Genomic DNA, 57,671 nt, shown 5'->3' on the forward strand with positions numbered 1-57,671 from the left:
AGACCGGAATTCCATCGGTCAACCCAATTTGCGAAATATTTTTTTAGCCGTCTCGATCGATCATCGGCAAAGCAACGACGGAGTTCTTCCGTCGCTTGCAGTCGTTTCGGATGCATCGAGAAGATTCGCGCAACTGCGCACGTCTGCTTCGAATCGACAATGACTTTCTAACGCCCCCTGCCACGAGCACGGATATTGTTTCGCATTTTGCCCAAGCGCAGTGAAGTGCCGCACAGACAAAGCCCCGCTCAATAAAACTCCGGAGAGTTACCCACGCTCTGTACGGACGATAGCGAGCCTCGCAAAACGTGAACCGCCCCAGGTGCCACCGTCATCCGATGCATTTGTACCTGGTACGCACGACTGTTTGTCCATGGCGGGTATTCGAGTTCCGCGCCGATGAGCCTAGATTTCATATCCATCGGAGCCCGTGGCCCGATCAGCATCTGATCCCAAACAATGTATCTGGAGGTTGAATCATGAGCACATCACACAAGGTCGTCGTCGTTACCGGCGCATCCCAAGGCATTGGCGCCGAGTTGGTCAACGCGTTCCGCAAGCTCGACTATCGCGTCGTCGCAACCGCGCGATCGATCAGGCCGTCGGACGACCCCAACATCGTGACCGTGGCCGGCGATATCGCCGATCCGGCAACCGCCCAGCGCGTGATCTCCGCGGCTGTCGACCGCTTCGGCCGCGTCGACACGCTGGTGAACAACGCCGGCATCTTCGTCGCCAAGCCCTTCACCGGCTACACCGCGGAAGACTATGCGGCCATCACCGCAGTGAACCTCTCCGGCTTCTTCCACATTACCCAGTTCGCCATCGTCGAGATGGAAAAGAATGCGAGCGGTCACGTGGTCAGCATCACGACCAGCCTCACCGATCACGCAATCAATGGCGTACCCTCGGTACTGGCTTCGCTGACCAAGGGAGGTCTGAACGCGGCCACGAAGTCCCTCGCAATTGAATACGCGCAAAAGGGCATTCGCGCTAATGCCGTTTCCCCGGGCGTCATCAAATCGCCGATGCACCCGAAAGAAACTCACGCGGCGCTCGACGCACTGCATCCCATTGGTCACATGGGCGAAATGAGCGATGTCGTCGGCGCTGTGCTGTATCTGGATGCCGCGCCGTTCGTGACCGGCGAAATCCTGCACGTCGACGGCGGCCAAAGCGCCGGCCATTGATCGGCCTTGGGCGCCGCAATCGGCGCCCAGCAAGTCAACCCACGTTTATGGAGGTTCACATGCCCATCGTCACCATTCAGGTAACCCGCGAAGGCAGCAAGTCCGGCAATGATTCCGTCACTGCCGACGAAAAAGCCGCGCTAATCGGAGGCGTCAGTCAGTTGCTGCTCGACGTGCTGAACAAGCCGCTCGAATCAACCTTTGTCGTCATTCAGGAAGTGGAGACCGAGAACTGGGGCTGGGGTGGACTGCCCGTTGAAGCCTATCGCAAACAGCGTGGCTTGAAGCCGGGTTAAATGCCAGCACGTGCGCGATGATTCAGAACGAGCTTCGTCGAATGAACGAGGGCGCAATCTCAAGGAAGCCTAACTCTCCTTCTTGCGCCCTCATAACTACGACGACCGCTAGCCCGCAAACTGCTGGAGTTGCCTGATGCTCTCCTTCAGTTCGCGGTCCAATGCCGCAACCAGCTCGGCCGCAGGCAGCGACCTCGCCAGCGCGGCTCCCTGTCCCGCCCACTGCGCGCCATAGCCGAATTCGCCGGTGGCTTTCGCGGCCGCATGAAGCGCCTTGCCGGCATCGTATGCAATTGGATAGGCGGGCGGCTTTGGCGAGCGCGCGTCGCTGCCGAGTTCGGTGAACCGGTTCACCATGCTTCTCGCAACGCGCCCCGAAATCGCTGCCGTAAAAGTCGTTCGGCGAGCCGCGTCCGCAAGCATCGCTCGACGATAACCGTCGTCGATCGACGTCTCCGGGCACGCAACAAAAGCGGTGCCCAACTGAGCCGCTTGAGCACCCAGCGCGAGAGCCGCCGCGATCCCGGCACCGTCCATGATGCCGCCTGCAGCGATCACCGGCAGGTCGAATTCGCTGACAAACAGACGCGTCAGCGCAAATACGCCCAAGCCGTCGTCGACTGCATCCGGATCGAAAACACCGCGATGCCCACCGGCCTCGATACCTTGCGCGACGATCGCATCGACTCCCGCCGCTGCAACCTGCGCAGCCTCATCAAAGTTGGTTGCGCTCGCGAGCAGCCTGATACCCGCCTTCTTCAGTTCGGCGATCACATCGGAGGAAGGCAAGCCGAAATGGAAACTCACGATCGCCGGCTTTTCCTCGACAAAAACTTGCAGCATGGCCGGGTCCGCCACGAAGCTCGTGTAGATCTCCGACAGTGACGCCGGCGGCGCTGCGCCGTATTTTTCGAAATACGGCGCGAGCCAGTTCAACCATTGGCGCTCGACGGCCTTGTCAGCTTGCGCCGGTCGATGACAGAAAACGTTGATGTTGAATGGTTTGGCCGTCAATGCGCGTGTCTCTCTAATGACCTTGCGCGCTCCTTCAGCGTTCATCGCTCCGACGCCCAGCGAACCGAGGCCGCCGGCATTGGACACGGCCGCCGCCAATGCCGGCGTGCTGACACCCGCCATCGGCGCCTGCACAATCGGCTTCTCGATACCCAGCAAATGCAGCAACGCGCGATTGTCCGTCTGCCTGATCATGTCTGTCCCCTGTGGATGCTCACTACAATATAGTCCTGATACTGCGTGCAGCCTCTGATTCCGCACCGAAGGCGAGCGCGCCGCCCGTAGCCTTCACTTCCCCGTCGCCGAAGGGCTCACTGCCCGGTCAAAATAACGCGCTCAGACAGGACATCGAAAAAACCATGCAACGTCAATTTGAAGACGTCCTTCTAGGCACTATCGAACTGTTCTGTCTCGCCGCGGAACTGGAGAGCTTCACTCTCGCCGCGACCGCCGCAAGCGTCACGCCGGCTGCGGTCAGTCGCTCGGTCGCGCGTCTGGAGACGCGCCTGGGTGTGCGCTTGTTCGTGCGGACCACGAGACAGATCCGGCTGACGGATGCGGGACGGCGCTACTTCGAACAATGTCGGCAAGCGCTGCATCAGCTTGCGGACGCCGAGCGCGAAGCAACCGGACAGCAGACCACCCCGACCGGCGTGTTGCGCATCAGCATGCCGACGCCATATGGTCACTACCGGGTGCTGCCGCTGCTCGCGGAGTTTCGTGCGCGTTATCCCGGCGTCACCGTCGAAACGCACCTGAGCAACCGCAACATCGACTTTGCGGAAGAAGGCTTCGACCTGGCCATTCGCGGACGCGCGCCGGGCGACTCGAATTTGATCGCGCGCAAGATCGAGGATGCGGAACTGGTCGTGGTCGCGTCGCCCGCGTATCTGCGCGGAGCCGCCAAACTAAAGACGCCGGACGATCTGGTCCATCACGACTGCATCCAGTACGCGCTGCCGAGCAGCGGCCGCAACTTGCCATGGCTGTTCACACAGAATGGCGAAGAAGCCGAAATGATGACGCGCGGCGGCTGCGCGGCTTCTGGCGACGTGCTTTCCGGAGTGACCCTGGCGCGCCACGGCGCGGGCATTTTTCAAACTTATCGGTTTATCGTCGACAAAGACATTGCCGACGGCACGCTCAAGGAACTGTTGAAGCCCTACGGCGGTTGTTCGCGGCCGTTCGTGCTGCTCTATCCGCATGCGCGACATCTTTCGTCGCGCGTGCGCAGCTTCGTCGACTTTCTGATGGAAAAACTCGCACCGTAGTGCAACCGCCTGATTGCCAAGCCTTCCGCGCAACCGGCCAAGCCGTTCGTGCCCAGATGCGGCGCAAGCATCCCAATATTTGCAACGACTGCATCAGCCGGCATAAATCAACGAGCTCGCAGCCCAATTGTTTTAGTTTATGAAACAGTGATTTCGCCAATTAGGTATTTACCCTACTTTCTCGTCCTCCTAGACTGTCATCACTGCAGCAAACCAAGCGTTTGCAGCCCAAACAAAACAAGTCTTTGGAGGTAGTCACCATGAAATCGCTCGTTCAAGCCGTTGTTATCGCCGCTACCCTTGCTGCTCCGGTCGCCGTTTTCGCCCAGTCGAACCAGCCGTTGACCCGCGCGCAAGTGCGCGAAGAACTGGTTCAGATCGAAAAGGCTGGCTACAACCCGGCCCGTTCGAACCCGAACGAATACCCGGCGAACATTCAGGCTGCCGAAGCACGCGTTGCCGCGCAAAACAGCGCAGTGGGCGGTGTCGCTAGCGGTTCGTCGCAACAAGGCCATGCAGTAGCGCAGTAAGCCTTCCGGCCCGCAGGCCGTCGCTTCACCGGAGTGGGCGCACGCTGCGCCCGGCTGCTTCGCACCACGGGCCCGCGATCGTGATTTCGTTACGATCGCGGGCCCGTTTCACATCAGAACCTCCGCCCCGGATTCCCGGTGGCTTCGCATGGCTGTCACCGGCCGGGTGGCGTTTTCTTCCCGATGCGGCCGCAGCCCGCGAAACAACGCTAATCCGCGACTATCAAACGACACCCGGACTCACGTACGCGGTCTTGACCGTCGTATAGAACTCACGGGCATAGCTGCCTTGCTCGCGCGGACCGTAGCTCGAACCCTTGCGCCCGCCAAATGGCACGTGATAATCCACGCCGGCGGTTGCCGTGTTCACCATCACCATGCCGGCCTGCACATGCCGACGGAAATGAGCCGAGTACTTCAGGGAGGTCGTGCAGATGCCTGCGGAGAGTCCGAATTCCGTGTCGTTGGCGACTGCGAGCGCCTCGTTGTAGTCCTTGACCTTGATGACCGAGGCCACCGGGCCGAACACTTCTTCCCGGTTGATGCGCATCTCCGGCGTCGTGTCGGTAACCAGTGCCGGCGCGAGGAAGTAGCCGCGCGTGTCCCGCTCTACGCGCTCCCCGCCGAACACCGTGCCGCCCTCTTCGCTTGCGATCGCGAGATAGCGTTCGTCCTGCTGGAGCTGTTTGTCGTCGACGACCGGACCGATGTGGGTGCCGTCGGCCAGCGCATCGCCCACCTTCAACGCACGCATGCGTGCTTTCATGCCGTCGATGAAGCGCTCATAAATACCTTCGGTCACGATCAGGCGGCTCGACGCAGTGCAACGCTGCCCCGTCGAGTAGAACGCACCGTTGATGCACGTTTCGATCGCGACATCGAGGTCGGCGTCGTCGAGCACGACCATCGGATTCTTGCCACCCATCTCCAGCTGGAACTTCTTGCCGGACGCAAAGCATTTCGCGCCGATTGCCCGGCCGGTCGCGACCGACCCGGTGAAGCTCAAGGCATCGACTTCCGGCGAAGAAACCAACGCTTCGCCGACCACCGAGCCGCGTCCCATCACGAGATTGATCACGCCCGCCGGCGCGCCCGCCTCGGCGATGATCTTGACCAGTTCCCACGTGCTGCCCGGCACCAGGTCGGCCGGCTTGACGACGACGGTGTTCCCATACGCGAGCGCCGGTGCAATCTTCCACGCGGGAATCGCGATCGGGAAATTCCACGGCGTGATGAGGCCGATCACACCCAGCGGCTCGCGCGTCACTTCCACAGTCATACCCGGGCGCACGGACGGCACGGTCTCGCCGCCCAGACGCAGCGCTTCGCCCGCAAAGAACTTGAAGATCTGCCCGGCGCGGCCCACTTCGCCGATCGCCTCGGGCAGCGTCTTGCCTTCTTCACGCGCGAGCAGCCGGCCGAGCTCGGCCTTGCGCGCGAGGATCGTGCTGCCCGCCTGATCGAGGATGTCGAAGCGCTGCTGCGGCGTGGACAACGACCATTGCGCGAACGCCTTGCGCGCGGCGCTGATCGCCCGTTGCGTCTGCTCGGCGTCGGCCTGCGCGAACTCGCCAATCACGTCGTCGAGGTTGGACGGATTGACGTTGCGCGACACGCTCGCGCCTTCTACCCACTGTCCGTCGATGTAGTTTGCAAACTGGCTCATGCTGTCTTTCTCCGGTCGATACCGATTGAAGCCTCCGCCGGCGAGACCTGACCGTCAGGCCGGAACGGAGACGACTGGAAACACCTGAAGCTATGCGCGGCACGACCGCCGCGCCATATGATCACGATACGCTCAATACGTGCGAGCCGATCAGGCCACACCGAGCAGCCCGCGAGCCGCCAGATTCCGATAAAGCGCGCGCACGCCGAACGTCCACGGTTCGATTTCGGTGCTCAGCCGGACCGTATTGGTCAGCGCGCCGAGTTGCGGCGTCGAAATCGTCACGAGGTCGCCCAGGTGATGAGTGAAGCCGCCGCCGGCGGCGTCACGGTCTTTGATCGGCGAGAACATCGTGCCGAGGAACAGCATGAAGCCGTCCGGGTACTGGTGATGCCGTCCCCACGTCTGCGTGACGAGGTCCGCCGGATCGCGGCTGATTTCGCTCATGTGGCTCACGCCTTCGAGCACGAAGTCGTCGTCGGCGCCTTCCACGCGCAGCGCGACGCTTGCCGAGCGCACCGAGTCGAGCGAGAAGCTCTCGTCGAACAGCCGCACGAACGGCCCGATCGCGCACGAGCCGTTGTTGTCCTTGCACTTGCCGAGCAGCAGCGCCGAGCGGCCTTCGATATCGCGCAGGTTGACGTCGTTGCCCAGCGTCGCGCCGACGATCTGACCGCGGCCATTCACCGCCAGCACGATCTCGGGCTCCGGATTGTTCCAGGTCGACGCCGCGAGCAAGCCCACGTCAGCGCCGAAACCCACAGCCGACATCGGCTGCGACTTCGAGAACACTTCCGCGTCCGGGCCGATGCCCACTTCCATGTATTGCGACCACGCACCGCGCCGTTCGAGTTCGGCCTTCAATTTCATCGCGGCGTCCGAGCCCGGCTTGATCTTCGACAGGTCCGTGCCGATCGTCGTTGCGATGGTCTCGCGGACTTCCTTCGCCTTCGCTGGATCGCCACCCGCCTGTTCTTCGATCACGCGTTCGATCAGACTCACCGCGAACGTGACGCCACACGCCTTGATGGCCTGGATGTCGCACGGCGCGAGCAGCCGCACGGCCGGCGCGGCTGCGCCGGGCAGGTTGGCGGCGATCAGTTGCGCCGCCCCGCCGAGCGACAAGCCAGGCGCCGTGCGCGCGACTTGCGCTGCGTTCTCACGCTCGAACAGATCGGCCGTGGTCGGCACGGTCGCGGTGATGTCGAACACCTCACCGCCGCGCACGACGACTACGCACGGGCCTTCATGCTCGTCGGTCTTGCGCCACACGCGCCCCACGAGCAGCGCCTGGTCGAGGTCGTCGGGGAGGAAACTGGATTGGGAAGTTTCGGACATGGGAGTGGTTTCTTCAGGAAAGTTGGGAAAGCAGAACGGCCAGGCCCGATGTCAAACCGGAGCCCGGCCCTGCAACCTGCGCGTCAGTGCGAATGCCTCGGATTGCCACGTTCGGCAATCACTTTCAGATAAAGCGTCGCGGGTTCGAGACAGCCGCCGGTGGAAAGCTGACCCACCGTCTGGCGGTACAGCTCCTGCCAGGGCGTCTGCGCTGGCGGAATTGTGAAGGTAGCCGTTTCACGGCGCCGCGCGAGTTCGTCCTCGTCGACCAGCACGTTCACGCTGCGCGAATTCAGGTCCACGCGAATGCGGTCGTTCGTGCGCAACAGCGAGAGTCCGCCGCCAACGGCTGCTTCGGGCGACATGTTCAGAATCGACGGGCTTGCGGACGTGCCGCTTTGGCGTCCGTCGCCGAGCGTCGGCAACGATGTAATGCCCTCGCGCACGAGCGCGGCCGGCGGTGCCATGTTTACCACCTCGGCGCTACCCGGATAGCCCACGGTGCCCGCGCCGCGAATCACCAGAATGCAGTGCTGGTCGATTTCGAGCGACGGGTCGTTGATGCGCGCGTGATAGTCCTCGGGACCGTCGAACACGATGGCTCGCGCCTCGAATGCGTTTTCCTTGCCGGGCTCGCTCAGATAGGTCTGCCGGAAAGCATCACCGACCACCGACATCTTCATGATCGCGCTGTCGAAGAAGTTGCCCGACAGCACGATGAACCCCGCACCGTGTTTGAGCGGCTCTTCCGCTGTCATGATCACGTCGCGATCCGCCGCGGGCGCATCCGCCGCGATCTCGCCGATGGTGCGGCCCGACACGGTCAGGCATTCGCCATGCACGAGTTGCGCGTTGACAAGCTCTCGCAACACGGCGGGCACGCCGCCCGCGCGGTGGAAGCTCTCGCCCAGATATTCGCCTGCGGGCATGCAGTTGACGATCAACGGCACCTGCTCGCCCACGCGCTGCCAGTCGTCAAGACTCAGCTCCACGCCCATGTGCCGCGCAATCGCGATCAGATGCGGTGGACAGTTGCTCGAAGCGCCCAGCGCCGACGCCACCACGATGGCGTTTTCGAACGCCGCCTTCGTCATGATGTGCGACGGACGCACGTCCTCGCGCACCAGATCGACGATGCGTTTGCCGGTCGCGTAAGCCATCTGGCCGCGTTCGCGATACGCGGCGGGAATGCTCGCGCAACCAGGCAAGGACATGCCAAGCGCCTCGGCGAGACTGTTCATCGACAGCGCGGTGCCCATCGTATTGCAGTGTCCGATCGACGGCGACGACGCCGTGGTCAACTGCATGAAGCCCTCGTAGTCGATTTCGCCAGTGGCAAGCAGATTGCGCGCATGCCAGATGACAGTGCCTGAACCGACGCGCTTGCCTTCGTGCCAACCGTCGAGCATCGGGCCGCCCGACAGTACGATGGCGGGCATGTCGACGGTCGCCGCCGCCATCAGACAGGCGGGCGTGGTCTTGTCGCAGCCGGTGGTCAGCACGACGCCGTCGAGCGGAAAGCCGTGCAGAATTTCCACCAGCCCGAGATACGCGAGATTGCGGTCGAGCGCGGCGGTCGGCCGGCGGCTCTGCTCGGCGAGCGGGTGGACCGGAAATTCCATCGGAATGCCGCCCGCGTCGCGAATGCCGGCCTTCGTGCGCGCGGCGAGTTCGATGTGATGGCGGTTGCACGGCGCGAGATCGCTGCCCGTTTGCGCGATGCCGATGATGGGCCGGCCCGACTGCAGCTCTTCACGCGTCAAGCCGTAGTTCATGAAGCGCTCGACGTAGAGCGCCGTCATGTCCGCGTGCGATGGATCGTCGAACCATTCCTGGCTTCTCAGCCGGCGCGGTGTAAATGCTGACATGTTGCTTATCTCTCTGTCATGGGGAGGGTTGAATCGCTGGCGCGCGGCGCCGCGTGCGCCGTCTGGCGGCTGGGCTTGCTGGCGTCGGCCGGCGCTGCCCGTGTCAGCATGCTGCGCGGCACGAGCAGGATCAGCATACAACTAACCAGCAGACACGCGCCGAGCGCATACGTGCCGTTGTTGATGTCGCCGGTCAGGTTCTTGGCGACGGCGGTGATCATCGAACCGGTGAAGCCCGACAGATTGCCGATCGCGTTGATCATCGCGATGCCGGCCGCGGCGGCCGCGCCTGACAGCAGTTGTCCGGGAAACGTCCAGTAGATCGGCATCAGCGCGAGAATGCCGGCGGTGGCGATCGTGAGGAACGTGATCGCCAGCACGACTTGATGCGCGAACGCCGCGCTCAGAATCAGGCCGAGGCCGCCGATCAGCGCCGGGATCGCCGCGTGCAGCCGACGCTCGCCGGTCTTCTTCGAATGCGCCGCGTTGGCGAGCGTCGCGATGATCGCGACGCCGTAAGGGATTGCCGTAAGCAGGCCGATATGCAACGGGTCCTGCACGCCGGTCGCCTTGATGATCGACGGCAGCCAGAACGCCAGTCCGTAGAAGCCCGTGTTGAAGGTCAGCAGAATCGCGACCAGCAGCCACACGCGCGGATCGCGCACCGCAGAGCCGAAACGCGCGGTCTTCTGAGCGCTCTCGCGTTGCAGATTCGCGACGAGCAGGTTTTTCTCCTGCGGCGACAGCCAGCGTGCGCGCTCGATGCCGTCGTCGAGCGAGAAATACACGACGAACGCGGTCAACAGCGACGGCACGCCTTCGATCAGCAACATCCACTGCCAGCCCTGGTAGCCGAACAGCCCAGCGGTGTGGTCCATCAACCAGCCCGACACCACGCCGCCCAGCATCAAACTGACCGGCATCGCAATCAGAAAACCGGACATCACGCGGCTTTGACGCTGCGCCGGAAACCAGTAGTTCAGGTAAAGAATCACGCCGGGAAAGAAGCCGGCCTCGCAGATACCGAGCAGGAAACGCAGCGTGTAGAACATCGTCGCGGTCTCGACGTGCGCGAGGTGCGCGAGCGGCTCGACGAAAGCGAGCGCCATCGACACGAGGCCCCACGTGAACATGATCCGCGCGATCCAGAAGCGTGCGCCGTAGCGATGCAGGAACACGTTGCTAGGAATCTCGAAGATGAAGTAGCCCCAGAAGAAGACGCTGGCGCCGATCGCGTACATGGTGTCGGACAGGCCGAGATCGTCGAGCATCTGAAGCTTCGCGAAACCGACATTGACGCGGTCCAGGTATGCCACGACGTAGCACAGCAACAGCACCGGCAACAGGCGGCGCACGACCTTGCGATAGGTCCTCTCCTCAAACTCGCTGATCTGCGCGGCAGGCGCGGCGACAGCGGACGGCACAGTGGTCATTCGAATCTCCATCAGCGTATTTTTTGTGCGAAACGCCTGGGCGTCACGGCTCACGTGCCACGCGACCCGATACATCGTTTCCGGGAACGTTACCGGTAACATTTCTGGGTCTGCATGTTACGCGTGGCCAACCATCCGAACAACCAAGGGATATCCCTGAGGTGGAGACGACCGCGGGAACGGTCTGCTGATGTCGCGCTGAACCGGCGCGCCGCCGGCTCAGGTGCTGTCCCGCGCAATCACGGTGAAGTCGATCTTGACCGCTTTCGTACGCTGCGGCTGTCCGGCCTCGCGCGCCGCCAGCGCGGCGAGCAACGTCTCGCCGGCGCGCAAGCCGATCCCATATGCGTCCACCGACACGGTGGTGATGGTCGGCTGACAGCACCACGACACCTCGAAGTTGCCGAAGCCGGCAATCGCGATGTCGCCAGGCACCGACAGCCCGCGCCGGTGACACTCCATGATCGCGCCGAACGCCGACATGTCGCTCACGCACATCACGGCCTCGGTATCGGGCCATGCGTCGAGCAATGCGCCGATCGCGGGCGCGCCATGACTCATTGTGATCGGCGATTCGCCGAGCCGGATCACGCGCGGCTCGCCGAGCCCCAGCGCTTTCATTTCCGCGACATAGCCGCGCGCCCGGTCGAGACCGCGACGATCGCGCTCACTCGCACCGGCGATAAAACCGATGCGCCGATAGCCGCTCGCGTGCAGATGCCGAACCATCGCGCGCGCGGCGGTCGCATTCGAAAAGCCCACCGCCGTATCGATCGGATCGGCAGGCAGGTCCCACATTTCGACGACCGGGATACCGGCGCGCTGCAACAGCGTGCGGGTCGCCTCGGTGTGGCGGCTGCCGGTCAGCGCGACGCAGCGTGGCTGATGGCGCAGCATCGAGCGCACCAGTAGTTCTTCCTGTTCGAGACGATAGTCGGTGTCGCCGAGCAGGAGTTGCAGACCATGCGGACTCAAAGCCGCGTTCAGGCCTCGTACCGTGTCGGAGAAGTTGGAACTGGACAGCGACGGCACCAGCACCGCGACGAACTCCGAGCGCCCCGACGACAATGCGCCCGCTGCCGCGTCGGCGACGTATCCCAGTTCGTCGATGACCTTCTGCACTTTTTCGCGGGTAGCCTGCGAGACGCTGCGCCCAGCCAGCACGCGCGACACGGTCATCTTCGAAACGCCGGCGCGTTCGGCGACGTCGGACATGCGGGGCGGAACGGGAGGCCTGGACGTCATGGTCTTGATCACTGCAAACGCGCGGAAGTCACGGAACGCACATGATACCTGGCGACACCTGGTATAGGGCCGGGTTTCAAGCGCGTTGCGCGTCTGCCCTCATTTCCGGCTCATGGCGAGAAGCCCCAGCGACACCGCGCCTGCGGCTGGCCCGGCACAGGCGAGCGAAACGAAAACAGGCCACCGGCCTGCGGCTGCTGCTGACGCTCGACCAGCGACAAGCCCTTCCACGCCGTCGATGCATAAACCGTCTGCAGATCGTCGCCGCCGAATGCGAGCTTCGTGATGTTGGCGCACGGAAACGGCACCTGCTCGACAACCTTGCCGTCGGGCGAGAAGCGCTCGATACGCCAGCCGCCGAACAACGCAACCCACACGTATCCCTCGGCGTCGACGGCCATTCCGTCCGGGTAGCCGTCGCCGGAAATGGCGGCAAAGATGCGTTTGCCTGACAAGGTGCCGTCTTCGTTCACATCGAACGCGTACACGACGCGCCGCAGCGTATCGTTGTGATAGAGCGTGCGTCCATCCGGACTCATCGCGGGTCCGTTGGTGATCACGTAGTCGTCGTCCTGCGCCACCACTTCGCCCGCGTCGTTCACGCGATACAGCGTGCCGGTGGGTTGCTCTTCACCGTCGTCCATCGAGCCGAACCACAGGTGCCCGCTCGCATCGACGAAGCCGTCGTTCAGACGGTTGCCCGGCAGATGCGGCTCGACATCCTTGAGCTTGTCGAATTGCCCGCTGCCGGCATCGAAGCGATACAGGCCGCCCGGCAGCCCGCAGACGAAACCGTGCCCGGCGAGCGGCACGACGAAGCCCGGCTGATCCGGCGCGTTCCACGTTTGCGTGTGTCCCGTAGCGACCGACAGACGATGGATATGGCGGCCCTTGATGTCGACGAAATAGACTGCGTTCTCCTCGGCCTGCCACACCGGGCCTTCGCCGAGTTCCGCATTGACCGGCCATACGCAGACAGGCAGGCGCACTTTCATTCTCCGTACCACCCGGCATCGACGAAATAGTCACGGCCGGAGCAGCGCGACGCGTCATCGGACGCGAGGAACAACGCCATGCGGGCGACATGCTCGGGCTCGATGCGCAAGCGCAGACATTGACTCGCGACCACCTTCGCTTCGCTCTCGGGCGACTGCCACAACTGCATTTGACGCGGCGTTCGCACCGCGCCCGGAATGATGCAGTTCACGCGAATGCCGGCATCGCCGAGATCGCGCGCGAGGCCGCGGGTCATCCCTTCGATCGCGGCCTTCGCGCTCATGTAGATCGCCAGCTTCGGCAAGGCGAGGTGCCACGACACCGAGCCGAGATTCAGGATCACGCCGCGCCCGATCTTGCGCATGCCGGCCGCCGCGGCCTGTGCGCAGAAGAACTGGTGCCGCAGGTTCACGGCCATGCGCTCGTCCCAATAGGTCGACGTGACCGCGTCGATTTCGTGCCGGTCGTCGTTGCCCGCGTTGTTCACGAGCACCTCGATCGGCCCGGCGAGATCGGCGATCTCCGCGAACGTGCTTTGAATCGCGTCGACGTTGCGCAAGTCGCAGCGGCGGAACAACGGCGGGTGCGGGTTATCGCGCAGCGATTCCTGCAACGCGAGCGCGTCTTCTTCCGCCACGTCGAGGAAGAAGACGCGCGAGCCCTGCCGTGCGAATGCTTCGACCATCGCGGCGCCGATGCCGCTGCCGCCACCGGTAATGACTACCGTTTTGCCTGAGAGGCTGGGATAGATTGCGTACGACATCTGATATTCCACTTGTTCCGAGAATGACTACCAATGCGGGGTGCCCAGCCGCTCCCGGCTGGACACGTCCCCGACCTGCCTGTTACGACAGGACCTCGACTTCGCTCACCATGCGCCAGTCGCGTTCGAGCGTTCGCACCGCTTGACCGGTGACGCTCACCGTGTCGCTCAGATGAATATCGCGGCTCGAGCTGCCCACCATCAAATCGAAGTCGCCTGGTTCGACGATACGCTCTCCGCGCCCGTCGGTGAAGTTGAGCATGTCGACCGGGATGCGCACACGGACCTGCGTCGAGTCGCCTGCCGCCAGCGGCACGCGCGCGAACGCCTTCAATTCGCGCACCGGCCGCGCCGACGATGCGAGCCGGTCGCGCACATAGATCTGCACCACCTCAGTGCCTTCGCGCGGGCCGAGGTTCTCGACCGTGAAGCTGAGTTCGACCGTGCCGTCGCCGATCGGCACTTCGCGTCGCGCCACGGCGAGACTGCCGTAACGGAACTGCGTATAGCCGAGACCAAAGCCGAACGGGTAGCGGCAACCAAAGTGATAAGCAACCGGCGTACCGGCGCTTTTGAGCCGGTGGTTGTAAGTGTACGGCACGGCCCCGGCGCTCTTCGGCACCGACAACGGCAGGCGTCCGCTGAAATTCGCACGACCCACCAGCAGATCGGCAAGCGCTTCGCCGCCGCGTTCGCCCGGCGCGAACGCCATGATCTGCGCCGCGATCCGGTCCTCCAGACCGCCAAGGTTGTACGGACGCCCGCCCGTCATCACGACGACCGTCGGCGTGCCGCTGTCGACCACGGCAGTCAGCAACGCCTGCTGCACGCCAGGCAGATCCAGACTGTCCGTGTCGGACCCTTCGCCCACCGTGCCGGACTGGAACAATCCCGCGAGATCGCCGACGAACACGATCGCCACGCCGGCCTGCTGCGCGGCGTCGACCGCCGCTGCGATGTGCCCGGTGTCCTGGCTGATCAGCTGGTCGCGGTTCGCGGTGTTCATGGTGTCCAGCGACACGTCACCGGGGAACACCGGCGCGCCCGCACGGCGCTCCGTGATGATGTCGCAGCCACGCGCGTGAATCACGCGCTCGTCGCCGAGCACCTCACGCAGTGCCTGCAACGGCGTGCCGATCGACGCGACCGACTGCTCGCCGGAGTTGATCAGGTGCACCGGGAAACTATAGCCGGCCAGCAGCGCCAGCGGATCATCGGCGGTCGGGCCGATCACGGCGATCTTCGCCGCGCCTTTCGGGTCGAGCGGCAACACGCCGCCTTCGTTGCGCAACAGCACCGCTGATTCGAGCGCCACCTGGTATGCGGTGTCGCCGGCCGATTCGCTTTTCACGTCCACGCGCTCCGGGTCCGCATACGGATTTTCAAACAGGCCGAGACGGAACTTCGTGCGCAGCACTCGCGCAACGGCGGTGTCGATCGTCTCTTCGCTGATCTCGCCGCGCACCAGTGCTTCCTTCAGATGCAGCGCGCACTCATGGCCGGGCAGCTCGACGTCGAGTCCGGCATTGAACGCGAGCGCAGCGGCCGCCGCGCTGTCCGGCGCGACAGCATGATGGCTGTAGAGCAGATCGACAGCCGCATAGTCCGCGACGACCAGGCCATCGAAGCCCCACTTGTCGCGCAACGTATCCGTCAGCAACGTGCGGTCCGCATGACAGGGCACGCCGTCGATGTCGTGATACGCGGGCATGATCGAACCGGCGTCCGCAAGCTTGACCGCCATTTCGAACGGCAGCAGGAACACGTCGTTCAGTTCGCGCAGCCCGACATGCACGGGCGCGTGATTGCGGCCGCCCTCGCTCGCCGAATGGCCGACGAAATGCTTGAGCGTCGCGAGCACGTCGCGGCGTTCGCCTTGCAGCCCCTTGACGTAGTGACATGCGAGTACGCCGACCAGATACGGGTCCTCGCCGAGCGTTTCCTCGGTGCGGCCCCAGCGCGGATCGCGCGATACGTCCAGCACCGGCGCGAGCCCCTGATGGCAACCGATCGAGCGCGCCTGCTCGCCGATGATTTCGCCGACCTCGCCGACCAGACGCGGATTCCACGTCGCCGCGTAGTTCAACGGCGACGGGAACAGCGTGGCGTCCTTGATCATCAGGCCAACCAGACACTCTTCGTGGGACATCACCGGAATGCCGAGGCGCGTGTCGTCCACCATTTGCCGCTGCAACGCGTTGAGCGCGCGTACGCCTTCCTTCGGATCGACCGTGTGCGTGCCGAGCGGGCGCGTGATCTGACCCAGTCCGTGCTGAAGGATCGTTTCGACCGTCACGCCGGCGTCGCCGTGCGCGAAATCCACCGTCCGCGCTTCGTGGTTGCCGTCGGACGACAGCTTCAGCCACGCGGCGTGAAGCTGGGCAATTTTTTCGTCCAGAGTCATGCGCGCCAGCAAATCGGAAACGCGCTCTTCGACGGCGGCCGCGGGGTTGCGGTAGAGCGGTACTTCACTTGGGCGAAGCAACATCGAGAACTCCTTTAAATGATCCTGGTGTACTTAGCGCGTATCGCGCCGACAAATCCGGTTTTCGTCGCGAACGCAAGGCTCCATGATGCTTCGTTCGCATCGTCGCCCTGCATTTCATATTCCTTCCAGAATTTCGCAGTCCTTTAAATTGACTCAACACCAGCTGGACTAGAAATTCGTTGCTTCAAATTCGTTGCGTCGCTAGCGTGACGAAGCGGCCTCGTCAGCGGGAGTGCAAGATCAGTGCAGACGCGGCAGCGCGAAGTCCCGGTCGTCGAACACATGGCATGCGTCCGGCGCGAGGGTCAGCTCGATCCGTTCGTCACGCGTCACGCCGCCGTCGCCCGGCAATTTGGCGATCAGCGGGTTGCCGTCCCGGCTGCCGCCGTCGATATGCACATAGCTGTGTTCGCCCATCCGTTCGACGAGGCGCACCGCGCAGCGGATCGTCTGGGTACCCGCTTGATCGGACGGCAAACCGAGGTGTTCGGGCCGGATGCCCAACGTGACATGCGCACCGACGCTCAGATTGCGGCCGTCGACTTGCGCGCGCACGCGCTCGCCGCTCGTCAGTTCGACTTCAAGACCCGTGGCATCGATCGCGGTGACTACACCCGGCAGGAAGTTCATCTTCGGCGAGCCGATGAAACCCGCCACGAAGCGGCTCTTCGGGCGGTGGTACAGATCGAGCGGCGCGCCGATCTGCGCGATGCTGCCGTGCTTCTCCATTTCCGCGCCGGCGTGCAGCAGCACGATCTTGTCGGCGAGCGCCATCGCTTCGATCTGGTCGTGCGTGACGTAAATCGCGCTCGCCTGACGGAATTCCCGATGCAGGCGCGCGATCTCGATGCGCGTCTGCACGCGCAGCGCCGCGTCGAGATTCGACAGCGGCTCGTCGAACAGGAACACGCCCGGCTCGCGCACGATCGCCCGGCCGATCGCCACGCGCTGGCGCTGCCCACCGGACAGCGCCGCGGGACGACGTTCGAGCAGCCCGTCGAGTTGCAGCGCGGCAGCCGTGCGGCGCACCTTGCTGTCGATCGTCGCCTTGTCGATCTTCGCCTGACGCAAACCGAACGCCATATTCTCGTAGACGCTCATGTGCGGATACAGCGCGTAGTTCTGGAACACCATCGCAACCCGGCGTTCGGCGGGCCGTACGTTGTTCATCAACCGACCGTCGATGCGCAGTTCCCCCTCGGTGATCGATTCGAGTCCGGCGACCATGCGCAATAACGTCGACTTCCCGCATCCCGACGGCCCGAGGAACACGCAGAACTCGTTCTCGCCGACTTCGAGGTGAACGTTGCGAATAATCGGCGAATTGCCTTCGTACGCCTTCTGTACTTTAGTCAGGGTAATGCTTGCCATAGCTCGTTGTGTTCGCGGTTAAATTATCGGACGCTCGCTTCAGCCCGACTGGTCCAGCCGGCCATGCGGCCCGGCTGGCCCCGGTTCATCGTCAGTTCGTCAGCCCTTCAGGGAGCCGGCCATCATGCCCTTGATCAAGCGCTCCTGGCCGAATGCGTAGGCCGCGATCAGCGGCAGCGACGTCATCGTGACGACCGCCAGCATCGCCGGAATGTTCGACGAGTAATGCCCCTGGAAGTCCCATACGGCCAGCGGCAGCGTGCGATGCGGGGGTGTGGAGGTCAGCATGTACGCGAAGATGAACTCGTTCCACAGCGCGATGCCGTTGTAGATCGCAACCGTCGCCAGCCCCGGTGTGGAGAGCGGAAAGAAGATGCGCCAGAAAATCTTGAACGGACCGCAGCCGTCGAGTTGCGCGGCTTCTTCCAGTTCATGCGGAATCTGGCGCATGAACTCCGTCAGGATGAAGATCGAGATCGGCAGACTCAGCGCCACGTACGGTCCGATCAGCGCGAACTGCGTGTCGTAGAGACCGAGGTTGCGGGTCAGCAGATAGATCGGCACGAGCGTCGAGTGCAGAGGCACGATCATCCCAGCGATCATCAGCCCGAACAGCACCTTGTTCAAACGGAAGCGCAAACGCGCGAACACGTAAGCCGCCATTGCGCTCAGCAACACGATCAGCAGAACCGACACCCCGACGACAAAAACGCTATTGCTGAAGTACGTGAGGTAAGGGCCGTTCAGCACCGCCCAGTAGTTGCCGAAATAAACATGGGTCGGCAACGCCCAGACCGGTTCGGAGAAAGTTTCTTCCTGCGTCTTCAGACTCGTCACCACGACGAAGATGAACGGCAACGTCGTGACGGCGAGCCAGATCAAACCCAGCAACGGCACGCCGATGCGGATCCTGGGAAAATGGAGGCGATTTGTTTCAGTGGCCATGCTCAAACTTCCGTTTCGTAACGACGCGTCATGCGCAATGCGATCGCGGCAACCAGCGACACGATGATGAACATCGCGGAGCCGATCGTGCTGCCGTAGCCCAGCTGGAAAGAACTGAACACGGTCCGGTACATATAAGTCGCCATCAGCTCCGACGAGCCTTCCGGGCCACCACCCGTCATCACGTAGATCAGATCGAAATAGCGCAGCGAACCCAGCACCGACAGCAGCACCGCGGTACGGATCGCGCCTTGCAGATGCGGCAGCTTGATGCGCCAGAAGATGGTCCATTCGGAGGCGCCATCGAGGCGCGCCGCTTCGTTCAGTTCAGCGGGCATCGACGACAGTCCGGCGAGAAACAGGATCATGTAGAACGGCACGTTCTGCCAGCAGATCACCGCGATCGTCGATGCGAGCGAGAAGCGTGTGTCGCCGAGCCAATCCTGCGCGAACGAATCAAGGCCGATGGCGTGCAGCGCGACGTTCAGCGGTCCGAAGTTCGGGTCGTAGACGTTCTTGAACAGCACGCCGATCGCGACGCTCGACATCAAGAGCGGCAGGAAGTAAAGAATCTTGAGAATGCGTGAGCCGCGTCCCGCCTTTTCCAGCAGCACGGCCAGCGCGAGCGAGATGGGCAGTTCGATCACGATCGACGTGATCGCGAGAAGCACGTTGTTCCACAGCGAGCGCCAGAAAACCGTGTCCTGTGCGAGATGTGCCCAGTTGGCGAGTCCGACGAAGCGTGAATGCGTACCCAGCCCGGTCCAGTCAACCAGCGAAAGCCGCAGGCTCGACACCAGTGGGTACAGCAGGAAGATCGCCAGCAGCAGCACCGCGGGAGCGAGAAAGACTGTGATCACCAGCCACTGCGACGAAATACGCGCCCGCTCGGCGGGCGCAGTGGAAATTGCAATATTCACAGATCGTGTGTCCCGGCCCGCATCGACCGACGCGGGCCGGGCTCCTCTTCAGACTACGGGTTAGCTTCCCGCCTTCGCGGCGGCTTCCATTTGCTGTGCAGCAGCCTCAGGCGTCACCGACAGGCCGAACAATGCCTGCGACGTATCCTTGTGCAGCTCGCCCAGCTTCGGCGGCAACTCCTGGTCGTACCAGAGCTGCACGTTCGGCGCGTTGGCGATCAACTCTTGCAGGCGCTTCAGGAACGGATCGGTAATGCTGATGTTCTTGACCGGCGGAATCTTCTTGTCGACAACGCGGCCCTGCATCGACGTGTCGTCCGTCATCGTCTGGATCAGCTTGAACGCCGCCTGCGGGTCCTTGCATTCCGTCGAGATGCTCATGAAACCGTCGCCGACGGTGCCGATCACATCGCGCGGGTCGCCCTTGCCGCCCGGCATGCTCGGGAACGGGAAGAAATCGACCTTGCTGGAAAATGCCGGATTCTCGTTCTGGATCGTCGACGCTTCCCAGCCGCCCATCAATTCCATCGCGGCGCGGCCCGAATACAGCAGACGACGCGATGCGCCCACGTCATAGTCGAGACCGTTGTAGCCCTGCGCGAACGCGCCGGCCTTCACCAGCTGCTGGATGTACTTGCCTGCTTCGACGAACACCGGGTCGGCGAAGCTGCCGCCCGGCGCGCGGTCCACAGCCTTGCGGAACACGTCGGGGCCGCCGAGCCGGTCGACGAGGTACATGTAGTACATCGAGCCGGTCCACTTGTTCTTGTTGCTCAACGCGAACGGTGCGATGCCATGCGAGGTCAGCACCTGCACGACGTGCATCAGCTGATCCCAGGTTTGCGGCGGCGTCAGGTTGTATTGCTTGAACAGATCCTTGTTGTAGAAGATCACAGCCGCGGACGCATTTTCCGCAGCCACGCCATACGTCTTCTTGTCGTACGTCACCGCATGCCACGAAGTGGGCAGGAAGCGGTCACGATACGCCGGGTCTTTCTGCAGATACGGCGTGAGGTCGACCACCTGGCCGGCCTTCACATATTCGTGCAACGGACCACCGCCCCACGACTCGAACACGCACGGCGGCTCGCCCGCGCCGAACGCCACTTTCAGCTTGGTCTTGTACGCTTCGTTCAGGACGTGTGAGTCCTCGACCTTGTAGCCGGGGTTCTGATGCTCGAAGCGGTCTGCCGCATCCCGGAGCACTTTGCTCGACGTGACGTTGGTTTGCTGGTCCCACTCCGTAATCGTCTTGCCAGACTGTGCGAACGCACTTGTCGATACGGCTGCCGACAACGAGAATGCGAGCGCCGTAGCGCCGGCAATTGACCGCGCTTTAAAAAAAGCCGGGTGCGCCATGTTTGTGTCCCCTCTCGTGAATATTGGAATACCAACCCAAACGTCTAACGTTAGCCATAACGTTAGCGAATGTTAGGCTCCTGTGTGAAGTGTCGCTATGCGGGATTTTACCTGGTGTTTTGCTGCGGGCCTTGCATATAGCAAAAGGTTCAAAGGTTGCTCGGGCTTTTACGGGGCTCTATCCGAGGCCAGTTCTGGTAGAATGGATTGTATATAAACGGTATGGCTAACGTTAGCAGCGAGTCGATTTCGACATGACCTCTCGTACTCCCTCGTCACGCATGGCAAAGCAGACCCCCACGCTCGAGCACGTCGCCAAGCTCGCCGGCGTGTCCCAGATGACCGCTTCGCGCGCGCTCAATGGCCGTCCAGGCGTGTCGCGGGAGACCCGCGACGAAGTGCTCAGAATCGCGTCGGATATCGGCTACGTGGTAAACCGTACCGCGCAGAAGCTCTCGGGCGGCCGCAACGGCATCATCGGCATCATCACGCCTACCCTCGACACGCAGTTCTCCAGCGAGCTGATCCTCGGCGCTGGTCGAGCCGCGCGCGGCGCGGGTTGCGAGATGCTGGTCTACACCGTGTTCGACGAGGACCGCCATACGCATCACGATCTGCTCGGGCTGATCCAGCAATTCTCGGATGGCATTCTCGCGATTCTGCCGCGCGAGTCGCTGTGTCTCGAAGCGCTCGCTACCGCCAAGGTGCCGGTCGTCGTCGTCGATCAGCGCGGCACGCTGACCGGCTTTCCGTCGGTATCGGTCGACAACTACGGGGGTGCGTGCCTCGCGGTCGAGCATCTGGCGCAACTCGGTCACAAGCGGATCGCGTTCCTCGCGGGGGACGAAACGATCGAAGGCGTGCGCGACAGGCAGCGCGGCTATCACGACACCCTGGCCCGGCTCGGGCTGCCGCGCGAAAACTCGCTGGTCGCCGCCGCCGATCTCTCGCAGATGATGGCGTTCGACGTGACCTTCGACCTGCTCAATCTCGCGGAGCCGCCCACCGCCATTTTCACGGCGAACGATCAAAGCGCGTTTGGTGTGATCGCCGCGATCAGGGAAGCGGGCTTGCGCGTGCCGGACGACATCTCGGTGATCGGCTTCGACGACATTCCGATGTCGGAACAATTCCATCCGGCGCTCACGACGATCCGCCAACCGTTCCAGCAAATGGCGCGCTCGGCGGTCAATACGCTGCTCGCACAGATCGCCGGCATCGGCGCGGCCTCGCAGCGCATTACGCTGCCGGCGGAGCTGGTGGTGCGCGACTCCACCGGACCGGTTCGCACCAGACAGCGCCGCCGCGCGCGTCACCAGATCGTCTCCACGTAAGTCGACGCGCGCACCTTCGCATCTGATGTGACGAGCGCGCCGCCAAACGTGCGGGCGGTCGCGACGATCAACCGCTGGTGCGAAGTCAGCGCAGGCGACAGCCTCGCCGCGCGCAATGCGATCTCGGTGTCGACCGGGACCATCCGCACACCTTCCATCGACACGAAAGTGGAGAGCCAGCTGCGCGCGTCCATCGACAGTCCGAGCCGGCCGTCCTTGACGAACTCAGCGATTTCGAGCGCGCTGATCGCCGAAATCAGGATCTCGCCGCCATCCAGTTCCCGATCTATCGCATCGTGCGCGGCCTGACTCAACGCTTTCTGTCTGCCCAGCCAGCACACCAGCGCCAGCGTATCGAGCGTATTCATCGCTCTTCCTGCTCCGCCGCGGCCGGCACGGGCGAGTGCTTCATGTTGAAATGCACGATCGAAGCGCGCAACAGCTCGAGCGGATTCTCCTGCTTGTTGCGATAAGGCCTGATCTCGATTGTAGGTTGCCCACGGTCGGTGACGACAACGGTCTCCCCCAGCATCTCCACCTGCCGGAACAGTTCACATGCTCTCGACTTGAAGATGGCCTTCGATACTCTCTTTTCCATTGCGCTCTCCACCCAGACAATTCATACGGCTATTTTTTTGGATCGGGCCGAAACGCTTTGCGGTCGCGGCCAGATATTCGTTATCAACCTGCAACTACGGCCGGGAAGCTCTCTCGGGCTTCCTAACCTTCAAACACTACCGCGACATCGTTCGGCTCGGACATTGCAATTGATGAGGGAATGCTTTGCGCCCTCATGCGGCCCGAGCGTCAGCGCGACCGTGCTCGGACGGCCCTGATCGATATCCGCCCTCGTGAGACGAATTAGAAGAAGACATGCAACGTTATCCGTAACGTTAAATCATGTTAATCGTGGGTATCAAACGCCGCCATGCGGAGTTTACCTAGTCTGCCAAATCTGCCTCAGCGGGCCGCTTAGGGCCGTGCAGTGGGCCTCGAGAAGTCGAAAGCAAGCTGCAAGCTTCAAGTAACATCTAGCCGAAAAGGGCACGGTAGCGCTAACGTTAAACCGTCGTCGAACACCATGAGATAGCCCTCCGCATTCGGCAAGCGTATCGAGCGCAATCACGTCTCCTCCCACTCCACCGAATCTGGCTGGGACGCTTGCCTGGCATCGAAATGCACGATCGACGCGCGCAACAGTTCGAGCGGATTCGCCTGCTTGTTGCAGTACGGCCGGATCTCGATGGTGGGTTGCCCGCGGTCCGTCACGACCACGGTTTCACCCAGCATCTCGACCTGCCTGAACAGTTCGCATGCCCTGGACTTGAAAATGGCTTTCGATACTCTCTTTTCCATTGCGCTCTCCACCCAGACAATTCATACGGCTATTTTTTTGGAATCGAGCCGGTTACAGGTCACGGCCGGATCTTCGTTATCAATCTCGTCAAACCACTGCCTGAAGATGTCCTCCCACTTCACTGCGTTCGAACGCCACCGCCGTGCCGTTCGCGTCGAACAGCGTGGCCGCCGAAGCCGCCAGCCTGATGCCGATCCGCGCGCCGATCGCGTGCTGCGCATCCTTCTTGTCGAGCTTCAGCGAAATCGCCTGACCCATACCGTCGAGGTGAGCGTGCAGAAGCGATACGTCGCCCAGATGCTCGACGAGTTCGACACGCGCGGGCAACCCTTCGCCCGTTGCGCCGATGCCGAGATGCTCGGCGCGCACCCCGAGCGTCAGCTTGCCGGTGAGCGAGCGGCCCGGGCGGCCAGGCAGCACGATCTGGTCGCTGCCGCCGCCCAGCGTGATGACGGTTTGCGTTTCGCTTTGCGATACGAGCGCGGCGGGCAGCATGTTCATCTGCGGCGAACCGATGAAGCCGCCGACGAAGCGATTCACCGGCCGGTCGTACAGATCGAGCGGCGCGCCGATCTGCTCGATATGCCCCTTGTTGAAGACGACGATTTTCTCGCCCAGCGTCATGGCCTCGACCTGATCGTGCGTCACGTAGATCATCGTCGTGCCGAGTTCGCGGTGCAGCTTCGCGAGTTCGATTCGCATCTGCACGCGCAGCGCCGCGTCGAGATTCGATAACGGCTCGTCGAACAGGAACACGCGGGGCTTGCGCACGATCGCCCGTCCTATCGCCACGCGTTGCCGCTGGCCGCCCGAGAGCGCCTTGGGTTTGCGCTCGAGCAGGTGATTGATTTGCAAAATCTCCGCGGCGCGTCCGACCGCTTCGCGCACTTCCTGCTTCGACTTGCCCGACAGCTTCAGCGAGAAGCCCATGTTTTCCGCGACCGTCATATGCGGATAGAGCGCATAGCTCTGAAATACCATCGAAATGCCGCGATCGGCGGGCTGCAGGTCGTTGACCCGCACACCATCGATCAGAATGTCACCGCCGCTCACCGATTCGAGCCCGGCGATCATGCGCAGCATGGTCGACTTGCCGCAGCCGGACGGTCCGACGAAGACCGTGAACTGGCCGTCCGGAATGTGCAGATCGATGCCCTCAATGACCTGAGGCCCTTCACCATACGTCTTGGCGACGTTGCGCAGTACGAGTTCGCCCATTGCTAGCTTCTCCTGATTCCTTATGCTTGCGCTCCCGCGCGACATTGCCCTCAAGCACGTCACGCGTTTGCGATGCGGGTAACTTCGCCCTAGCGCGACGTGGCCACGCCGGCGTGTTGAGCAATCACATCCCGATACCAGTGCGCGCTGTCTTTCGGCGTGCGCTGCTGGCTTGCGTAGTCGACGTACACCATGCCGAAGCGCTTGTCGTAGCCGGACGCCCATTCGAAGTTGTCCATCAGGCTCCATGCGAAATAACCGGCGACGTCGACGCCCTTTTGAGCCGCATCCGACAACGCGGCGAGATGCAGGTCGTAAAAGCGGACACGCTCGGCGTCGCGGATGCAGCCGTTGTCCAGTACGTCCTTCGCCGCACAGCCGTTTTCGGTGATGTAGATGGGCGGCAGCTTGTAGTTCGCGTCCAGCTGCGTCAGCAATTCGGTCAGGCCTTGCGGATAGACTTCCCAGTCCATGTCCGTGAAGCCGAGCACGCCCGGCGGCCGTTTATCACCGGATGCGCTGGCGAAAATCCGCGTGTAGTAGTTAACGCCGAGGAAGTCCATCGGTGTGCCGATGATGCCGAAGTCGCCGTCGCGAATCACCTCTTGCGGGCCGTTCTCGCCGTACCACTGCAACGCCTCGGCCGGATATTGGCCCTTGAAGAGCGGGTCCATGTACCAGCTCACGAACTTCGCGTATTCGAGCGACGCGGTAGCCTGGTCTTCGGGTGAGTCGGTCGCGCCATGCGCGGGCGACTGGTTGAGCACGATGCCCAGCGGCGCCTTCACGCCATCGGCGCGCAGCGCCTGCAACGCAAGGCCGTGCGACAGCAGCAGATGGTGCGACACGTGCGCGGCTTGCTTCAGGCTCGCGTTGCCCGGCGCGAAGTAGCCGGTCGCATTGCCGAGCCACGCAGTGCACCACGGCTCGTTGTGCGTGGCGATCGACGCCACGCGGTCGCCGAGCACGCTGCCAATCTTGCGAGCGTAGTCCGCGAAGCGGTAGGCGGTGTCGCGGTTTTCCCAGCCGTTCTGCGTCTCCTGCAATGCGAGCGGCAAGTCCCAGTGATACAGCGTCGCGAACGGCTGAATGCCGCGCTTGAGCAGCCCGTCGACGAGACGTTCGTAGAACGCCAGGCCTTTCTCGTTGAACGCGCCACGGCCGTCGGGTTGAACGCGCGGCCATGCGATCGAGAAGCGATAGGCCTGGACGCCCAGGTCGGCCATCATGTCGAGGTCCTGCTCGAGACGATGGTAGTGATCGCAGGCGACATCCCCGTTCTGGCCGTTCACGACCTTGCCCGGCACTTTGCAGAACGCGTCCCAGATCGAAGGGCCGCGGCCGTCATCATGCGCTGCGCCTTCAATCTGATAGGAGCTGGTGGCGACGCCCCAGACGAAGTCTTCTTTGAAACGATATGTCGACATGAATGATGTTGTCCTGATTGTCATACCCGTGAGGGCTCGAAGTAAGTCGTTTGCAACAGCGTCAGGCCTTGACCGCGCCGGTCGTCAGACCGTCGATCAGCCGGCGTGAGGTGAACGCGAACAGCACGAGCAGCGGCAGCACCGCAACCGCCGAGCCCGCCATCACCGCCCCCCAATCCGAATTGGTCGGGCTCTGCAAGATGCGCAGCGCAAGCGGCAGCGTGTACATGGACGGCGAGCGCAGCACGACGAGCGCCGACAAAAAGTTGTTCCATGCCTGGATGAAGCTGATGAGCCCAAGCGTGCCCAGCGCCGGTCCCAGCAGCGGCAGCACCACGCTCCAGTAAATGCGGAATTCGCCGCAACCGTCGATGCGCGCCGCCTCGATGAGATCCGACGGAATCGCCGACGCAACGTACTGGCGCATCAGGAACACACCGAGCGCGGCGGCCGCGCCGGGCACGTACAGCGCGCGCGGCTGGTTGATCCAGCCCAGCAGGTTCATCGTCATGAAGGTCGGGATCATGCTGAGGAACGGCGGAACCAGCATCGCCGTCAACGCGACCGCGAACAGTGTCTTCTTGAAGCGGAACTCGTACATCGCGAATGCATAGCCCGCCATCGATGTGACCAGCAGCGTCAGCAACGTCTGCAGCGTCGCCGTGTAGAAGCTCCAGCCGAGGTTGCGCCAGAACGGAATGTGCCGCATCAGCGACGCCATGTTGTCCAGAAACGCGTTGCCGAACCACAGCGGCGGCGGCATCGAGAAGATCTCAGAGCTGGTGTGCGTCGCGAACACAAACATGAAGTAGAACGGCGAGAACATCAGCAGCGCGCCAGCCATCACGATGGCGTAGCCGGTATAGCGCGCCTTGTTGTTCGACAGTTTCATCGCTGGTTCTCCTCGTTCATGCCGCTGCGGTGAAAGATGCGTGTGTTCAGCCACATCAGCGCGGCAATCGTGATGAACAGCAGCCACGCGATCGAACTCGCGGTACCGAAATCGCCGTCGTGGAACGCCATGCGGTACATGTAGACCGCCGTGGTCAGTCCCGACTGGCTCGTGCCCATGCCCTCGTTCGGCAGCAGGATGAACGGCTCTTCGAACAATTGCAGACCGCCGATGATGGACAACGGCACCGCGAAGAAAATCATCGTCTTGATGAGCGGAATCGTGATGCGCGTGAACTGCTGCCAGCCGTTAGCGCCGTCGATCTTCGCCGCCTCGTAGAGATCCTTCGGAATGCTTTGCAGCGCGGAGAGATAAAGCACCGTATTCCAGCCGACATAACGCCAGAAGATCACCAGCGACACCGCCGGTTTGACGTTGGGCGGGCTGTACAGCCATTCGATCGGATGAGCGGGGACGATCCAGTGCAGGCCCGGCAACTTGCCGATCGCCGCAATGGCGAGATTGATCATGCCGAAGTCGGTCGAGTACAGCGACGAGAAGATCAACGCGATCGCCACGCTCGACGTGATGAACGGCAGGAAGTACAGACCGACGACGAAATTGCGCCAGCGGCGAAACGCGGTCTGCAGGAAAAACGCGAGCGGCAGCGCAATCAGGTGTTGCGGCAAGCCGGACATGATCGCCATCGACGCCGTGTTGTAGAGGGATTTCCAGTACCACGGATCGGTCAGCGTGAAGATGAAGTTCGACAGGCCCACCCACTTCATGCTCGCGAGGCCCGCAGTCGCGTCCCAGCTCTGGAACGACAGGTACAGCGAGAACAGCAGCGGAAAGGCGATGAACAAACCGAACAACAGAAAAAACGGAGCGATAAACAGGTAAGGCGCGATCTTCACCGGGTTGACCAGTGATTTCCTGCGCGGCGCCGTCAGCGGCGCGTGCAGGTCGCTGAGGCGCCCGTTATGGGCGGCCGGCTCGGGTGTGGGCAGCGAAAGGCTCATCTGGGGTTCCGTCCAGTCTGGCGTGGCGGCCGAACGGCGCCGGCCACGCTATTGCAAAACTTCAACACGGCGCGCACGGCGCCGCGCTGTTTCCTCAACGCCGGACGCGATGCGCGATCTGGTCCTGTGCTTCTTTCAGCGCCGTGTCGATGTCCACGTTGTCGTCGACGACCTTGTCGAGCGCCGAGTGGACCGCTTCCTCGGCCACCTGGTCGTACTTGCTGCGCTGGATCGACGGAATGTGAGCGGCGGCGTCGCGCCAGATCAGTCGGGCCTTCTCATTGCCAAGGAACGAAACCGGCTCGGCGAAGAACGAATCGTTCTGTGCGGCGAGCAATGCGGGGAACGCATCGATCGAGCGGAACGACGCGAGCTGCGTGTCCTGGCGGGTCGTCAGGAACTTGATGAATTCCCACGACATCGGCTTCTGGGTCGCCTTCGCCGGAATCGCGTAGAAGGTGCCGCCGAACGAGGCGTACGCGTTGTTCGGCAAATTGGCCGCGCGCCACAGACCCTTCGTGTCCGGCGCGATCCACGACGACAGGTGGCCGCCGAGCCACGCGCCCATCATCTGCGTGGCGACGGTGCCGCGCTTGAAGCTTTCGGCCCATTCGTTCGACCACGGCGTGATCTTCGCGTCGAGGCCGAGGTCGCGTGCCTTCTTCGCAAGCTTGAATGCGTTGACGAAGCGCGCCGACGTGACCACCGGGTTGCCGGCCTTGTCGAAGTAGACGCCGTCGCCTTCCTTCAGGTCGGCACGAATGTAGATATCCTCAATATCGCGCGACGAAGCCATCAGGTAAGCGCCAGTGGCCTTCTTGATCTTCTGGCCCGCGGCGAGATACGAATCCCACGACTTGTTCAGGTCGGCTTCGGTGACGCCCGCCTTGTCGAGAATGTCCTTGCGGTAGAACAGCGTGCCCGGGCCGATGTCCGCCGGCATGCCGACGATCACGCCGTCCTGGGTGGTGGCCTGCGCAAACGTGTAGCGGATGAACTCGCTCTTGTACTGGCCGGCGTTGTACGGCGCCTTCGACAAGTCCTCCAGACCGCCGCCCGACGCGAACCGGCCGATGAAGCCGACTTCGACCGCCATCACGTCGGGCAGATCGGAGCTGGTTGCGAGCGCGGTGGTCATCGCGTTGTGGTGGTCGGCGATCGCGAGCGACGACACCTTGATGTCGACATCGGGATGCAGCTTCTTCCATGCGGGCAGCGCGTCCTTGATTTCCTGATCCAGCTTCGGAAAGACCGCCACCGTCAACGTGGTGTTGGCTTGCGCGCCGGCTGCTGCCAGGCTGAGCAGGACTGCGGCGGCAGCAGCCGAAATGCGAAAGTTCATTACTTGTCTCCTGTTGAACCGTTTGTAGATTGCGTTCGGTTATTTCCAGTTGCTTCTTGTGCTTTTCTTGCGACCTGCTTACGACTCTTTAAATATTTCCTGTCTTTTGAAAGCGCTTTCAAGACTTCACAAAAAAAAACGCCCCGAGGGGTTTCGCAGCGCTCATGGCCGCTCAATGGCTAGTTCGGCGAGCCTTTGCTGCGGATGGCGGCGCCCATCGGCGCGTTGTTTCGCGAATCACCAGCGTGAGCGGAATCGTCTTCAGTGCGATGGGTTGCTTGCGGATCATCTGCACGATCGCCTGTGCCGCGAGCCGCCCGATCTCGTAGGTGGGCTGGCGGACCGTGGTCAACGGCGGAGTCATATACGACGAGGTCGGCAGATCGTCGAAGCCGACCAGCGAGATGTCTTCCGGCACCCGCAAGCCACGGCGGAAAATCGTCAGACGCGCGCCATAGGCGCTCTGATCGTTCGAGCAGAACACGGCGCTAAACGATGGGCCGCGCGCAAGGAGCCGCTCCATCGCCGCCACGCCGCCGGTCTCCAGATAGTCGCCCTGCTCGACGAGCTCAGCGTCAAACGCAATACCCGCTTCTTCGAGCGCCATCCGGTAACCGTCGAGACGCTCGATGGCATCCTCGTGATTGGGCGGACCGGCGATGAATGCGATCCTGCGGTGACCTTGCTCGATCAGATGCCGGGTCGCGTCGCGAGCCCCTTGCAGGTTGTCGAGCGGCAAGCTCGCGAGGGACGCGCTGTTTTGCACGGAGCGTCCGAGCACGAGCAGCGGCGCGTGCCGTGAGTAATCGATCAAGGACGACTCATCGAGTTGGGCATGCAACAGAATCATGCCGTCGACGCGGCGCGCGATGAACTGCTCCAGGCGCGCCATCTCATCCTTGACGCTCCAGCGGCTGCTGACGAAGAGCGCGGTGTAGCCCGTCTCCGACAAACCGTCTTCGATACCGCGCAGCCACTCCGCGTAGAACGGGCTGGACACGGTTTGTGTGAGTACGCCGATGGTGTCGGTCTTGCCGCTCGCGAGGCTGCGCGCCAACACGTTCGGCCGGTAGTTGAACCGCGCGATAGCCTGCTCCACCGCTTTCTGCTTGGCCGGCAGCACGCGCGCCGTGCCGTTCAGAATGCGCGACACCGTGCTCGGAGAAACGCCGGCTGCCCGCGCGATTTCCTCTAGTGTCACATTGGGTGGGGTGGTGTCGTCGTCGATCATGAGCAACAGAATACGATCTTTGAAAGCGCTTTCAAACGTGAGTAAACCCTAGTCCATTGCGCGTGAAATTCAACGCTGCCGGCGAAAAAACAGCCAGTGCGACGAGGGTGGAGGAAGCGTCGCACTGGCCTCTCTACGAAAGAGATATAAGCAGTACCTGAAACTCAGAGATCACTACGATTGCCGGTCAAGGCAAGCCCTACTTAGAACGTTGTCATGATGCCGGCGAAGACACCAGTCTGGCTGTGGCCGTAGTCCGGGTTGCCGTTGGACGACGTGCCGGTAGCCGAATTGAAGTTGTTGTTGCCGTACGGACCGTTGCCGAGGTTCAGGTTCGACGTCGAGCTGTTGTGGACGTAGCCGGCTTCCGTGTACAGGAATGTGCGCTTGGACAGCGCGTACGTCGCAGCCAGCGTGAACAGCGTCGCGTTGCCGTTGCCGTTGTTCGCGTTCGCGTGGAACACCGCGCCGGTCAGCGCCGTGGCGTTGGTCACCTGCCATGCCGCGCCGAACCATTCGTGGTTGACGCTGGTCGGTGCGCTCACGCCGATCGGCTGCGATGCGTCGGTCACGCCCACGCTCGCGTTGGTCGCGTCTGGTGCGCTCAGGTGCTGGTAGCCGGCGTACAGCTTCACCGGACCGATCACATACGTGCCGCCGGCGAGAACCGACCGCGAAGCAGAGTAGACGTTGTTGAATGAACCGTTCGCGCCGCGGACTTCGTCGTAAATCACGCGGAAGTCGCCGCTGCCGAAGGTGTAGACGCCTTCGACCGCATTGGTACGGCCCTGGCCCGTCGGAACGCCTTGGGCGTTAACCGGTGCCGAGTTCCAGCTCGTATTGTTGGTCAGCGAATATTGGCCCTTCAGGACCAGGCCGCCGAGCAGCACAGGCGAGTTGTACTCCGCGCCGTTGCTGGTGCTCGCCCAGTTGCGGCCGCGCACCAAAGTCGAGATTGCGTAACGCTGCATCAGCTGCGGGTCGGTGCCCCAGCTGTCTTGCGACAGTTCGCCGGCGCCGAGATTACCCATCTTGAACAGACCGAAACGGTCGTTGGTGAAGCCCACCGTAGCGTGGCGACCGAACAGATTACCCGCCGAAGCGCCAGTCATCGTGTTCAGCTGGCCTTCCAACTGGAAGACCGCCTTCGTGCCGCCGCCCAGATCTTCCGCACCTTCCAGGCCGAACCACGAGCAACCCCAGTTGCCGCTCTCGGCAGCCCACGCGTGGCCGCCCGGAATGCCGGTTTCGAACTGGATGCCGTTGTCGATACGTCCATACAGTGTGACGCTGCTCTGCGCGTGGGCCACCGTCGCAGTTGCCATCATGGACAAAGCAAGAACCTCTTTTTTCATTAGATATCCTATATACATTTTGGCGTCTCCAAGCCGCTCAGGATGTGTCCTGACTGGGTACACTCCCCGCTTTGCTGAAATGTCCGCTTCACATTTCGAGGCGATTATAGGGACGCCAATTGCGCCGCGTATCAATCTTCCGTGTCAGGGAAAACGCTGTCGTACATAGCTGTTGCGCATGTTTCAATGAAGAAGTAGCACGCGCTTCGTGACCATCACGTGGTGGTCATCTGCCTGGCAAATCCGTTTGAATCCGTACACTGAAAAACCGCGCGAAGGCCGCGTTTTGGCGTCGCGCGGGCTAGCAAGACGCGTCGAGCCATTCGAACGCGCGCGCAAGCCGATTTTGATGTGGTGCGAATGCAACGACGAACTGCGATCCGCATTCGAGATCGACGTGCGTGTTGACAGAATTTTTCCGGTCCGAGCAACGGCCACTGTCGAATTCAACGGCGAGCAAGTACCCGATGGACATCCCCACAGCGCTTCTCGCCGCCTTCCAGCAAGCGTTGGCATTCGGGACTATGATCAACAAACAGGACGCCGATGACGGCGGCCAACGAGCCGTGCTCCACTCGACAAACATGGTTGATTGCGAGTCTGCAAGCGCGTTCACAAGGCTTATTCGCTTTTCGCGGATTTCACCGCTCAGGCCATGCCTCGTTCCGCTTGAACGGGTCCGCGCCACGCAGTAAATCCAACGCCGCGTTCCGACGATGAACGCGCAAGCTTTTCGCCGGGCGACAACAAATCCGCCAAACGTCCCGACAGACAAAAACCCCGAACGCTCCATCGTTAGAGATGGGTGTGCCTGGAGCGGACAGGGACTTTTGTCATCCACTTCCGCGGCCCCTCGTAGAGTCGGACCGGAAGACTTGCTGCCGGAGTTCGCCGGCACACCTGCCTATCTGCAAGGAGGTATCGTGAAAATAGCTATTGCTTCCACTCTCGCATTGTTGATTTCCAGCGCCATCGCACCCGCGGTCCATGCCGACGGCGATTCGTCGGCCGCCGACCGGCAACTCGCACATAACGTCCGTGTCAGCTTCGCGCATAGCGGCGTCAGCATGTCTCACGTATTCGTCTTTGCGCGATCGGGAGAGATCACGCTGATCGGATGGGTGCCCGAGCGCACGCAGGTCGCGCTGGCTGAACAGACTGCCCACACGGTGGACGGTGTCACGTCGGTGAACAACCTGCTCTCGCGATCGGGGGGAAGATTGAATTGACGTTGAAATCAAACGACACCGCTGCGCGGACGACAGTCAAACCGTCCGCGCGCTAAACATCGGTCTGCCTCGGCAGCTTTGATCGTCTGGGGAATGGACCTGCGCTTGAACGCTTGAATAACAGCGAGGTCATGTCAGCGACTACACCAATCGATAAGTCTACGCAGCAGCGGCCACCGCTGCTACGCCAAACGTCAGTTCCTGGTGCGCAACGTCAGGCTCGGCACAGCACAACACAACACAGCCGTTAAACGCGTACCGTAACCTCCCCCTCGCCGGCCTGCAAAGTGACACTTACTCCAGGCTCACCAACCATGCGCTGGTCTGGCCAAGGTCGTAATCCGGCCAAGCTTATCAAACTGGCGCGCTATTGCTGAATGAGATTGCAGGTTCGGCAAAACTTCAGCGCGCGGTTTTTTTCGACATCGCGACGACTCATCGCCGTCTTGCCGCGAAGCGGATCGCTATGCCGTTTCAGTCAGGTTAACCCCGCATAGCGAGGCGCGCAGCCGCTGCTTAAGATCGCCGCTGTTACCGGTAACGTTAAAAAGAGTTATAAAAACCTCGAATGAAAAAACACACGACCAGGAGACAGTGAATGCGCGCCCAACGGACTTCGATACGCCTTTTCACCCTTGCCACTGCGCTGTGCTCGGTTGTTTGGGCCGCTGGCTGCGCGAACACCCAGGCGACGGCCGCGCACGACGGGCCGCCGCTTGCTGCGACGCCTAAAGAGATGCCGCCTCAACTGCGAAACGTCATGGCCGCGCATTTCAAGGTCGGCGCAGCGATCGAGCCGGACTCGATCGAAAGCCCTGCCGACGCCGCATTGCTCGCCGCCCAGTTTTCCAGCCTGACCGCCGAGAACAAGATGAAGCCGGGCACGATCGGCGTCGCCGAGGGCGAATACAACTTCGCGCCGGCCGACGAGATCGTTGCGTTCGCCGAGGCGCACGGTATCGCGGTGCGCGGCCACACGCTCGTGTGGCATTTCAAAAGCGGCGACTGGTCAGAAGCGCCCGCCTGGTTCTTTGCCGGCGACTCCAAGGATCCGCACTATCACGACATCGTGGCAGCGCGGTTGCAGCGATATGTAACCGACGTTGTCACACATTTCCGCGGCAAGGTCTATGCGTGGGACGTGGTCAATGAAGTCATCAGCGATGACCCGCATCAGCTCTATCGCGAGGACAGCCCGTGGTATCGCGCGCTCGGCAAAGACTACATTGCGGTTGCATTCCGTGCTGCGCGTGCGGCTGATCCGAACGTGAAGCTCTATATCAACGACTACAACACGGACGATGCCGGCAAGCGCGCGAAGCTGCTCTCCGTGGTTCGCGAGTTGCGCGCCGAGGGCGTGCCGATCGACGGCGTGGGGCATCAGATGCACATCAGCGTGAACTAGCCGCCGCTGCCGAACATCAAGCAGGCTTTCGACGATGTCGCCGCACTCGGACTCGAGAATCAGGTAACGGAACTCGACATGAGTCTGTACACCGATTCCGGCGAATGCTGGAGTAACCCGCATGCGTGTCTGCCCGACCTCGGTCACGCAGTGCCGAACGACGCGATGCGCGCCCAGGCGCAGCGCTATCGCGCCGTGTTCGATCTGTTCGAGCACGAACCGAGCATCAAGGCCGTCACGTTCTGGGGTTACTCGGACAAGCACACGTGGCTGACTTCGACGCCGGTGCCGCGCACGAATCTGCCGCTGCTGTTCGAAGCCAACCTGCAGCCGAAAGAGGCCTTCTGGACGATCGTCGATCCGGCTTATCAGCCGTGACGCATCGCGGTGTCACGGCTCATATGAGCCGACCTCGTTGAGTTCCGGCAACTCGTCCGCCGCCTGGTCCGGCTGCCCGGCGGCGGTTTCGTGAGAACGCTCGGGCGACTGCACGACTGGCGGCGGCATCTTGCCGATGCCTTCGTCGATCCGTTGCAGGACATATGGGAAAAACGGATTCGACGCGATCCGGAACATCGAGTCGAGCGTGAGAATCAACGTGCCGCGCTCGCCGCGCGGCGCAAGCGTGCCGAGGTTCTCGTTGAAATTCTCCTCGTCGCTCGGGGCGATGCCATAGAGCGCGTCCGTCACCGGGAACGGAATCGCCACGTGCGATAACGAGAAAATATCCTGTGGATATTCGATGCTCAAAGGCTTGACGCGCGTTTCGACTTCGCCTGCAGCGACGCTGCGCTCGACGGTCTGGCTCGTGTCCGGCGCCGCGTTGGCGATGACCGTGGTGCGATAGTTCTGCGGACCTGTGCGCAGCAGCCGCGAGAGCGCGGTGTACGACGCCACGCGCAGAAAGGTCCTGAACCTCACGCTGCGGTTCACGTCGAACAACACGACTTCACTACCGTTCTGCGGAAGCTGGTCGTATAGCGACGACATCACGGCCGGCGTGCTGACGGTGAAATCGGTCACGGACTGGAATGTCAGCACGGGCGGCAATGCAACCAGCCGGTTCTCACGATGCAGCCTGATGATCTGCTCCTGGATCGTACTCGTGAGCAGGTAGGACTGGCGCGCGCCGTTGACCGGAAACGAGTTGTATTTGAACGGATTGAACTCGGGTACGATGCCGAGCCACGCGGCCCGCGCGAACGCCGGGAACACCGACGGCAGTCCGGCGAGACCGGCGAAGCGGGCGTAGCGGGTCACGCCGATCATCGGCGAGACGAGAATGACGCGGGTCGGGCGCGAAAGCGCGGGGTTCTCGACGGAATCCAGCGCGTATTGCAGCGCGAGCGCGCCGCCGTTCGAGAAGCCGACCAGTTCCAGCGGCTTGTCAGGACCGATGCGCCGGCGCGCTTCGCGCACCGCGAGCCGCGTGGCGGCGGCCCACTCGCGCCATTCGACCCGCGTGAGTCCAGCCGGCACTGTGCCGTGCCCCGGCAGACGGATGCCGATCGCGACAAAGCCCCGGTCCCGGTAGCGGCGCGCGATGTGCCGCAAACTGAACGGCGAATCCGTCAGGCCATGCAGCAACACCACGGCGCCCACGGGCGGCCCGGACGGTTCGAGGATGTATGAGCGGTTCCAGTTTTGCGCGAAGTGCTCGGGATAGATCGGCGAGCCTTCGTAATAGCGGTTCGCCGGCACGCGCTCGGCTGGGGTCAGTTTTTCGACGACGTTGGTGCGCACGTCGTCGAAAATTCGCGACTCCGCCTTGAGGTAGGCATTCCAGTCGCCGGCGTCCATTTCCTCGATTGTCATTTCGCGCGGCACATAGGTGTGCCAGACCGCGAGTTCCGGAGCACGCGTCGAGTACCATGCGCGCAACCCCAGCGCGGCTACCATCAGCAGGACCAGAATCAATGCACTTATCTTTATTACCTTCAGCGACGTGCGTAGCATTCGTGCTCTCTTGGTGAGGGTTGCAACGGCCTGCCAGGCGATGATCCGCCACATCCGGAACACAGCAGGATCAGTCTACGCTGCTACGCCGCGTCGGCGTCGGCAACATGAAAGCAAGCATCGGCGCCCTCGGTGCCGGCAATGAGCATCGCTCGGACCGACGCGTCGTGCCGATGGCCGACGCGATCGACCCATACGATGATCGCCTTCCCGTTCGGCGGCGGTCATCGCGTGCGTCGTTTGAAAGATCCCACCCAGATATCCTAAGGTCTTTTACCCGTCCGTTCAAACTCTGCTGCAATTCAATGGACGGCTGCGCCGTATGCGCCGGAGTCCTGACGCTTGCTTGCAATGCCGTGCTGTTTGATGAGTTGGGCTGTGGGGTTGAACGCATGCATGCCTGAGTTGCCGGGCAGTATGCCGGCCGTAAGGCGAGGTCGAGCGAAGAAGCTGTTCTGACAGCCGCGTTTCACTGTTTGACGTGGGATGCGGCGTGAAGGCGGCAAAAGAAACGTGTTGATTAGCGTCCACTCGCGGCAACGTGCTTGCCGCGCGCAGCATTGCCTGACAGCCAGTCATGCGAGCGACAACGCACGACGCCGCTGCGTGCCGAGGCTCGGCGCAGAGCGCTTTCGAGGAACCCTGCGCCCCAAACTGGAGCGCGAGGCGTGTTGCATGGCCCCAACGCTCCATCAGCCTGCCTACTGCCGACCACCCCTGATATTGCCCGCCACGCCACCGGCAGCACCGCCGATCAGCGCGCCGGTCCACGCGTCGCCGCCCGAAATCGCCGCAATGCCTGCGCCGCCCGCCGCGCCGATCGCCGCACCGCTCATGGTGCCCTGCTGCCGCGCGCTCATGTCCGTGCAGCCGACCACGACCACAAAGGCCCCAATGCCCACGATCCATCCAAATCGTTTCATGATCGTCTCCTTTATGGGTTTTTCTTCAGGCCTGGCACGACCATTTCGAACCACAAGGTCTCGATCACCGGGTGCTGGATTCTCGTGGGATTCGCGGCGTACCAGTTGTCGAGCCCCTGGCGCACGCTGTCGAGAGTTTGACCTTGCATGCCTTTGGCGAAGCGCGGCGCGATATCCTTTTCGGCGGACTTATTGCCCGCGTAGTACGCGCGCTCGATTTCAAGCACATTGGCGACGCCGACGAGATATGCCTTCTTGGCTTCATCCGACGAGTGGACCCATTGCTCGCCGGTGACAATCGGAATGCTATCCGCGCGGGCGACATTGCTCATCATTGCGAACGTCAGGAAAGTCAGAGATAACAGCGTTCGCCATTGTGGTCTAGTTGCCATCACGTACTCCATGGAAGTTATGTTCTCCAGCAGCCTGCGCCGACCGCATCCGGTGGCGTCGATCGTGTTATGTAGAGGAATGGTCTATGGGTCTGATCGGGTCTCCTTTTCCCGGTCACAACTGACGCCGGGGAGCCATCCGTTCCGGCCTTGCCGGGAATAGCCGCCAGCAGCCATCTGTCACACCGGACTGTTACTCCGCCGTCGCACCGAATGGCGGATGTCTACATGAAGAACTGGAATTGATTGCGGATATGACGCGTCGAGCGGCACAGCCGGTCCGGCATCGATGATGAGGCACGATATAGAGTCTAGGGCGTTTTCTATAATTTCCAAGCTCATTTCCACGCAATCCACGGAAGAGCGCGTTCGCCTCGCAGCACAATACAATGCAGCTTGAATCCGAAAGAAAACGGCGCCGGTCAATCGGGAATAGAAGACATTCTCACCCGCTCATACCGCGTTGATTTCAGTTCCAGTAGTAGTGCAAACCGCCGATGACAGAAAGCCGATAAAGCTGTAAGAACTCCGATTGGGAGTTGCCGACATTCCATTAGCCGAATGCAAACAACTCGGCCGCGGGACTCAACTTGTAGATGAGCGACAATGCCAGATTTCCTCCATATGGCGCGTCGAATGCCTGGATATAGCGCAGCGTCAAATCGAGTTTATTGAACAGGTCCGTGCGGCCCAACTGCACCAATGCATCGTTGTCCGAGCAGGCTCTGCTGCGGGTTCAACGCCTGCCCCAACAAACCGGCGCCCGCCGCATTGCCCATTGCAAGCGCGGAATTGCCGGAGCGGATCGCATTCTGATCCGCCCGCCTCTCGCCGCTCGTGTAGCCGTCGCCGTTATAGAGCAGCTCCAGTGTCTGGGTCCAGCCGGACAGCAGCGTGTAGCTCACGCCTAGCAACGCATTGGCGCGCCATGAAGTGTCGCGCGTCTGATTCTGCGAGAACGTCCAGCCAGCCGGCGCCTGCGCATTCTGCTCGGCGAACAGCGCATTGCGCCCCTGCCCGAGCGACGCATCACCGTACAACAGCAGCGCGTCCAACACCGTCCACGTGCCGTATGCACCGAGCCAGTTCACGCCATTGTCGCGATGTGACACGAGCGCGCTTGCCGACACCGAGTCGCCGGTCCAGTTGACCTTGAGCGCCGTAACAGGAGAAAAGTAGGCCTTCGTCGTATCGCGCGTATCGACGTGGAAGTTGCTGATGCCTTCGACACTCCACGCCGGCGTGATCTGCACGCTCACGCGGACCATGTCCCGGCCGAGTTGCTCGTGAACGGGATCGGTCTTGCCCGTTTCCGCGAAAAACGGATTGCTTGGCAACATCAGTATCGCGCTGCCCCATAGCAGCACGCTGCGGCCCGCCTCCACGTTGACGTTGCCGGGCAACTGGCACGACAGGCGCCCTTCGTTCAGGTACGCGTCTGTCGTCGTGTGGGCACCCTCCCCCGGCGTACTGCCTCGCCAGACGAAGAACGCGCGCGGCTTGAGTTGCAGATAGCACGGATCGACCTTCAGCGTCAGATCTACCCTTGGGTCGATTTCAGCTCGGTTTCTCGGCAGCTTCGCGATCTGGTTGCCGGGATTGGCCAGTGAGTTCCGGTTGAGCACCGTCCCCGTCACAAAGCCGACGATCTGCGTATGCTGCTGAAAAACGATGCCGCCGGACCCACTGTCGTGCTGCCCATCGGCCGCCGATGCCGTCCCCGACATGTCCGTGCAAACCAGCGCGAACAGCAGCAACAGACCGAGCATGACGCACCTCGTCCCGCGCGGCTCATCGCGCAGCCGCCCCCCGGCCCGTTTCACATGCATGACTTCGATAGCCTGCGATCAGGGATCGATTCAGCGAACCGAGGCGATCATGCAGCGTTATAAAAAGACCGTTGTTCGGCTGGCTTCATTGCTTCTGGCGACCGCGATACCTGATTACCTGATAAAGAAAACATGAAGCGAGCCGCACGCTCACACGAAGCTCAATGCGTCGACGACTTCGATACGGGTCGCGCGATAAGCGGGATATGCCGCGCACAGCACGGCGAAAAAGCTCACCGCGAGGGCGATCGCGCCCATGCGCGGCCAGTCAAGGTCGATCTGCAGCAGTACGCGATAGGACGAGTTGGGCGGCGTATAGCCGATCCCGGATGCGTTGATCGCACACCCGGCGACGAGCGTGACGACGAGCCCGAGCAGAGAGCCCAGCAGCGCAATCCAGAGTCCCTCGAACGCGAATAGCCAGACCACGCCCGCATTGCTCAACCCGAGTGCGCGCAACGTGCCGATCTCGCGGGTACACTCGACCACCACCATCGACATCGTATTGGCCACGCTCATCGCGGAGATGACCAGCACGATGCTCGCAATGAACGAGAAGATCATGTCGAACAGGCCTTTCACCTGGGTATAGAAGCTCGACATCTCCTGCCACGTCCTGATCTCGATGTCGAAACCCTCGGCGGGCAATCGACGGCTCAGGTCCAGCTTCACCTTCTCCGTCAATGCCGCGCTGTCGAGCAGCACGATGAAGCGCTCCACCGAGTCGGTGTTCATCAGCGACTGTGCGAGCCCCAGCGTGGTTAGCACATACTTGTCGTTGGTGCCCGCGCTCCCCGTGTTGAAGATATCGACGACATCCGCATCCACCGCATTCGCCTGGCCGTCGATGGTCGACGCGAGCAGACTGAACGTCTCGCCCTTGTGGAGATTGAGCAGCGTCGCGAGATCCGACGACACTGCGAAGCCCGCTTGCCGGTGCCGTTCGAGCCGGCCGTCACGCGCTGCTGATGGTCGACGAAGCGCATTCGATGGGCGTGATCGCAGCCGCGGGGGCGGAACTGGCTTGACCGTTAGTTGCATACTGATAGCCGACTCTGCAACGACTCCATGCCCACGACGCCGCACCCAACTTGCGCACGCAGCTGGACCCGGCATTGCCCGCGCGGATGCCCTCTCTTGCCGCGCATTCGGCATTAACAGCCTTTGGCTTGTATTTGCAAAATACAGCGTATAGACTGTATATGAAATTTACAGGCTTTAACCTGTCAAGAGGTCGATGCAACTGCCGGAGATGAACCGTGGACTACCCTCTCAAGACACTGAGCCAGTTGAAGCCGATTCTGCAGGGCTTCAGGAAGGCCGCCGGGCTCACCCAGGCCGCCATGGCCAGCCATCTCGGCGTGACGCAGCAGACTTACGCACAACTCGAGGCCAATCCGGCCACGGTCAGCGTGGAGCGGCTGTTCAAGGTCTTGCGGGTGCTACAGGTCGATCTGAAGCTGACCCAAACCGCAGACGGGTCATCGGCAAGCAGCGTCGCCGGGGGAAAAGTCACGTCTTCCCCACGCGCCACGCAACCGGCAAACACTGCAGCGGCTAGCCGTCCTGCGAAAAACACGCCGGCGGCAGCGGCTGGCAACGTAAAACGCAAAACGCCATCGGCGCGCAAGCAGGAAGCTTCGTCCGCAACTCAGACGCGCGCCGCACGCCCTGCGAAACAAGCCGCCACGAAAACCACGCGAAAAGCCCGCGGCTCCACCGTGTCTAAAGCCCCTCGCGCCGCCGCGAAATCCCGCAGCGCCGGCAAGAAACGGGAGGACTGGTAAGCATGGCGCGCAGCACGCAACCCACCCGCCTGAACCTGTGGATGAACGGCTTGCCAGTCGGCCATTGGGAAACGACCCGCCACGGCGAACGCCTCGTGTATCGCGACGACTGGATCGACGATCCGCAGGGGCGCCCGCTGTCACTGTCGCTTCCTTTCACGCCGGGCAACCAGCCGTATCGCGGCCAGGTCGTCGTGGACTATTTCGACAACCTGCTTCCCGACAGCGAACCGATCCGCCGCCGGATCGCCGCGCGGCACAGGACCGGCAGCACCGCGCCATTCGCACTGCTTGCCGCGCTCGGTCGCGACTGCGTCGGCGCGCTGCAGATGCTGCCGCCGGACGAGACGCCTACCGACCTCACCAGCATCAGCGGGCGCGAACTCAGCGATAGCGAGATCGCGGGCCTGCTGCGCGGCACGACATCGACGTCCCCGCTCGGGCAACACGATCCGCTGGAAGATCTGCGTCTGTCGATCGCGGGCGCGCAGGAAAAGACCGCCTTGCTCCGCCATCGAGGCCACTGGCTGCTGCCCGAAGGCAGCACGCCGACCACGCACATCTTCAAATTGCCGCTCGGACTGGTCGGCAACATGCGCGCGGACATGCGCACGTCGGTGGAAAACGAATGGCTCTGCTCGCAGATCGTCGCGGCTTATGGGCTACCAGTCGCGCGTTGCGAAATCGCGGCATTCGAAGATCAGAAGGTGTTGATCGTCGAGCGATTCGACCGCCGCCCGTCCAGCGACGCAACATGGATCGTGCGGCTTCCTCAGGAGGACATGTGCCAGGCGACGGCCACCTCGGCGCTTCACAAGTATGAATCCGACGGCGGGCCAGGCATCGAGACGATCATGGAAGTGCTGTCCGGCTCTGCGCGCGCCGCGACAGACCGGCGCAACTTCTTCACGACGCAGATGATCTTCTGGCTGCTCGCGGCGACCGACGGTCATGCGAAGAACTTCAGCATCGCGCACTTGCCGGGCAACCGCTACGAAGCCACCCCACTTTACGATGTGCTTTCCGCGCACCCGATCATCGGCGCGGGCGCCGGCCGCTTGCCCGCGCAAAAGGTCAAACTGGCGATGGCGGTTCGTAGCAAGAACGTCCACTACCTGCTCAATCAGATCCAGCGGCGGCACTGGATTGCCGAAGGGCAGCGCGTGGGATTCTCCGCTGCGAGTGTGCAGACGATGATCGACGAGTTGACCGCGCGAACCGATGAGGTGATCGAAGAAGTGTCGGCGCAGTTGCCCGAGGGCTTTCCGATGGATGTGGCCGATGCGGTCTTCGGCGGCATGCGTCGGTTGAACACGAAGCTCGCGCAATCAACGTAAGCATGGTTGCGCGCGCCCCAGACTTTGAAGCACCGGCTACGGCGAATGGAACAGCATCACGTTGTTCGCACTCGCCGCCCGAATGGAGTCACTTTGTTCCAGCGACGATGTTGGAGATAGTCCAGTTGTTGGTCGATACCAGCACGTAGTCTCCATTGACCCCCAACCATTTTTGTCCCCGCGGCGGCGCTTTGAGTCCGTGGCTGCTCCAGTCATCCATCACGAAGTTGTAGTGACGGTATTCAGCGGGAATGCGCTGGCCCTTGTGCCAGTCGCGATGTGGAATCGACGGCATGACCTGCTGGCGCCCCGATGGGTTCGCCATGGGTGCCCCGCCTTGATCCGGCGGCGGACCTGCCGCGATTGCAATCAGAGAGACCCCGGAAAAGGAAAGAGCAACAAGCTGCACGACAATCTGCTTGTTCATGATCAAACCCCTCTACGGTGAAAGAAAGCTCAGGGTGTCACGGCGTGTAATGTCTTTTTGACATTACGATGACAACTCGTCCGTACGACCTGCGTGACTTATATGAAGATGGCCGTGCGTCGTTGCGACACCCACATTCAGCATGGACCGGCTACATGATTCGCAATGCCAAAAATCGGCGGCTCGATTGACGCCGATGTTCATTGCACCGGGCGTCAGATATACCAAATGCGATTTAGAAAGTCGCCAGAAAGGAAATAATATTTTCGGGGTTGTACCCGATGACGTTCAGATTATAGTAAATGAATGTTCGACTTCAAGCCGGCCTCCGCGCTCGCGGCATACACGCCGTAACATCAGCAATTGCCAGCGGTTCGTCGATGTTTGGTAAAAGCTCATCCGGATGAAATCGCCAATGCCGACTTCCATATCACGGTACCGGCTCACTCGTCCCGATGTGGCGACGCAGGCTCGGCCGCGGCATGTGCCTGCGCGGCCGGCAGCCGTGGCATACGGATGCCCGCATACGCGATGGCAATGGTCAGAAGCGGGCTCACAAAACAGAAAATGGCAAAGGGCGCATAACTCAGCGTGGACACACCCAGCGTCGCCGCCATATAAGCGCCGCAACTATTCCACGGAATCAGCGCACCGGTCGGCGTGGCCGCATCGCCAACGGCTCGCGACAGCACCACTGGCTTGTATCCCCGCTTCGCAAACGCGCTCTTGAACATTCGCGCAGGAAGGACGACCGCGATGTACTGGTCGGCGGTGACGATATTGGTAGCGACGATCGACGCGACCAGCGAAGCGACGAGCGCACCAGCCGTCTTTGCCTTTTCGATCACCGGCGCAATCAGGCGCTCCAGCACCCCGCATTTTTCGACCACACCGCCGAACGCCAGGGCCGTGATGACCAGCCAGATAGTGTTCAACATGCTGTCCATGCCGCCACGCGTCACGAGTATGTCGAGCGTGGCGTTACCGGTCGACGCTTTGTAGCCGCTCGCCAATGCGAGCCACACGCCTTTGAAAAGTGCGAGCCAGTCCGGCACGCCCTGCCTCGCCGAAGCAAACGCGATCACGCGCTCGGGGGCCACGCACACGGCGAGCACGCCCCCCGCCAGCGCGCCGAGAAAGATCGCGGTGAACGGCGGTATCTTGAAGACCGCCAGCAGAATGACGATGACGAGCGGCAGGAACAGCCACAACGAGATGTGAAACGCATCACGCATGGCTTCCAGTTCCGCGGTGGCGTCGAAATCGCCCGGCCGGCCGAGCGCGAGGAACAAAGCGAGCGTGATCACCATCGACACAGCCGACGTGAGAAAGGTTTCCCGCAGGTGCGGGTATAGTTGGGCACCGGACGCCGCGGCGGCGAGATTGGCCGAGTCGGAGAGTGGCGAAGACTTATCGCCGAAATACGCGCCGGAGATGATCGCGCCGGCCGCGATCGCTGGATTCAGACCCATGCCTTGCGCGATACCCATGAGGCCGATGCCGATCGTGCCGGCCACCGTCCACGAGCTGCCGATACTGACCGACACGACAGCGCAAATGGCGGCGGCCGTCACGTAAAAGTAATTGGGGCTGAGAAGCTTCAGGCCGTAATAGACCATCGCGACGAGCGTGCCGCTGAGCGCCCATGTGCCGATGAGCGCACCGACGGCGAACAGGATGAAGATCGCGCCGATGCCCGTACTGACACTCGCGGCCGCGGCTTCGCCGAGCGACGCCAGTGAATGCCCACGCCGCCAGCCGATGAATACGGCGATCATCGTGGCGACGACGAGGCCCACCTGGTTCGGCCCCCCGGCACCGCCATCGCCGAACAGATAGTACGAAAGACCCACCAGCACAACCAGGCTGGCGACAGGGATGATCGCCTCGGTCAGCGTGACCGGTTGAGGTGAGTCGGGTCTCTTCATTTGAGCTTGTCCCCGCATCGGCACCGACCGCTACCCATCCACTACCGCGCCCGCGAAGTTCGGCTTTGCAAACGCGTTGCGTGTTCGCTCTGAATCCGGCGAGCACGCAACGCGCGCGAGTCGCTCGCTGGATCAGTAATCCACTGGATCGCGCATGATCGGGCACGTCATGCAGTGGCCGCCGCCGCGCCCACGACCGAGTTCCGCGCCGACGATCGTAATCACCTCGATGCCTTCCTTACGCAGCAGCGTATTCGTATAGGTGTTGCGGTCGTATGCATAGACCACGCCCGGCGACGCACACACCAGATTCGCGCCGCTGTCCCACTGCGTGCGCTCGCGCTGGTAATCGCTGCCGCCCGCTTCGACGACGCGCAGTTTCTTCAGCCCCAGCGCTTCGGCCACCACGTCAACGAACGGCTTGTCCTCGCGGTGCAGTTCGACGCCGCTCGGATGACTGCTCGGCCGGTAAGAGAAGGTGCGCGTCTTGTTCATGAAGTCCGGTGCGAGCAATACGCAGTCGCGGTCGGCGAACGTAAACACCGTGTCGAGGTGCATCGCCGCGCGGATCTTCGGCATGGCCGCCACGATCACACGCTCGGCGGCGCCCTTCTTGAACAGCGTCGCCGCCAGTTGGCTGATCGCCTGGCGCGAGGTCCGCTCGCTCATACCGATCAGCACGACTCCTTTGCCGATCGGCATCACGTCGCCGCCTTCGAGAGTCGCCATGCCGTGATCCTGGGTTGGATCGCCCCACCATACGTTGACCTTGCCCGCGAAGTCCGGGTGGAACTTATAGATCGCCGTGGTGAGAATCGTCTCTTCATGCCGCGCCGGCCAGTACAGCGGGTTCAGCGTTACCCCGCCGTAGATCCAGCACGTCGTGTCGCGCGTGTAGAGGGTGTTCGGCAGCGGGGGCAGCAGGTACTCGGTGGTCCCGGCGGCTTCCCGCGCGATCTCCAGAGCCTTGCCGCCATGCGCTTCCGGAAAATCGTGCGTGGAGAGTCCGCCGAGCAGCGTTTCGGCGAGCTTGCGATTCTCGAGTCCTTCCAGATAGCTCCTCAGTTCGTCGATAAAGCCCAGCCCAACCTGATTGGGCACCACCTGGTTATCGAGAATCCATTTCTTGCCTTCGGGCACCGCCACGGTTTCCGCCAGCAAATTGTGCATTTCCAGCACTTCGACGCCGCGGTCGCGCATCTTCGTGACGAAGTCGAAGTGATCGCGCTTGGCGTTCTCGACCCATAGCACGTCGTCGAATAGCAGTTCATCGCAATTACTCGGGGTCAGCCGCGAATGCGCCAGCCCTGGCGCGCACACGATCACTTTGCGCAGCTGCCCGACCTCGGAATAGACGCCAAACCCGTCCGCTTTCGCATCTGTACTCGCCATGATGATCTCCTGAATGCCGGCGTTTGCCGGCTCTGTTCAACCCGGTGTCACTAGAGCGCGATCATTCCTGTCGCGAGTCCGTAGATGCCGATGACCGCGCCAATGACGGCAACGATAAAGATGATCCAGTCCGAAGTGGTGAAGACAGTCTTGCTGCGTTCGCGCCGCGCCCAGATATAAAGCGCAGTGCCCGGCGCATACAGCACGGCGGAAAGCAGAATGAATTTCAGGCCGCCCGCATAGATCATGAAGACCGTATAGATCACGGCGACACAGGCCATGGTCAGGTCGCGCCCGCGTTCATTCGGGCGTACCTCGTAGCTTTCACCGCGTTTTGAAAGCATGAATCCGTAAGCCGCCACGAACAGATACGGAATCAACGACATCGCGCTCGTGAGATTGAGCATCAGCGCGAACGCGTCTCGCGAGAAGTAGGTGCTGATGACGAAGAGCTGCACGACGATGTTGGTTAGCCACAGCGCGTTGGCCGGCACCTTGTTGGCATTTTCCTTCGCGAAGATTCCAGGCATGTCTTCGGTCTTCGCGGCGGTAAATAGCACTTCGGCACAGATCAGCGACCAGGCCAGATAAGCGCCCAGCACCGAAATGAGCAGACCCACGCTGACGAAGATCGCGCCCCAGTGACCGACCACTGCTTCGAGCACGGCCGCCATCGACGGCTGGCGCATGCCCGCGACATCGGCGCGTTGCAGCACCGCATACGGGAGCATCGTCACGAGAACCATCAGCGAGGTCACGATGACGAAGCCCATGATCGTGGCCTTGCCGACGTCGGTACGCTCCTTGGCATAGCGCGAATAGACACTCGCCCCCTCGATGCCGAGGAACACGAACACCGTGACCAGCATGGTCGCACGCACCTGCTCGAAGAGATTGCCTTCGAGCCCTCCGCCGTAGAAGTTGGCGCGGAACAGGTCCATTCTGAAGCCGAAGATCAGAATGACGATGAAAACCAGGATCGGGATGATCTTGGCCACCGTGACGATACTGTTAATAAAGGCCGCCTGCTGCACGCCCTTGAGGATCATGAAGTGGAATAGCCATATTCCGATGGACGCGACCACGATCGCCATGACCGTGTTGCCCTCGCCAAATACAGGGAAAAATGCGCCGAGCGTCGACTTGATCAGCACCCAGTAAGAGACGTTGCCGATGCAGCTGCCAATCCAGTAGCCGAAAGCGGAGAGAAAGCCGGGGTAGTCGCCGAAACCCGCCTTGGCGTACGCAAACACACCCGCGTCCAGTTCCGGTTTGCGTTCGGCGAGAGATTGGAAGACACGCGCGAGCATGTACATCCCGGTGCCGGCAATCAGCCATGCAATGACGGCGCCCAAAGGCCCAGTCGCGTTTGCAAAAGTTCGAGGCAAGGAAAAAATCCCCGCTCCGACCATGCCGCCCACCACCATCGCGGTGAGCTGCATCTTCGACATTTTCTGCGCTGTGGACGCCATTCGGATTCCTCTTTAGTTACCTTTTTAACTAGGGTCGTATTTAGATCGAACGTAACGTTTCTTCACAGCTCATCGCGACGGGCCAGGCCTTACAACTCTGCAACCGCACCTGAAAAAGAATGGTACGTCCACAGGGTTTTGTCAAATAGTCGGCAGTTAATAGAAATCTGCCGGGTCGAGGGACACCACCTTACTCGGTGTCTGCCCCGGCATCGGCGAATGCAGGTCAGCATGCGTGATCGGGCATTTCTTGCCAGTCCTAAAAGTCGGGCTGAGCACATTGTTAGTGGAGTTAGCCGTTCGATTCGGTCGCAATCAACCATAGGTGGAAAGAAGCAGGCGGTGCGCAACCGGAAGTGTCAAATCCACGCGGGGGATGCCGGTCAGCGGCGATCAAATTGGAAAGCGAGGCGATAATGGATCCGCTCATCGAAGCTGACCCAGGCAGCGGACAATGTGCTGTTGATTACGATTAATCGCTTGTATGCAGAACGACTTTACCGGCGTCTTACCGTTTTTATTCAGTGATGCAAATTGTCAATTAGTGTCGTTCTCCGCCGCCTTCCAGATCCGCGACAATCGCTATGCCATTGGTGATGGCGTCCGCGTCGTGTACCCTTTTCTGCCTGAAATAAAGAATCACTACAGCGCGCGGCGTCCTGTTTCGCGTTCATGCATGAGGAATGCCAATTTCCGAATCGTGAGGCGCTCGCGGCGCGGTTCGCAAATGCGCGAATTTCCGCGGTCTGCCAATGCGCTTGCAACCGCTTCGCTCTATCAATGGCCGCGCGCGAGCGCGTACGAAGACATCTCGACATAAAGGCCCCGAAGTTGCCTTTGCGCTTCGTCGAATTCGACTATCGCGGGAACGGACTGCCGATCGCGGTCCCTATCTCTTGCGTCGTTTCAGCTGCGCCCCGCTCGCCTGCATCAGGGAACACTGCAAAGGATGCGCCAGCTCGGCCGCAAGTCCGCCGGTCAGGAAGACGACAATCGCCAGTAGCCGCCTCATACGTCCTCCAGTACGGAAAGACTGGCGCCATCAGCGACGCCGGCTTCCAGCGCATACGGATCGACGCCTTCGAGGCAGCCGATATTGACGCGCCACAGCAGCGGGTCCTTGCGCGTCTGATGAAACGGATAGATGCCGCAATGCTTGCAGAAGTAGTGTTTGGCGACCTTCGTGTTGAACTGATAGAGCGTCAGCGCATCCTCACCGCTCAGAATCTTCAGTTGGCTTGCCGGGAACAGCGGCGTCATCAGTGCTCCCTTGCGACGGCACAGACTGCAATTGCAACGACCGGCGGGAACGATCGCGGTACGAACTTCGAATTTGACGGCCCCGCAGTGGCAGGACCCTTGCAGCAAGTCGGCGCTCATGGTGCTCTCCGTGATTGGCAACGACTGCTTTATAGCCTGGGTTGCAACGCGGATTGTGTCGCAATGTATCTACTGCCCGAGGCGATACACAACATTGCAATAGACAGTGCTCCAGATGCAATTCTGGCCGGCTTCACGGCAAGGGCGGCGACGTGCAGTTTTCGATGGAAGCGGCGACGGCGGCATGCAATCCGCGTAATGGGATTGCAGCCGCTTTCGCCACTGGATTCTGTTAATCGATGCTCAAGTGTGAAATCGTCGCAACACGCGGCGCGAGCGATCTGGCGGCGGCGGAGCTTGTCCATCCTTGCTCGAAAGCCGCTCGTCGACTCTTCGCGCCTGGTGTCGCACGTTTGAACGCATGGCGATCGGTGGGCGCCCTCAGACGCCGCCGACCGTCTTCACGCTCTTCCACTGTCCTTGCTGAACCTGGAACAGCGTGTAAGGCGGCTTGATCAGATCACCGTACGGATCGAACGTAATCTTGCCGGTCACACCGTTGACGGACACTTTCCCAAGACTGTCGACGATCTTCGCGCGATCGAGCGAATCGGCGTCGTGAATCGCCTTGATCATCGCTAGCGCGGCGTCGTATGCGAACGGCGCGTACAGTTCAACGTCCTGATTGAAGCGCGCCTTGTAACGCTTGCCGAATTCCTGCGCGGCGGGAAGTTTGTCGAGCGCAGGACCGGGCTCCAGGTCCTGCGTGCCGTTGCCGGCCGTGCCGGCTATCTGCAGGAACGCATTGCTCTTCAGCGCGCCCGCACCGAACAGTTGCGCGGGCATGCCAAGCGAGCGCATCTGTTTGATCAGCATCGCACCCTGCTCATCCAGCCCACCGAAGAAAATCAGGTCGACGTTCTTGCTCTTGAGTGTCGTCAGAATGGCGCGGAAATCGACGGCCTTGTCATTGGTGAATTCGCGATCGACGATATTGCCGTTCGCTTCTTTCACGCCCTTTTCGAAAGCGTCCGCGAGCCCCTGCCCGAATGCCGTGCGGTCGTCGATAATGCCGATCCGTTTGGCCTTCATCTGATCGACCACGAAGTGCCCGGCAACCACGCCGCCGACGCCGTCGTGCCCCATGGTGCGAAACACGTTCTTGTAGCCCTGTTTGGTCAGTTGCGGATTGGTCGATCCAGGCGTAATCATCGCGACATTCGCCTGATGGTAGACCGTTGACGCGGGAATGCTGCAGCCCGAGTTGTAGTGGCCGATCACGCCGACCACGCCGTCGTCGACCAGCTTCTGTGCGACCTGAATCGCCACGCGGGGGTCTGCCTGATCGTCCTGCACGTCGAGCACGAACTTGACTGGCTTGCCGCCCACCATCGGATGCCGGGCATTTTCCTCATCGAGCGCCAGTTGCGCGCCGTACTGCAGGTCCTTGCCGACGCGCGCCACAGGCCCGGTCAACGGTCCGACAAAGCCAATCTTGACGGTTTGCGGATCGGCGGCCCAGGACAGCGGCACATGCGCGCCGAAGGCGCAAACGGCCAGACTCAAAAGCCAATAGCGGCGATTCATGATGCGCTCCTTGCGAGATGTCGCGTCGCGCGTTGTGGATCGACCGATCCGATGCGCGACGCGTCGAGAATGTCCTGAGATACCTGCTGCAAAAAAACCGTCCACTGTTGCGGCCTCCGCACGATGCTAGAAGCGCGTGGCCGCGTAAGGCGCCAGATCGAGCGGCGGTGTGCGCCGCGCGATCAGATCGGCAACGATGCGTCCGCTCACGCCGGCCAGCGTCAAGCCGAGATGCTGATGGCCAAATGCATAGACCACGCGCTCGCTTGCGCGTGAGCGACCGAGTACCGGTACGCCATCGGGCAAGGTCGGGCGGAATCCTAACCAGTTGTTGTCGGGTGTACCGAGTGCGGGCAGCGCGCGCCTGGACGAAAACGTCAGCAAATCGATCAGCGAGCGATTGCGCGTTTCGCTGAAGCCGCCCAGTTCGACGGTGCCCGCAACGCGAATGCCATCGCTCATCGGCGTCATGTAAAAGCCGCGTTCGGCCCAGCCGACTGGCCGGGAAATCAGTTGCTGCGCGCCTGGATAGCGCACGTGATAGCCGCGTTCGGTATCGAGCGGCACGGTGTCACCGCATTGTCTGGCGAATTGCGCGGAGCGCGCGCCAGTGGCGACCACCACGTGGCTAAATCGCCGCTCGCGGCCGTCGGCCATCACGCTCGCGCCGTCAGCGTAAGGCTGTACTGCGCTGACGGTCGCGCGTTCCAGCTTCAGCCCTTGCGCGGCGAGCTGCTCGTACAGCGTCTCCAGGAAGCCCAGCGGGTTGGAGAAATGCCAGCTGTCACTGAACAGCACGCCTCGCTCGAAAATTGGCGCAAGCGACGGTTCCAGCGCGCGGATGCCGTCGCCGGCAAGCACGTCGAAGGCAACGCCGAGCTTGCGGCGCAGATCGAGCGCGGGACGCGCGGCGTCGAACGAGGCTGCGTTCGAATACAGATAGAGGCACTCGCGCGGCCGGACAAAGCGCGCCAGTTCCTCGTTCGCGAGCAGTGGCGCGTAGCCGTCCTGCGCGCGTCCGAGCAACGCGGCGAGCGCACCGGCGCTCGCCTCGTAACGGCGCGGCAGCGAACTCACCAGAAAGCGCGCGAGCCACGGGGCGAGCTGCGGCAGATAACCCCAACGCAGCCTGAACGGACTGTCGTTCGACAACAGGAAACGCGGCAGATCGCGGAACACCGATGGATTGTTCACCGGGATACACGCGTAGTGCGCGAACGTTCCAGCATTGCCGAACGATGCGCCTTGCCCGACTCCGGACGGGTCGAACAGCGTGACACGATGACCGTCGCGCATCAGCGCCGCGGCGCTCGCGAGGCCGATGAATCCCGCTCCGACGATGGCGATGTCCGGCATCACTTGCGTCCTTCAATGGCCTGTTGCCTGATCGGCGACAGATAACCGGTGGCGCTGCCGAAGCCCGGCTGCGGCTGCCGTTTGGCCGCCAGCAGATACGCCATCGATGCGACCGCGAGGCTCGCCGCGCTCGCCATCAATTGCGGACGCAGCGCGGGATCGGCGCCCATTGCGGCGAGCACGCCAACAATTGCCGCAACGACCGCGTACGACAGCCATGGGAACAGCCACATCCTGAGCGTCAACTTTTGCGGTTCGGTCGCCTCGATGCGCCGGCGGATGCGGATTTGCGCCAGCGCGGTCACCAGATAGACGAACAGCATCACCGCGCCGGACGCGTTCACGAGAAACAGAAACACACCCTGCGGCGACACGATAGCGGCGACGATCGCCACATACCCGACCACACTGCTCAGCAACACCGCGAGCCGCGGCACTTTGTTCTGCGTCAGTTTCAGCAACGACTTCGGCGCATCGCCGCGCTCGGCCAGTCGAAAGAGAATCCGCGACGACACATACAAACCGGAGTTCAGCGCGGAGAGCACGGCGACGAGGATGATCGCGTTCATGATGTCGGCGGCGCCGGGAATCCGCATCGTTTCCAGTGCGGCGACGAACGGCGAGTGTCCGGTGACGATGCTGCTCCACGGCACGATGCACGCGATCAGGAACATCGAACCGACGTAGAACGTGATGACCCGAAGGATTACCGAACGCGTCATCGCCGCGACGCTTTTGGCCGGATCGTCCGACTCCGCCGCGGCGATCGTCGCGATTTCCGCACCGCCAACCGCGAAAATCACAGTCGGCACCGCCGCGAAGATCGACATCGCGCCGAACGGCATGAAACCGTGATGGTCGATCAGGTTCGCCACCGCGCTGCCGGTCGGGCTGAAGCCGAACAGATACGCGGCGCCGACCGCGATGAAGACGATGATCGCCGCGACCTTGATGGAGGCGAACCAGAACTCGAATTCGCCGTATGACTTGACCGACAGCAGGTTGATCAGCGTCATCAGCGACAGCAGGACGAGGCCGATCATCCAGACCGGCGCGGGAATCCAGCGTTGCAGGATCGCCGCGCCGGCCACCGCCTCGACCGCGACGACGATCACCCAGAAATACCAGTAGAGCCAGCCATTGGTAAAACCGACCCAATTGCCCAGGCCGATGCGCGCATATTCGGTGAACGAGCCGACGCCCGGGACGGCGAGCGCCATTTCGCCGAGCATGCGCATTACCATCAACACGACAATGCCGGCCACGAGATATGACACGCATGCGGCCGGCCCGACGGTAGCTAGCGTCGCGCTGCTGCCGACAAAAAGCCCCGCGCCGATGATGCCGCCTAGCGCAATCATCGTGACGTGGCGCTGACGCAGCGCGGCGCCCAGTTTGGGTGTGGGTTTGGAGGAAGAGATCTGCGGAACGCTCATCGAACAACTCCTGCTGATGGATGGCTGGACATTGCCGGCAGCGCCGTGTCGAGCCACGCCACCAGACAAACTCTGCCATCTAGAATCACACAATATTTTTTTGTGTGCAATTAAAACGCTTATTGTGTGGCCCTGGCATTTTCCCTGGCCCGTCCCGGTGCGTTTCTTGTCAACCGTCGTGCAGGCCGCCTAGCGCTTTGTAGGGCTTGCAGTTGGGCAGGTGTGGTATAAAATCGGCAAATCTCCGCACAATTGCGGACAAAGCTGATTTTGTATGGAGACACGCGAAGATATGGTTTCTGCCAAAGACGCCGCCCGCATCGCCAAAGGCGCGCCGGAGCAGGCAAAGCGTTCCACGTATATCGAGGTGTCCAGTTCGATCGAGGGCGAAATCCGCAGCGGCGTCTATCCGCCTGGCAGCCGGCTTCCGCCGCAGCGGCAGTTGGCGACTGAACTCGGCATCAACGTGTCGACGGTGTCGCGTGCATACAAGGAATTGCAGTTGCGCGGCCTCGTGATCGGCAGCAAACGGCGCGGCTCGCTGGTCACGGGCGGGGCGATGCCGAGCGTCGAACCCATGCAGCCGGCGACCAATGCGGCGATCGACCTGACCGTGAACCGGCCGGCGACCGGCGAATTCCTCACCTGTCTCGCGCGTACGCTCGCAGACTTGCCGCGCGATCCGCGTTATCCGCAGTTGCAGGAGTACCAGCCGCCGCAAGGTCCGTTGTGGGCGCGTGCCGCCGGCGCGCGCTGGATGACTGCGCCAGGTTTCACGCCGTCGGTCGATCACGTGGTCGTTACGAGCGGCGCGCAGCACGGTCTATATGCGGTGCTCAACAGTTTGATCGGCACCGACGGCGTGATCCTCGCCGATCAGCTCACCTACTACGGCCTCAAGGCGCTCGCGCCGGTCTTCCAGTTCGAGATCGTTGGCATTCCTAGCGATCAAAACGGGCTGCTGACCGAAGAGGTCGAAGCGGTGTGCCGACGCCGGCCGGTGAAGGCGATCTTTACGGTGCCCAATCTGCAGAACCCGACCGTCACCACGATGAGCCTCGAACGGCGCATGGCGCTCGTCGACATTGCACGGCGGCACGGCGTGGCGATCATCGAGGACGATGTCTATGGACCGCTCGTCTCGCAGCGCCTGCCGACCATCGCGAGCCTGTGTCCCGAATTGACGTTCCATATCGCGGCTACCTCGAAGATCCTCGCGCCCGGGCTGCGGCTCGGCTATCTGTTGAGTCCGCCGGACAGTTCGGCGCTGTGCGCGGAAGCCGTGCGCACCACCGCGTGGATGCCTGCGCCGATGTCGATGCTGATCGCGTCGATCTGGATCGAGGACGGCACCGCGCGCCACATCATGGACGCACAACTCGCCGAAATCCGCGCGCGGCAGGACCTCGCGCGGGAGCTGCTGCCGCTGGAACTGCTGCAGACGGATCCGGCCTGCATGTTTGTATGGCTCAAGCTGCCGCCGCCGTGGCGTGCCGATGATTTCGCGGCGAATGCGAAGGCGCGTGGCGTGGTGGTCATGCCGTCCTCAGCGTTCGCGGTGGACCGCTCGGAGATCGAGCACGGCGTGCGGATCAATCTTGCGTGCGCGACGAGCCGTGATCAGCTGGTCAGTGCGTTGCGGTTGTTGACGGGGACGCTCAAGGACCGTCCGCGTGCGCTGTTCGGGACCATCTGAAGCACAGACAATCCGTGATTGTTATGCGTGATTGAAGGCGCGTCGATGCCACGCGCGCATGAGACCGATGTCAAATATCGTTGGGCGCATCGAGCGTTCATAGTGAATCGGCGACGAACGACAGACAACCGTTCCAGCTTCAGGAGTCTGTCGACTCGCGCGCCGTAACCGTGTGCTTTTCGTGTCACGATTTCATCACAAAGACACGTGACCCTCCCAAAGAATAGATAGGCAGCGCCTCGTTCCACACGAATTCCCTACACCTATCTTTTGACCGTCTTGTGACCGTCTTGTGACCGGGCCCGTGCATGATCGCTTAGGCCATCCCACGTCACTGACCAGAGGTGCCACCATCGCAAGTGAACAAATCTCGCATCACACAGGCGGCATGGGATGCGCGCGCCCCCTGGCGATTACCCTTGACTTTTAGGCAGCAGCCCCTTTCAATACGAATCGTGCGGGATCGCGTTTTGCCTTTTAAAACATTTCGCACGTCCATTCAAAATTTCAGACGTTCTTGACAGCGCGGTTCGTTCGTCCGCCGCTTGTATCGAATAGCCGCCCGCCGCTCTGGTTTTTTTGCTGTCGTTTCTGTCCCACCGGTTTTCTTTGTCCGCCGTGCATTTCGGCTTCAGCTCGCGACATGGAGCACTCCTCACAACGGAGTTGTCTTGGCTGCTTCGAAAGATCAACCAGTGCGTCACGCGCCCGCTCGCATCGACCTCGCCTTGCAAGGCGGCGGCTCTCATGGTGCCTTTACATGGGGCGTCCTCGACCGGATTCTCGAAGAATCGTGGCTGCAGATCGAGGGCATCTCCGGCACATCGGCGGGCGCGATGAACGCAGCCGTGCTCGTGAGCGGCTATCAAATTGATGGCCCGGCCGGTGCGCGAGCCGCGCTCGAAGCCTTCTGGCGACGCGTCTCCGACGCCGCGATGTTCAGTCCGTTCCGGCGCAGCCCCTTCGACGCGCTGATGGGACGCTGGACGCTCGATCATTCGCCGCTGTTCATCGCGATGGATCTCGCAGCGCGCATGTTCTCGCCTTACGACATGAATCCGCGCGGCGTCAATCCGCTGCAAAAGGTCCTGCAGGAATCGATCGACTTCGCCCATTTGCGCGACGCGCCGATCAAGCTCTTCATCACCGCGACCCGCGTGCGCACCGGCCAGGCGCGCGTGTTCCGCAACGCCGACCTGTCGCCCGACGTATTGCTCGCGTCGGGCTGTCTGCCGACGCTGTTCCAGGCCGTCGAGATCGACGGCGAAGATTATTGGGACGGCGGCTACGCGGGCAATCCGACCATCACGCCGCTAGTTCGCGAATGCACGTCGAGCGATACGCTGCTGGTCCAGGTCAATCCGGTCGAGCGGGATGAAACGCCGCGCTCCGCGCGCGACATCATCAGCCGCCTCAATGAAGTCGCGTTCAACGCGCCGCTGTTGAAAGAATTGCGGATGATCGCGCTGCTGCGTCGCGCGGCGGATGCCGGCAGCGACGAAGGGCGTCACTGGGCCGAAATGCGCATTCACCGGATCGCGAGCGAAGAGATGACGAAGCTCGGCTACTCGTCCAAGCTGAATGCCGAATGGGCATTCCTGACGATGCTGCGCGACGAAGGCCGGCGAGCCGCCGAAGCATTTCTCACCGAACACGCCGACTCCATCGGTGTGCGCTCTTCGCTCGACCTCGACGCGTTGCTCGACGGAGTCTGACCATGGACGTCACTATCCTGTCCCCGCTCGCGGTGGGCCTGGGGTTGTTCGGCATGCTCGCGAGCCTGGCGCTGTTGATCGGCTTCGCGTATCGCGGCTGGAGCGTGTTGCTGCTCGCACCGTTTGCCGCGATGCTCGCCGCCGCGATTTCCGGCGAGCCCGTTCTGGCACATTGGACCCAGACCTTCATGAACAGCGCCGCGCGCTTTCTCGCGCAGTTCTTTCCGCTGTTCCTGCTGGGCGCGCTGTTCGGCAAGCTGATGGAAGACAGCGGGTCGGTGAAGGCGATTGCCAGCTTCATGACTGAAAAGCTGGGCGCGCATCGGGCGATTCTCGCGGTCGTGATCGGTGGCGCGTTAGTGACGTACGGCGGCGTCAGCCTCTTCGTCGCATTCTTCGTGATCGCGCCGATGGCGACCGCACTGTTCCAGGCCGCCAACATTCCGCGCCGCTTGATGCCAGCTGCAATCGCGCTTGGCACGTCGACCTTCACGATGTCCGCGCTGCCCGGCACGCCCGCGATCCAGAACGCGATTCCGATGCCGTTCTTCGGCACGACGCCGTTCGCGGCGCCTGGCCTTGGCGTGATCGCGAGCGTCGTGATGGCGAGCTT

The 57,671-nt window shown here is 62.0% G+C and carries 50 protein-coding genes and 1 pseudogene (1 of these 51 running past the window's edge); 15 read left to right on the plus strand and 36 right to left on the minus strand.

The window, feature by feature from the left end; all coding sequences use genetic code 11:
- Positions 1-479 precede the first annotated feature (479 nt).
- Positions 480-1,190 (plus strand): SDR family NAD(P)-dependent oxidoreductase, encoded by a 711-nt coding sequence (locus P0D89_RS22885; RefSeq protein WP_408361503.1) that lies wholly within the window; start codon positions 480-482, stop codon positions 1,188-1,190.
- 59 nt (positions 1,191-1,249) lie between these two features.
- Positions 1,250-1,486 carry a tautomerase family protein gene (locus P0D89_RS22890; RefSeq protein WP_408361504.1) on the plus strand — a complete coding sequence of 79 codons (237 nt, stop codon included), beginning with the start codon at positions 1,250-1,252 and terminating at the stop codon, positions 1,484-1,486.
- A gap of 108 nt (positions 1,487-1,594) precedes the next feature.
- Here the strand turns inward: P0D89_RS22890 and P0D89_RS22895 are convergent, their stop codons facing one another.
- Positions 1,595-2,695: an NAD(P)H-dependent flavin oxidoreductase gene (locus P0D89_RS22895; RefSeq protein WP_408361505.1), complete on the minus strand. Its 1,101-nt coding sequence runs from the start codon at positions 2,693-2,695 to the stop codon at positions 1,595-1,597.
- Between the two features lie 164 nt (positions 2,696-2,859).
- On the opposite strand from P0D89_RS22895, the gene P0D89_RS22900 reads away from it, so the two are divergent.
- Positions 2,860-3,771, plus strand: a complete 912-nt coding sequence (locus P0D89_RS22900) for a LysR family transcriptional regulator (RefSeq protein WP_408361506.1) — start codon at positions 2,860-2,862, stop codon at positions 3,769-3,771.
- A 260-nt stretch (positions 3,772-4,031) separates the two neighbouring features.
- Positions 4,032-4,301 (plus strand): DUF4148 domain-containing protein, encoded by a 270-nt coding sequence (locus tag P0D89_RS22905; RefSeq protein ID WP_408361507.1) that lies wholly within the window; start codon positions 4,032-4,034, stop codon positions 4,299-4,301.
- A 223-nt stretch (positions 4,302-4,524) separates the two neighbouring features.
- Here the strand turns inward: P0D89_RS22905 and P0D89_RS22910 are convergent, their stop codons facing one another.
- The 12 genes from P0D89_RS22910 to P0D89_RS22965 form a co-directional block, all read right to left on the minus strand.
- Positions 4,525-5,967: an aldehyde dehydrogenase family protein gene (locus tag P0D89_RS22910; protein WP_408361508.1), complete on the minus strand. Its 1,443-nt coding sequence runs from the start codon at positions 5,965-5,967 to the stop codon at positions 4,525-4,527.
- A 150-nt stretch (positions 5,968-6,117) separates the two neighbouring features.
- A complete protein-coding gene (locus P0D89_RS22915; protein ID WP_408361509.1) occupies positions 6,118-7,305 on the minus strand; it encodes a fumarylacetoacetate hydrolase family protein in 1,188 nt (395 codons plus the stop codon).
- Between the two features lie 83 nt (positions 7,306-7,388).
- Positions 7,389-9,173: an IlvD/Edd family dehydratase gene (locus P0D89_RS22920; protein ID WP_408361510.1), complete on the minus strand. Its 1,785-nt coding sequence runs from the start codon at positions 9,171-9,173 to the stop codon at positions 7,389-7,391.
- A 5-nt stretch (positions 9,174-9,178) separates the two neighbouring features.
- A complete protein-coding gene (locus P0D89_RS22925) occupies positions 9,179-10,606 on the minus strand; it encodes an MFS transporter (RefSeq protein ID WP_408361511.1) in 1,428 nt (475 codons plus the stop codon).
- A 219-nt stretch (positions 10,607-10,825) separates the two neighbouring features.
- Positions 10,826-11,821, minus strand: a complete 996-nt coding sequence (locus tag P0D89_RS22930; protein ID WP_408361512.1) for a LacI family DNA-binding transcriptional regulator — start codon at positions 11,819-11,821, stop codon at positions 10,826-10,828.
- A 140-nt stretch (positions 11,822-11,961) separates the two neighbouring features.
- Complete coding sequence (locus P0D89_RS22935; RefSeq protein WP_408361514.1) at positions 11,962-12,846, minus strand: SMP-30/gluconolactonase/LRE family protein; 885 nt, start codon at positions 12,844-12,846, stop codon at positions 11,962-11,964.
- On the minus strand, positions 12,843-13,610 hold the full coding sequence (gene xylB, locus P0D89_RS22940) for a D-xylose 1-dehydrogenase (RefSeq protein WP_408361515.1): 768 nt from the start codon (positions 13,608-13,610) through the stop codon (positions 12,843-12,845). The genes P0D89_RS22935 and xylB overlap by 4 nt, the downstream gene beginning before the upstream one ends.
- An 82-nt stretch (positions 13,611-13,692) precedes the next feature.
- Positions 13,693-16,098 carry a glycoside hydrolase family 3 N-terminal domain-containing protein gene (locus P0D89_RS22945; protein WP_408361516.1) on the minus strand — a complete coding sequence of 802 codons (2,406 nt, stop codon included), beginning with the start codon at positions 16,096-16,098 and terminating at the stop codon, positions 13,693-13,695.
- Between the two features lie 240 nt (positions 16,099-16,338).
- Complete coding sequence (locus tag P0D89_RS22950; RefSeq protein ID WP_408361517.1) at positions 16,339-17,469, minus strand: ABC transporter ATP-binding protein; 1,131 nt, start codon at positions 17,467-17,469, stop codon at positions 16,339-16,341.
- Positions 17,470-17,568: 99 nt separating this feature from the next.
- Positions 17,569-18,414 carry a carbohydrate ABC transporter permease gene (locus P0D89_RS22955; protein ID WP_408361518.1) on the minus strand — a complete coding sequence of 282 codons (846 nt, stop codon included), beginning with the start codon at positions 18,412-18,414 and terminating at the stop codon, positions 17,569-17,571.
- Positions 18,415-18,416: 2 nt separating this feature from the next.
- Positions 18,417-19,334 carry a carbohydrate ABC transporter permease gene (locus tag P0D89_RS22960; RefSeq protein ID WP_408361519.1) on the minus strand — a complete coding sequence of 306 codons (918 nt, stop codon included), beginning with the start codon at positions 19,332-19,334 and terminating at the stop codon, positions 18,417-18,419.
- Between the two features lie 60 nt (positions 19,335-19,394).
- Positions 19,395-20,693: an extracellular solute-binding protein gene (locus P0D89_RS22965; protein WP_408377216.1), complete on the minus strand. Its 1,299-nt coding sequence runs from the start codon at positions 20,691-20,693 to the stop codon at positions 19,395-19,397.
- A 254-nt stretch (positions 20,694-20,947) separates the two neighbouring features.
- Between P0D89_RS22965 and P0D89_RS22970 the strand changes: the two genes are divergently transcribed.
- Entirely contained in the window at positions 20,948-22,027 is a 1,080-nt protein-coding gene (locus P0D89_RS22970; protein WP_408377218.1) for a LacI family DNA-binding transcriptional regulator, read from the plus strand.
- Here the strand turns inward: P0D89_RS22970 and P0D89_RS22975 are convergent.
- The 10 genes from P0D89_RS22975 to P0D89_RS23020 all read right to left on the minus strand — a co-directional run bounded on the left by P0D89_RS22975 (position 22,006) and on the right by P0D89_RS23020 (position 31,871).
- Positions 22,006-22,395 carry a type II toxin-antitoxin system VapC family toxin gene (locus P0D89_RS22975; protein ID WP_408361522.1) on the minus strand — a complete coding sequence of 130 codons (390 nt, stop codon included), beginning with the start codon at positions 22,393-22,395 and terminating at the stop codon, positions 22,006-22,008. The genes P0D89_RS22970 and P0D89_RS22975 overlap by 22 nt on opposite strands.
- Positions 22,392-22,625: a type II toxin-antitoxin system Phd/YefM family antitoxin gene (locus P0D89_RS22980; RefSeq protein WP_408361523.1), complete on the minus strand. Its 234-nt coding sequence runs from the start codon at positions 22,623-22,625 to the stop codon at positions 22,392-22,394. Before P0D89_RS22980 ends, P0D89_RS22975 begins: the two co-directional genes overlap by 4 nt.
- Positions 22,626-23,149: 524 nt before the next feature.
- A complete protein-coding gene (locus P0D89_RS22985; RefSeq protein WP_408361524.1) occupies positions 23,150-23,383 on the minus strand; it encodes a type II toxin-antitoxin system Phd/YefM family antitoxin in 234 nt (77 codons plus the stop codon).
- Between the two features lie 88 nt (positions 23,384-23,471).
- On the minus strand, positions 23,472-24,602 hold the full coding sequence (locus P0D89_RS22990; protein WP_408361525.1) for an ABC transporter ATP-binding protein: 1,131 nt from the start codon (positions 24,600-24,602) through the stop codon (positions 23,472-23,474).
- 89 nt (positions 24,603-24,691) lie between these two features.
- Positions 24,692-26,029 carry a GH1 family beta-glucosidase gene (locus P0D89_RS22995; RefSeq protein WP_408361526.1) on the minus strand — a complete coding sequence of 446 codons (1,338 nt, stop codon included), beginning with the start codon at positions 26,027-26,029 and terminating at the stop codon, positions 24,692-24,694.
- 61 nt (positions 26,030-26,090) lie between these two features.
- On the minus strand, positions 26,091-26,921 hold the full coding sequence (locus tag P0D89_RS23000) for a carbohydrate ABC transporter permease (RefSeq protein WP_408361527.1): 831 nt from the start codon (positions 26,919-26,921) through the stop codon (positions 26,091-26,093).
- Entirely contained in the window at positions 26,918-27,943 is a 1,026-nt protein-coding gene (locus P0D89_RS23005) for a carbohydrate ABC transporter permease (RefSeq protein WP_408361528.1), read from the minus strand. The genes P0D89_RS23000 and P0D89_RS23005 overlap by 4 nt, the downstream gene beginning before the upstream one ends.
- Positions 27,944-28,037: 94 nt before the next feature.
- The gene (locus P0D89_RS23010) at positions 28,038-29,285 is read right to left on the minus strand and encodes an ABC transporter substrate-binding protein (RefSeq protein WP_408361529.1); all 1,248 of its coding nucleotides are present in this window, start codon (positions 29,283-29,285) and stop codon (positions 28,038-28,040) included.
- Between the two features lie 172 nt (positions 29,286-29,457).
- Positions 29,458-30,516 carry a LacI family DNA-binding transcriptional regulator gene (locus tag P0D89_RS23015; protein WP_408361567.1) on the minus strand — a complete coding sequence of 353 codons (1,059 nt, stop codon included), beginning with the start codon at positions 30,514-30,516 and terminating at the stop codon, positions 29,458-29,460.
- 203 nt (positions 30,517-30,719) lie between these two features.
- Complete coding sequence (locus P0D89_RS23020; protein WP_408361530.1) at positions 30,720-31,871, minus strand: porin; 1,152 nt, start codon at positions 31,869-31,871, stop codon at positions 30,720-30,722.
- Between the two features lie 208 nt (positions 31,872-32,079).
- On the opposite strand from P0D89_RS23020, the gene P0D89_RS23025 reads away from it, so the two are divergent.
- From P0D89_RS23025 to P0D89_RS23035, 3 genes and pseudogenes are all read left to right on the plus strand, one after another.
- Positions 32,080-32,421 (plus strand): hypothetical protein, encoded by a 342-nt coding sequence (locus P0D89_RS23025; protein ID WP_408361531.1) that lies wholly within the window; start codon positions 32,080-32,082, stop codon positions 32,419-32,421.
- 325 nt (positions 32,422-32,746) lie between these two features.
- The gene (locus P0D89_RS23030; RefSeq protein ID WP_408377220.1) at positions 32,747-33,100 is read left to right on the plus strand and encodes a BON domain-containing protein; all 354 of its coding nucleotides are present in this window, start codon (positions 32,747-32,749) and stop codon (positions 33,098-33,100) included.
- A 760-nt stretch (positions 33,101-33,860) separates the two neighbouring features.
- Positions 33,861-34,883: pseudogene (locus tag P0D89_RS23035) on the plus strand (endo-1,4-beta-xylanase).
- A 12-nt stretch (positions 34,884-34,895) separates the two neighbouring features.
- On the opposite strand, the gene P0D89_RS23040 reads toward P0D89_RS23035, so the two are convergent.
- Entirely contained in the window at positions 34,896-36,461 is a 1,566-nt protein-coding gene (locus P0D89_RS23040) for an alpha/beta hydrolase (RefSeq protein WP_408361533.1), read from the minus strand.
- A gap of 107 nt (positions 36,462-36,568) precedes the next feature.
- Here P0D89_RS23040 and P0D89_RS23045 point away from each other — a divergent pair, with 107 nt between their 5' ends.
- The gene (locus P0D89_RS23045; RefSeq protein ID WP_408361534.1) at positions 36,569-36,865 is read left to right on the plus strand and encodes a hypothetical protein; all 297 of its coding nucleotides are present in this window, start codon (positions 36,569-36,571) and stop codon (positions 36,863-36,865) included.
- A gap of 297 nt (positions 36,866-37,162) precedes the next feature.
- Here P0D89_RS23045 and P0D89_RS23050 read toward each other — a convergent pair whose 3' ends face one another.
- The 4 genes from P0D89_RS23050 to P0D89_RS23065 all read right to left on the minus strand — a co-directional run bounded on the left by P0D89_RS23050 (position 37,163) and on the right by P0D89_RS23065 (position 40,523).
- Entirely contained in the window at positions 37,163-37,384 is a 222-nt protein-coding gene (locus P0D89_RS23050) for a YMGG-like glycine zipper-containing protein (RefSeq protein ID WP_408361535.1), read from the minus strand.
- 11 nt (positions 37,385-37,395) lie between these two features.
- Complete coding sequence (locus P0D89_RS23055; protein ID WP_408361536.1) at positions 37,396-37,776, minus strand: hypothetical protein; 381 nt, start codon at positions 37,774-37,776, stop codon at positions 37,396-37,398.
- A gap of 668 nt (positions 37,777-38,444) precedes the next feature.
- Positions 38,445-39,545 carry a hypothetical protein gene (locus P0D89_RS23060; RefSeq protein ID WP_408361537.1) on the minus strand — a complete coding sequence of 367 codons (1,101 nt, stop codon included), beginning with the start codon at positions 39,543-39,545 and terminating at the stop codon, positions 38,445-38,447.
- A gap of 210 nt (positions 39,546-39,755) precedes the next feature.
- Positions 39,756-40,523 carry an ABC transporter permease gene (locus P0D89_RS23065; RefSeq protein WP_408361538.1) on the minus strand — a complete coding sequence of 256 codons (768 nt, stop codon included), beginning with the start codon at positions 40,521-40,523 and terminating at the stop codon, positions 39,756-39,758.
- A gap of 341 nt (positions 40,524-40,864) precedes the next feature.
- Here P0D89_RS23065 and P0D89_RS23070 point away from each other — a divergent pair, with 341 nt between their 5' ends.
- A complete protein-coding gene (locus P0D89_RS23070; RefSeq protein ID WP_408361540.1) occupies positions 40,865-41,392 on the plus strand; it encodes a helix-turn-helix transcriptional regulator in 528 nt (175 codons plus the stop codon).
- 2 nt (positions 41,393-41,394) lie between these two features.
- A complete protein-coding gene (locus tag P0D89_RS23075) occupies positions 41,395-42,729 on the plus strand; it encodes a type II toxin-antitoxin system HipA family toxin (RefSeq protein ID WP_408361541.1) in 1,335 nt (444 codons plus the stop codon).
- Positions 42,730-42,817: 88 nt separating this feature from the next.
- Here P0D89_RS23075 and P0D89_RS23080 read toward each other — a convergent pair whose 3' ends face one another.
- The 4 genes from P0D89_RS23080 to P0D89_RS23095 all read right to left on the minus strand — a co-directional run bounded on the left by P0D89_RS23080 (position 42,818) and on the right by P0D89_RS23095 (position 47,948).
- Positions 42,818-43,156, minus strand: a complete 339-nt coding sequence (locus tag P0D89_RS23080; RefSeq protein ID WP_408361542.1) for an RcnB family protein — start codon at positions 43,154-43,156, stop codon at positions 42,818-42,820.
- 443 nt (positions 43,157-43,599) lie between these two features.
- The gene (nhaC, locus tag P0D89_RS23085; protein WP_408361543.1) at positions 43,600-45,084 is read right to left on the minus strand and encodes a Na+/H+ antiporter NhaC; all 1,485 of its coding nucleotides are present in this window, start codon (positions 45,082-45,084) and stop codon (positions 43,600-43,602) included.
- 132 nt (positions 45,085-45,216) lie between these two features.
- Positions 45,217-46,476, minus strand: a complete 1,260-nt coding sequence (gene arcA / locus P0D89_RS23090) for an arginine deiminase (protein ID WP_408361544.1) — start codon at positions 46,474-46,476, stop codon at positions 45,217-45,219.
- Between the two features lie 50 nt (positions 46,477-46,526).
- A complete protein-coding gene (locus tag P0D89_RS23095) occupies positions 46,527-47,948 on the minus strand; it encodes a basic amino acid/polyamine antiporter (protein ID WP_408361545.1) in 1,422 nt (473 codons plus the stop codon).
- Positions 47,949-48,432: 484 nt separating this feature from the next.
- On the opposite strand from P0D89_RS23095, the gene P0D89_RS23100 reads away from it, so the two are divergent.
- Positions 48,433-48,768: a hypothetical protein gene (locus P0D89_RS23100; RefSeq protein ID WP_408361546.1), complete on the plus strand. Its 336-nt coding sequence runs from the start codon at positions 48,433-48,435 to the stop codon at positions 48,766-48,768.
- 188 nt (positions 48,769-48,956) lie between these two features.
- On the opposite strand, the gene P0D89_RS23105 is transcribed toward P0D89_RS23100, so the two are convergent.
- From P0D89_RS23105 to P0D89_RS23120, 4 genes are all read right to left on the minus strand, one after another.
- Positions 48,957-49,328, minus strand: coding sequence for a GFA family protein (locus P0D89_RS23105; RefSeq protein WP_408361547.1), 372 nt, complete (start codon positions 49,326-49,328; stop codon positions 48,957-48,959).
- A 381-nt stretch (positions 49,329-49,709) separates the two neighbouring features.
- A complete protein-coding gene (locus P0D89_RS23110; protein WP_408361549.1) occupies positions 49,710-50,855 on the minus strand; it encodes a branched-chain amino acid ABC transporter substrate-binding protein in 1,146 nt (381 codons plus the stop codon).
- 126 nt (positions 50,856-50,981) lie between these two features.
- Positions 50,982-52,211 (minus strand): NAD(P)/FAD-dependent oxidoreductase, encoded by a 1,230-nt coding sequence (locus P0D89_RS23115; RefSeq protein WP_408361550.1) that lies wholly within the window; start codon positions 52,209-52,211, stop codon positions 50,982-50,984.
- On the minus strand, positions 52,211-53,647 hold the full coding sequence (locus P0D89_RS23120; RefSeq protein ID WP_408361551.1) for an amino acid permease: 1,437 nt from the start codon (positions 53,645-53,647) through the stop codon (positions 52,211-52,213). The genes P0D89_RS23115 and P0D89_RS23120 overlap by 1 nt, the downstream gene beginning before the upstream one ends.
- A 292-nt stretch (positions 53,648-53,939) precedes the next feature.
- On the opposite strand from P0D89_RS23120, the gene P0D89_RS23125 reads away from it, so the two are divergent.
- The 3 genes from P0D89_RS23125 to P0D89_RS23135 form a co-directional block, all read left to right on the plus strand.
- Positions 53,940-55,343 carry an aminotransferase-like domain-containing protein gene (locus P0D89_RS23125; RefSeq protein WP_408361552.1) on the plus strand — a complete coding sequence of 468 codons (1,404 nt, stop codon included), beginning with the start codon at positions 53,940-53,942 and terminating at the stop codon, positions 55,341-55,343.
- A gap of 671 nt (positions 55,344-56,014) precedes the next feature.
- The gene (locus P0D89_RS23130; protein WP_408361553.1) at positions 56,015-57,058 is read left to right on the plus strand and encodes a patatin-like phospholipase family protein; all 1,044 of its coding nucleotides are present in this window, start codon (positions 56,015-56,017) and stop codon (positions 57,056-57,058) included.
- Between the two features lie 2 nt (positions 57,059-57,060).
- On the plus strand, positions 57,061-57,671 hold the 5' portion of the coding sequence (locus tag P0D89_RS23135) for a GntP family permease (protein WP_408361554.1). It continues 904 nt past the right edge of the window; only the first 611 of its 1,515 coding nucleotides appear in the window; the start codon lies at positions 57,061-57,063; its stop codon lies beyond the right edge, outside the window.

The organism is Paraburkholderia sp. RL18-085-BIA-A (genome assembly GCF_046027075.1).
Classification (GTDB): domain Bacteria; phylum Pseudomonadota; class Gammaproteobacteria; order Burkholderiales; family Burkholderiaceae; genus Paraburkholderia.

Coding starts and splice junctions, on each gene's coding strand:
- P0D89_RS22885 (WP_408361503.1), top strand. CDS start 480: ATGAGCACATCACACAAGGTCGTCGTCGTTACCGGCGCATCCCAAGGC.
- P0D89_RS22890 (WP_408361504.1), top strand. CDS start 1,250: ATGCCCATCGTCACCATTCAGGTAACCCGCGAAGGCAGCAAGTCCGGC.
- P0D89_RS22895 (WP_408361505.1), bottom strand. CDS start 2,695: ATGATCAGGCAGACGGACAATCGCGCGTTGCTGCATTTGCTGGGTATC.
- P0D89_RS22900 (WP_408361506.1), top strand. CDS start 2,860: ATGCAACGTCAATTTGAAGACGTCCTTCTAGGCACTATCGAACTGTTC.
- P0D89_RS22905 (WP_408361507.1), top strand. CDS start 4,032: ATGAAATCGCTCGTTCAAGCCGTTGTTATCGCCGCTACCCTTGCTGCT.
- P0D89_RS22910 (WP_408361508.1), bottom strand. CDS start 5,967: ATGAGCCAGTTTGCAAACTACATCGACGGACAGTGGGTAGAAGGCGCG.
- P0D89_RS22915 (WP_408361509.1), bottom strand. CDS start 7,305: ATGTCCGAAACTTCCCAATCCAGTTTCCTCCCCGACGACCTCGACCAG.
- P0D89_RS22920 (WP_408361510.1), bottom strand. CDS start 9,173: ATGTCAGCATTTACACCGCGCCGGCTGAGAAGCCAGGAATGGTTCGAC.
- P0D89_RS22925 (WP_408361511.1), bottom strand. CDS start 10,606: ATGACCACTGTGCCGTCCGCTGTCGCCGCGCCTGCCGCGCAGATCAGC.
- P0D89_RS22930 (WP_408361512.1), bottom strand. CDS start 11,821: ATGTCCGACGTCGCCGAACGCGCCGGCGTTTCGAAGATGACCGTGTCG.
- P0D89_RS22935 (WP_408361514.1), bottom strand. CDS start 12,846: ATGAAAGTGCGCCTGCCTGTCTGCGTATGGCCGGTCAATGCGGAACTC.
- xylB (WP_408361515.1), bottom strand. CDS start 13,610: ATGTCGTACGCAATCTATCCCAGCCTCTCAGGCAAAACGGTAGTCATT.
- P0D89_RS22945 (WP_408361516.1), bottom strand. CDS start 16,098: ATGTTGCTTCGCCCAAGTGAAGTACCGCTCTACCGCAACCCCGCGGCC.
- P0D89_RS22950 (WP_408361517.1), bottom strand. CDS start 17,469: ATGGCAAGCATTACCCTGACTAAAGTACAGAAGGCGTACGAAGGCAAT.
- P0D89_RS22955 (WP_408361518.1), bottom strand. CDS start 18,414: ATGGCCACTGAAACAAATCGCCTCCATTTTCCCAGGATCCGCATCGGC.
- P0D89_RS22965 (WP_408377216.1), bottom strand. CDS start 20,693: ATGGCGCACCCGGCTTTTTTTAAAGCGCGGTCAATTGCCGGCGCTACG.
- P0D89_RS22970 (WP_408377218.1), top strand. CDS start 20,948: ATGACCTCTCGTACTCCCTCGTCACGCATGGCAAAGCAGACCCCCACG.
- P0D89_RS22975 (WP_408361522.1), bottom strand. CDS start 22,395: ATGAATACGCTCGATACGCTGGCGCTGGTGTGCTGGCTGGGCAGACAG.
- P0D89_RS22980 (WP_408361523.1), bottom strand. CDS start 22,625: ATGGAAAAGAGAGTATCGAAGGCCATCTTCAAGTCGAGAGCATGTGAA.
- P0D89_RS22985 (WP_408361524.1), bottom strand. CDS start 23,383: ATGGAAAAGAGAGTATCGAAAGCCATTTTCAAGTCCAGGGCATGCGAA.
- P0D89_RS22990 (WP_408361525.1), bottom strand. CDS start 24,602: ATGGGCGAACTCGTACTGCGCAACGTCGCCAAGACGTATGGTGAAGGG.
- P0D89_RS22995 (WP_408361526.1), bottom strand. CDS start 26,029: ATGTCGACATATCGTTTCAAAGAAGACTTCGTCTGGGGCGTCGCCACC.
- P0D89_RS23000 (WP_408361527.1), bottom strand. CDS start 26,921: ATGAAACTGTCGAACAACAAGGCGCGCTATACCGGCTACGCCATCGTG.
- P0D89_RS23005 (WP_408361528.1), bottom strand. CDS start 27,943: ATGAGCCTTTCGCTGCCCACACCCGAGCCGGCCGCCCATAACGGGCGC.
- P0D89_RS23010 (WP_408361529.1), bottom strand. CDS start 29,285: ATGAACTTTCGCATTTCGGCTGCTGCCGCCGCAGTCCTGCTCAGCCTG.
- P0D89_RS23015 (WP_408361567.1), bottom strand. CDS start 30,516: ATGATCGACGACGACACCACCCCACCCAATGTGACACTAGAGGAAATC.
- P0D89_RS23020 (WP_408361530.1), bottom strand. CDS start 31,871: ATGAAAAAAGAGGTTCTTGCTTTGTCCATGATGGCAACTGCGACGGTG.
- P0D89_RS23040 (WP_408361533.1), bottom strand. CDS start 36,461: ATGCTACGCACGTCGCTGAAGGTAATAAAGATAAGTGCATTGATTCTG.
- P0D89_RS23045 (WP_408361534.1), top strand. CDS start 36,569: ATGAAAGCAAGCATCGGCGCCCTCGGTGCCGGCAATGAGCATCGCTCG.
- P0D89_RS23050 (WP_408361535.1), bottom strand. CDS start 37,384: ATGAAACGATTTGGATGGATCGTGGGCATTGGGGCCTTTGTGGTCGTG.
- P0D89_RS23055 (WP_408361536.1), bottom strand. CDS start 37,776: ATGGCAACTAGACCACAATGGCGAACGCTGTTATCTCTGACTTTCCTG.
- P0D89_RS23060 (WP_408361537.1), bottom strand. CDS start 39,545: ATGCTCGGTCTGTTGCTGCTGTTCGCGCTGGTTTGCACGGACATGTCG.
- P0D89_RS23075 (WP_408361541.1), top strand. CDS start 41,395: ATGGCGCGCAGCACGCAACCCACCCGCCTGAACCTGTGGATGAACGGC.
- P0D89_RS23080 (WP_408361542.1), bottom strand. CDS start 43,156: ATGAACAAGCAGATTGTCGTGCAGCTTGTTGCTCTTTCCTTTTCCGGG.
- nhaC (WP_408361543.1), bottom strand. CDS start 45,084: ATGAAGAGACCCGACTCACCTCAACCGGTCACGCTGACCGAGGCGATC.
- arcA (WP_408361544.1), bottom strand. CDS start 46,476: ATGGCGAGTACAGATGCGAAAGCGGACGGGTTTGGCGTCTATTCCGAG.
- P0D89_RS23095 (WP_408361545.1), bottom strand. CDS start 47,948: ATGGCGTCCACAGCGCAGAAAATGTCGAAGATGCAGCTCACCGCGATG.
- P0D89_RS23100 (WP_408361546.1), top strand. CDS start 48,433: ATGCAGAACGACTTTACCGGCGTCTTACCGTTTTTATTCAGTGATGCA.
- P0D89_RS23105 (WP_408361547.1), bottom strand. CDS start 49,328: ATGAGCGCCGACTTGCTGCAAGGGTCCTGCCACTGCGGGGCCGTCAAA.
- P0D89_RS23110 (WP_408361549.1), bottom strand. CDS start 50,855: ATGAATCGCCGCTATTGGCTTTTGAGTCTGGCCGTTTGCGCCTTCGGC.
- P0D89_RS23115 (WP_408361550.1), bottom strand. CDS start 52,211: ATGCCGGACATCGCCATCGTCGGAGCGGGATTCATCGGCCTCGCGAGC.
- P0D89_RS23120 (WP_408361551.1), bottom strand. CDS start 53,647: ATGAGCGTTCCGCAGATCTCTTCCTCCAAACCCACACCCAAACTGGGC.
- P0D89_RS23125 (WP_408361552.1), top strand. CDS start 53,940: ATGGTTTCTGCCAAAGACGCCGCCCGCATCGCCAAAGGCGCGCCGGAG.